Origin of the sequence: Chryseobacterium sp. MMS23-Vi53 (genome assembly GCF_047651245.1) — a bacterium.
GTDB lineage: Bacteria > Bacteroidota > Bacteroidia > Flavobacteriales > Weeksellaceae > Chryseobacterium.
In genome coordinates this window covers 2,304,947-2,362,617 of sequence record NZ_CP180265.1, presented here as the reverse complement: position 1 = coordinate 2,362,617, position 57,671 = coordinate 2,304,947, and the positions used below count along the sequence as shown (strand labels likewise).

Annotated in this window: 50 protein-coding genes and 2 riboswitches (2 of these 52 running past the window's edge); of the genes, 33 read left to right on the top strand and 17 right to left on the bottom strand. The window is 34.8% G+C overall.

Features of this window, described 5'->3' with window-relative positions; all coding sequences use genetic code 11:
* Positions 1 to 652 carry the 3' end of an acyl-CoA dehydrogenase family protein gene (locus tag ACKX2A_RS10405; protein ID WP_415324398.1) on the top strand. Its footprint begins 707 nt before the window's first position, so only the last 652 of its 1,359 coding nucleotides appear in the window; the start codon falls outside the window, past its left edge; the stop codon is at positions 650 to 652.
* A gap of 89 nt (positions 653 to 741) precedes the next feature.
* On the opposite strand, the gene ACKX2A_RS10400 is transcribed toward ACKX2A_RS10405, so the two are convergent.
* The 3 genes from ACKX2A_RS10400 to lon form a co-directional block, all read right to left on the bottom strand.
* Entirely contained in the window at positions 742 to 1,119 is a 378-nt protein-coding gene (locus ACKX2A_RS10400) for a DoxX family protein (RefSeq protein ID WP_415324396.1), read from the bottom strand.
* Between the two features lie 117 nt (positions 1,120 to 1,236).
* The gene (locus ACKX2A_RS10395) at positions 1,237 to 2,409 is read right to left on the bottom strand and encodes an AI-2E family transporter (RefSeq protein ID WP_415324395.1); all 1,173 of its coding nucleotides are present in this window, start codon (positions 2,407 to 2,409) and stop codon (positions 1,237 to 1,239) included.
* An 87-nt stretch (positions 2,410 to 2,496) separates the two neighbouring features.
* Positions 2,497 to 4,902: an endopeptidase La gene (gene lon / locus ACKX2A_RS10390; protein ID WP_415324393.1), complete on the bottom strand. Its 2,406-nt coding sequence runs from the start codon at positions 4,900 to 4,902 to the stop codon at positions 2,497 to 2,499.
* Between the two features lie 259 nt (positions 4,903 to 5,161).
* Between lon and ACKX2A_RS10385 the strand changes: the two genes are divergently transcribed.
* The 11 genes from ACKX2A_RS10385 (at position 5,162) to serS (ending at position 17,297) form a co-directional block, all read left to right on the top strand.
* Positions 5,162 to 7,309 carry a peptidylprolyl isomerase gene (locus ACKX2A_RS10385; RefSeq protein WP_415324392.1) on the top strand — a complete coding sequence of 716 codons (2,148 nt, stop codon included), beginning with the start codon at positions 5,162 to 5,164 and terminating at the stop codon, positions 7,307 to 7,309.
* A 127-nt stretch (positions 7,310 to 7,436) separates the two neighbouring features.
* A complete protein-coding gene (locus ACKX2A_RS10380) occupies positions 7,437 to 8,387 on the top strand; it encodes an MlaD family protein (RefSeq protein ID WP_415324390.1) in 951 nt (316 codons plus the stop codon).
* Positions 8,388 to 8,398: 11 nt separating this feature from the next.
* Positions 8,399 to 9,739 carry a 4Fe-4S dicluster domain-containing protein gene (locus tag ACKX2A_RS10375; protein WP_415324388.1) on the top strand — a complete coding sequence of 447 codons (1,341 nt, stop codon included), beginning with the start codon at positions 8,399 to 8,401 and terminating at the stop codon, positions 9,737 to 9,739.
* 99 nt (positions 9,740 to 9,838) lie between these two features.
* On the top strand, positions 9,839 to 10,459 hold the full coding sequence (locus tag ACKX2A_RS10370) for a hypothetical protein (protein ID WP_415324386.1): 621 nt from the start codon (positions 9,839 to 9,841) through the stop codon (positions 10,457 to 10,459).
* A complete protein-coding gene (locus tag ACKX2A_RS10365) occupies positions 10,449 to 11,228 on the top strand; it encodes a (Fe-S)-binding protein (RefSeq protein WP_415324385.1) in 780 nt (259 codons plus the stop codon). Before ACKX2A_RS10370 ends, ACKX2A_RS10365 begins: the two co-directional genes overlap by 11 nt.
* 46 nt (positions 11,229 to 11,274) lie before the next feature.
* Entirely contained in the window at positions 11,275 to 12,399 is a 1,125-nt protein-coding gene (locus ACKX2A_RS10360; RefSeq protein ID WP_415324383.1) for a hypothetical protein, read from the top strand.
* A gap of 24 nt (positions 12,400 to 12,423) precedes the next feature.
* Positions 12,424 to 12,912 carry a hypothetical protein gene (locus ACKX2A_RS10355; protein WP_415324381.1) on the top strand — a complete coding sequence of 163 codons (489 nt, stop codon included), beginning with the start codon at positions 12,424 to 12,426 and terminating at the stop codon, positions 12,910 to 12,912.
* Between the two features lie 117 nt (positions 12,913 to 13,029).
* Positions 13,030 to 14,160: a glycosyltransferase gene (locus tag ACKX2A_RS10350; protein ID WP_415324379.1), complete on the top strand. Its 1,131-nt coding sequence runs from the start codon at positions 13,030 to 13,032 to the stop codon at positions 14,158 to 14,160.
* A 1-nt stretch (position 14,161) separates the two neighbouring features.
* The gene (locus ACKX2A_RS10345) at positions 14,162 to 15,418 is read left to right on the top strand and encodes a polysaccharide biosynthesis C-terminal domain-containing protein (RefSeq protein WP_415324378.1); all 1,257 of its coding nucleotides are present in this window, start codon (positions 14,162 to 14,164) and stop codon (positions 15,416 to 15,418) included.
* 38 nt (positions 15,419 to 15,456) lie between these two features.
* A complete protein-coding gene (locus tag ACKX2A_RS10340; protein WP_415324376.1) occupies positions 15,457 to 15,960 on the top strand; it encodes a hypothetical protein in 504 nt (167 codons plus the stop codon).
* Positions 15,961 to 16,028: 68 nt separating this feature from the next.
* Positions 16,029 to 17,297: a serine--tRNA ligase gene (gene serS, locus ACKX2A_RS10335; protein ID WP_415324375.1), complete on the top strand. Its 1,269-nt coding sequence runs from the start codon at positions 16,029 to 16,031 to the stop codon at positions 17,295 to 17,297.
* A gap of 250 nt (positions 17,298 to 17,547) precedes the next feature.
* On the opposite strand, the gene ACKX2A_RS10330 is transcribed toward serS, so the two are convergent.
* The 9 genes from ACKX2A_RS10330 to ACKX2A_RS10290 all read right to left on the bottom strand — a co-directional run bounded on the left by ACKX2A_RS10330 (position 17,548) and on the right by ACKX2A_RS10290 (position 27,181).
* A complete protein-coding gene (locus tag ACKX2A_RS10330; protein WP_415324373.1) occupies positions 17,548 to 18,300 on the bottom strand; it encodes a hypothetical protein in 753 nt (250 codons plus the stop codon).
* Positions 18,301 to 18,315: 15 nt separating this feature from the next.
* Positions 18,316 to 19,083, bottom strand: coding sequence for a sulfite exporter TauE/SafE family protein (locus tag ACKX2A_RS10325; protein ID WP_415324371.1), 768 nt, complete (start codon positions 19,081 to 19,083; stop codon positions 18,316 to 18,318).
* Positions 19,074 to 19,529, bottom strand: coding sequence for a FixH family protein (locus ACKX2A_RS10320; protein ID WP_415324369.1), 456 nt, complete (start codon positions 19,527 to 19,529; stop codon positions 19,074 to 19,076). The genes ACKX2A_RS10325 and ACKX2A_RS10320 overlap by 10 nt, the downstream gene beginning before the upstream one ends.
* Before the next feature lie 9 nt (positions 19,530 to 19,538).
* Complete coding sequence (gene ccoG / locus ACKX2A_RS10315; protein ID WP_415324367.1) at positions 19,539 to 20,993, bottom strand: cytochrome c oxidase accessory protein CcoG; 1,455 nt, start codon at positions 20,991 to 20,993, stop codon at positions 19,539 to 19,541.
* Positions 20,994 to 21,091: 98 nt separating this feature from the next.
* Complete coding sequence (locus tag ACKX2A_RS10310; RefSeq protein WP_415324366.1) at positions 21,092 to 21,973, bottom strand: cbb3-type cytochrome c oxidase N-terminal domain-containing protein; 882 nt, start codon at positions 21,971 to 21,973, stop codon at positions 21,092 to 21,094.
* Positions 21,974 to 21,983: 10 nt separating this feature from the next.
* On the bottom strand, positions 21,984 to 22,184 hold the full coding sequence (locus ACKX2A_RS10305) for a cbb3-type cytochrome oxidase subunit 3 (RefSeq protein ID WP_076393748.1): 201 nt from the start codon (positions 22,182 to 22,184) through the stop codon (positions 21,984 to 21,986).
* A 20-nt stretch (positions 22,185 to 22,204) separates the two neighbouring features.
* Positions 22,205 to 24,466 carry a cytochrome-c oxidase, cbb3-type subunit I gene (gene ccoN, locus ACKX2A_RS10300; RefSeq protein WP_415324365.1) on the bottom strand — a complete coding sequence of 754 codons (2,262 nt, stop codon included), beginning with the start codon at positions 24,464 to 24,466 and terminating at the stop codon, positions 22,205 to 22,207.
* 5 nt (positions 24,467 to 24,471) lie between these two features.
* Positions 24,472 to 24,696: a cbb3-type cytochrome oxidase assembly protein CcoS gene (ccoS, locus tag ACKX2A_RS10295; protein ID WP_415324364.1), complete on the bottom strand. Its 225-nt coding sequence runs from the start codon at positions 24,694 to 24,696 to the stop codon at positions 24,472 to 24,474.
* Positions 24,697 to 24,805: 109 nt separating this feature from the next.
* Complete coding sequence (locus ACKX2A_RS10290; protein ID WP_415329395.1) at positions 24,806 to 27,181, bottom strand: heavy metal translocating P-type ATPase; 2,376 nt, start codon at positions 27,179 to 27,181, stop codon at positions 24,806 to 24,808.
* An 89-nt stretch (positions 27,182 to 27,270) separates the two neighbouring features.
* Here ACKX2A_RS10290 and ACKX2A_RS10285 point away from each other — a divergent pair, with 89 nt between their 5' ends.
* The 12 genes from ACKX2A_RS10285 (at position 27,271) to ACKX2A_RS10230 (ending at position 37,355) form a co-directional block, all read left to right on the top strand.
* Complete coding sequence (locus ACKX2A_RS10285) at positions 27,271 to 27,984, top strand: Crp/Fnr family transcriptional regulator (RefSeq protein ID WP_415329393.1); 714 nt, start codon at positions 27,271 to 27,273, stop codon at positions 27,982 to 27,984.
* A 63-nt stretch (positions 27,985 to 28,047) separates the two neighbouring features.
* A complete protein-coding gene (gene panB, locus ACKX2A_RS10280; protein ID WP_415329392.1) occupies positions 28,048 to 28,863 on the top strand; it encodes a 3-methyl-2-oxobutanoate hydroxymethyltransferase in 816 nt (271 codons plus the stop codon).
* On the top strand, positions 28,863 to 29,189 hold the full coding sequence (locus ACKX2A_RS10275; protein ID WP_415329390.1) for a hypothetical protein: 327 nt from the start codon (positions 28,863 to 28,865) through the stop codon (positions 29,187 to 29,189). The genes panB and ACKX2A_RS10275 overlap by 1 nt, the downstream gene beginning before the upstream one ends.
* Positions 29,190 to 29,192: 3 nt before the next feature.
* Positions 29,193 to 29,864 (top strand): RluA family pseudouridine synthase, encoded by a 672-nt coding sequence (locus tag ACKX2A_RS10270; RefSeq protein WP_415329388.1) that lies wholly within the window; start codon positions 29,193 to 29,195, stop codon positions 29,862 to 29,864.
* A gap of 541 nt (positions 29,865 to 30,405) precedes the next feature.
* A riboswitch (TPP riboswitch) is annotated at positions 30,406 to 30,506 on the top strand.
* Between the two features lie 59 nt (positions 30,507 to 30,565).
* Positions 30,566 to 30,772 (top strand): sulfur carrier protein ThiS, encoded by a 207-nt coding sequence (thiS, locus tag ACKX2A_RS10265; RefSeq protein WP_415329386.1) that lies wholly within the window; start codon positions 30,566 to 30,568, stop codon positions 30,770 to 30,772.
* A gap of 25 nt (positions 30,773 to 30,797) precedes the next feature.
* Positions 30,798 to 32,609 carry a phosphomethylpyrimidine synthase ThiC gene (thiC, locus tag ACKX2A_RS10260; protein WP_415329385.1) on the top strand — a complete coding sequence of 604 codons (1,812 nt, stop codon included), beginning with the start codon at positions 30,798 to 30,800 and terminating at the stop codon, positions 32,607 to 32,609.
* On the top strand, positions 32,606 to 33,175 hold the full coding sequence (locus tag ACKX2A_RS10255; protein WP_415329383.1) for a thiamine phosphate synthase: 570 nt from the start codon (positions 32,606 to 32,608) through the stop codon (positions 33,173 to 33,175). The genes thiC and ACKX2A_RS10255 overlap by 4 nt, the downstream gene beginning before the upstream one ends.
* Positions 33,166 to 33,909, top strand: coding sequence for a hydroxymethylpyrimidine/phosphomethylpyrimidine kinase (locus ACKX2A_RS10250; RefSeq protein WP_415329381.1), 744 nt, complete (start codon positions 33,166 to 33,168; stop codon positions 33,907 to 33,909). The genes ACKX2A_RS10255 and ACKX2A_RS10250 overlap by 10 nt, the downstream gene beginning before the upstream one ends.
* Before the next feature lie 95 nt (positions 33,910 to 34,004).
* Positions 34,005 to 34,619 carry a thiamine phosphate synthase gene (locus tag ACKX2A_RS10245; protein WP_415329379.1) on the top strand — a complete coding sequence of 205 codons (615 nt, stop codon included), beginning with the start codon at positions 34,005 to 34,007 and terminating at the stop codon, positions 34,617 to 34,619.
* Positions 34,616 to 35,392 carry a thiazole synthase gene (locus ACKX2A_RS10240; protein ID WP_415329377.1) on the top strand — a complete coding sequence of 259 codons (777 nt, stop codon included), beginning with the start codon at positions 34,616 to 34,618 and terminating at the stop codon, positions 35,390 to 35,392. The genes ACKX2A_RS10245 and ACKX2A_RS10240 overlap by 4 nt, the downstream gene beginning before the upstream one ends.
* Before the next feature lie 11 nt (positions 35,393 to 35,403).
* On the top strand, positions 35,404 to 36,522 hold the full coding sequence (gene thiH / locus ACKX2A_RS10235) for a 2-iminoacetate synthase ThiH (protein WP_415329375.1): 1,119 nt from the start codon (positions 35,404 to 35,406) through the stop codon (positions 36,520 to 36,522).
* Between the two features lie 122 nt (positions 36,523 to 36,644).
* A complete protein-coding gene (locus ACKX2A_RS10230) occupies positions 36,645 to 37,355 on the top strand; it encodes a HesA/MoeB/ThiF family protein (protein WP_415329373.1) in 711 nt (236 codons plus the stop codon).
* 183 nt (positions 37,356 to 37,538) lie between these two features.
* On the opposite strand, the gene ACKX2A_RS10225 is transcribed toward ACKX2A_RS10230, so the two are convergent.
* Positions 37,539 to 39,758, bottom strand: a complete 2,220-nt coding sequence (locus ACKX2A_RS10225) for a TonB-dependent receptor domain-containing protein (RefSeq protein WP_415329371.1) — start codon at positions 39,756 to 39,758, stop codon at positions 37,539 to 37,541.
* Positions 39,759 to 39,829: 71 nt separating this feature from the next.
* Entirely contained in the window at positions 39,830 to 40,669 is an 840-nt protein-coding gene (locus ACKX2A_RS10220) for a DUF5694 domain-containing protein (protein WP_415329369.1), read from the bottom strand.
* A 159-nt stretch (positions 40,670 to 40,828) separates the two neighbouring features.
* On the opposite strand from ACKX2A_RS10220, the gene ACKX2A_RS10215 reads away from it, so the two are divergent.
* Positions 40,829 to 41,839 carry a sensor histidine kinase gene (locus ACKX2A_RS10215; RefSeq protein ID WP_415329367.1) on the top strand — a complete coding sequence of 337 codons (1,011 nt, stop codon included), beginning with the start codon at positions 40,829 to 40,831 and terminating at the stop codon, positions 41,837 to 41,839.
* The gene (locus ACKX2A_RS10210) at positions 41,832 to 42,518 is read left to right on the top strand and encodes a LytR/AlgR family response regulator transcription factor (RefSeq protein ID WP_415329365.1); all 687 of its coding nucleotides are present in this window, start codon (positions 41,832 to 41,834) and stop codon (positions 42,516 to 42,518) included. Before ACKX2A_RS10215 ends, ACKX2A_RS10210 begins: the two co-directional genes overlap by 8 nt.
* A gap of 54 nt (positions 42,519 to 42,572) precedes the next feature.
* Here the strand turns inward: ACKX2A_RS10210 and ACKX2A_RS10205 are convergent, their stop codons facing one another.
* Together ACKX2A_RS10205 and ACKX2A_RS10200 are read right to left on the bottom strand one after the other, a co-directional pair.
* Complete coding sequence (locus ACKX2A_RS10205) at positions 42,573 to 44,843, bottom strand: aconitate hydratase (RefSeq protein ID WP_415329363.1); 2,271 nt, start codon at positions 44,841 to 44,843, stop codon at positions 42,573 to 42,575.
* A gap of 319 nt (positions 44,844 to 45,162) precedes the next feature.
* Entirely contained in the window at positions 45,163 to 47,943 is a 2,781-nt protein-coding gene (locus tag ACKX2A_RS10200) for a bifunctional aconitate hydratase 2/2-methylisocitrate dehydratase (protein WP_415329361.1), read from the bottom strand.
* A gap of 330 nt (positions 47,944 to 48,273) precedes the next feature.
* On the opposite strand from ACKX2A_RS10200, the gene ACKX2A_RS10195 reads away from it, so the two are divergent.
* The 4 genes from ACKX2A_RS10195 to ACKX2A_RS10180 all read left to right on the top strand — a co-directional run bounded on the left by ACKX2A_RS10195 (position 48,274) and on the right by ACKX2A_RS10180 (position 53,247).
* Positions 48,274 to 49,044 (top strand): WG repeat-containing protein, encoded by a 771-nt coding sequence (locus ACKX2A_RS10195; protein ID WP_415329359.1) that lies wholly within the window; start codon positions 48,274 to 48,276, stop codon positions 49,042 to 49,044.
* A 142-nt stretch (positions 49,045 to 49,186) separates the two neighbouring features.
* Positions 49,187 to 49,275: riboswitch (TPP riboswitch) on the top strand.
* Between the two features lie 103 nt (positions 49,276 to 49,378).
* Positions 49,379 to 51,484, top strand: a complete 2,106-nt coding sequence (locus tag ACKX2A_RS10190; protein WP_415329357.1) for a TonB-dependent receptor — start codon at positions 49,379 to 49,381, stop codon at positions 51,482 to 51,484.
* A 472-nt stretch (positions 51,485 to 51,956) separates the two neighbouring features.
* Entirely contained in the window at positions 51,957 to 52,721 is a 765-nt protein-coding gene (locus tag ACKX2A_RS10185) for a hypothetical protein (protein WP_415329355.1), read from the top strand.
* A gap of 1 nt (position 52,722) precedes the next feature.
* A complete protein-coding gene (locus tag ACKX2A_RS10180) occupies positions 52,723 to 53,247 on the top strand; it encodes an acyl-CoA thioesterase (RefSeq protein WP_415329353.1) in 525 nt (174 codons plus the stop codon).
* On the opposite strand, the gene ACKX2A_RS10175 is transcribed toward ACKX2A_RS10180, so the two are convergent.
* The gene (locus tag ACKX2A_RS10175; protein ID WP_415329351.1) at positions 53,229 to 53,597 is read right to left on the bottom strand and encodes a DUF1648 domain-containing protein; all 369 of its coding nucleotides are present in this window, start codon (positions 53,595 to 53,597) and stop codon (positions 53,229 to 53,231) included. The two genes, ACKX2A_RS10180 and ACKX2A_RS10175, sit on opposite strands and share 19 nt — an antisense overlap.
* A gap of 95 nt (positions 53,598 to 53,692) precedes the next feature.
* Here ACKX2A_RS10175 and ACKX2A_RS10170 point away from each other — a divergent pair, with 95 nt between their 5' ends.
* The 3 genes from ACKX2A_RS10170 to ACKX2A_RS10160 form a co-directional block, all read left to right on the top strand.
* Positions 53,693 to 54,622: a 2-hydroxyacid dehydrogenase gene (locus tag ACKX2A_RS10170; protein ID WP_415329450.1), complete on the top strand. Its 930-nt coding sequence runs from the start codon at positions 53,693 to 53,695 to the stop codon at positions 54,620 to 54,622.
* 185 nt (positions 54,623 to 54,807) lie between these two features.
* Positions 54,808 to 56,070 (top strand): serine hydrolase domain-containing protein, encoded by a 1,263-nt coding sequence (locus ACKX2A_RS10165; protein ID WP_415329349.1) that lies wholly within the window; start codon positions 54,808 to 54,810, stop codon positions 56,068 to 56,070.
* Between the two features lie 25 nt (positions 56,071 to 56,095).
* A protein-coding gene (locus ACKX2A_RS10160; RefSeq protein WP_415329348.1) for an Ig-like domain-containing protein crosses the window boundary here: on the top strand, positions 56,096 to 57,671 show its 5' portion. It continues 170 nt past the right edge of the window; the window shows 1,576 of its 1,746 coding nt (coding positions 1–1,576); its start codon is at positions 56,096 to 56,098; the stop codon falls past the right edge of the window.

Here is a 57,671-nt window from a genome sequence, read left to right as displayed (position 1 = left end):
TTTAGTTATTATTTGGGCAAGAGATTTAGATGATGGAGAAGTAAAAGGTTTTATTGTTGAAAAAGATAATCCGGGTTATTCTGTTGAGAAAATTAAAGGAAAAATGGCGTTGAGAATTGTTCAAAACGGTTTAATTACTTTAAAAGACTGTTTGGTAACCGAAGAAAACAGACTACAAAACGCCAATTCTTTCAAAGATACAGCAAAAGTTTTGCAAATGACCAGAGCCGGAGTGGCTTGGATGGCAACGGGTTGCGCGAGAGGAGCGTATGAAAGCGCATTAGACTATACGAGAAAGAGAGAACAGTTTGGAAAACCAATCGCTTCATTTCAGATGATTCAAGGACATTTGGTGGAAATGTTGTCGAATTTAACGGCGATGCAAACGATGGTTTTCAGACTTTCCGAGATGCAGGATGAAGGAATTTTAAAAGACGAACATGCTTCTTTAGCTAAAGTTTTCTGTACGCTAAGAACAAGGGATATTGTTTCCAGAGCACGAGAAGTGATGGGAGGAAACGGAATTTTGCTTGAATATGACGTTGCCAGATTTGTCGCTGACGCAGAAGCCATTTATTCTTATGAAGGTACAAAAGAAATCAATTCCCTGATTGTCGGAAGATCGATTACGGGATTCAGCGCATTTGTATAAGATGTGAATGGTCAATTGGGAATTTTGCTCCGCAAGTGAATTTTTAAAATTGACAAGCAAAGCGAATTCACAATTGACCATTGACTTTTCTAGCTTACTAAGGCTTTATATTTTTCTTTGTTATCAATAATCATCCAAAGATTAATCAGGAAAAGGACTCCGGCGATTGACATTCCCATTGTGGATTTGTCCATTGTAAAGACATGAACGACAATTCCCACCATTACGGGTAAAATGACGATTGCTCCTAAAGCTCGTGTTTTTGGGAAAATAAATAATAATCCGCCAACAATTTCAACAATCCCGACTAAAGGCATCAGCCAATGAATTTCTCCAAACGCAGCAAAAAGTTTCATTTGCTCGGGGGTTGGCTTTTCCATCGGCATATAGTTAAAGAATTTGTTTAATCCGGCATTGATAAACATGAGTCCGAAAAGTAAGGATAGGATAAATTTTACAATTTTCATGATTGATATTTTAATCAAATTTAAATAAAAATCTAATTCATTGTTTAAAAATCAAATAAAATTTAAAATTATTGAAATGTTTCTATTGTTTATTGCTGATTTGTCATTACTCATGAATTAGTCCATCTCTTCCAGCGTAATATTTTTCGAAATTTTATATTTCTTTTTCTTTTTATGCGGTTTTTCTTCTTCACCGAGCAGTTTTCCCCAAGGTTGTAAACCTTCGACTCTTTCAAAAATAATTTTTAAAATTGCAATTGCCGGAATACACAAAAACATTCCTGCAATTCCCCAAAGGTGCTCTCCGATAATGATTCCGAGGAAAGAAAACAGGGCATTGATTTTTACTTTTGAACCTACGACAAATGGTAAAACGATATTTCCGTCCACAATATGAACGCCGATGTAGCCGATGAGTACATAAATACAAGTCGATGGAGTAGTCGTCGCAAAGGCAATGAAACATGAAATTAAAAGGGCGATACAAATTCCCAGATATGGAATTACATTTAATAAACCCGTTAAAACTCCTAGAAGAATTGCATATTTCACGCCTAAAATTGTTAGTAAAGTTGAAGTAAAAATAGAGACAATAACCACTTGTAAACACAATCCGAAAATATATTTTTTGGTCATGATTCTCACTTCATTAACTACTTCCTGAACACTAGCTTTATGTTTTTCATTAAAAACCGTTACAATGAAATTATTTAAAATCCTTCTGTAATTTAAGATGAAAATGAAAAACAAAATAAAGAAAACAAAAAAGCCAAGTCCTGTTGAAAAAATTCCAAAAGTGAATCCTAAAATAACTCCTGATGAGGAAAGGAGTTTGTTCAAGCCTTGATCCAGATAATCCAATTGTTCATCGATTTTTACATGAAAAGTTTTAGAAACCCATTCCTGAAGATCATTGAAAACCTTTGTGAATTGTTCTCTCAAATGCGGAATATCTTTACTGAAATCGGAAAGTTGTGATCCAAAGAAATAAATTAGTCCCGTTAAAATTGTCAGCATTATCAAAACGGAAGTAATCGTAGATAAAGATCTTGTGAATCTTAATCTTTTTTCCAGAAAAGTAGCAACCGGCAAAAAAAGCATCGCCATGAGAAATGCTAAAAAGAAAGGTGCTAAAATACTTTCACCCAGTGCCAGAAGATATCCAAGACCGATGATTGAGATGACAACAAGGGTGAGTTTTACTAAAAAAGGAAGTCGAATAAAGTTCATAATTTCAAAATCTGCTGGATAAAAGTAAGAAAAAACCGCCAGTTTAACGAATTTATTCACCTTTTGGATCAATTTAAATGAATCAAAAACACGTCCCAAAAATCTGGGACGTGTCTTCTTTTATTGAGAATGTTGATATGTTATGAATTATTTTTCAATCGCAATTTCTATAACTTCTTCCATTTTATTGACGTAGTGTACTTTTAGATTTTTTAAATAATCTTTTTTAATTTCTTCCACATCTTTTCTGTTGGCTTCACAAAGAATTACTTCTTTTACACCTGCTCTTGTTGCAGCAAGTAATTTTTCCTTAATTCCACCTACTGGAAGCACTTTTCCTCTTAATGTAATCTCGCCTGTCATAGCAAGGTGAGGTCTTACTTTTTTATTTTTAAACGAGGAAACCATCGATGTCAGCATCGCAATTCCCGCAGAAGGACCATCCTTTGGTGTTGCTCCTTCCGGAACGTGAACGTGAATGTTTTTCTTCTCGATATCTTCCTGAGAAATGCCTAGTTCATCGTGTTTGGCTTTAATATATTCCAAAGCAATCGTTGCAGATTCTTTCATGACTGTTCCTAAATTTCCGGTCATAGTTAAAGCTCCTTTTCCACTGCTTAAAATGCTTTCAATGAATAAGATATCTCCGCCAACGCTTGTCCATGCAAGTCCTGTTACAACTCCCGGAACATCAGTTAATTCAGATAGACTTTTCGGTCTAGGAACACCTAAGATTTCATCCACTTTTTCAAGAGAAATTTTAGTGTCGTATTCTTTTACCAAAGCAGTTTGTAAAGCTACCCAACGTGCAATCGAAGCGATTCTTTTTTCTAAAGTTCTTACCCCGCTTTCGGATGTGTGAGCTTCTATAATATGTTTTAATTCAGCATTTCCAAGTTTAAATGATTTTGAATCCAAACCATTTTCTTCTTGCTGTTTTTTTATTAAATGTCTTTTCGCAATCTCGATTTTTTCCTCCAGAGTATAACCTGCAATTTGGATGATTTCCATTCTATCCAACAACGGCGTCTGAATGGTTGATAATGAGTTGGCTGTCGCGATAAACATCACTTTAGACAGATCATAACCCATTTCTAAGAAATTATCGTAAAAAGATTTATTTTGTTCAGGATCAAGAACTTCTAAAAGTGCGGAGCTTGGATCCCCGTGCATTCCTTTCCCAACTTTATCGATTTCGTCCAACACTATCACCGGGTTCGAAGTTCCGGATTTTTTGATAGATTGAAGAATTCTTCCTGCCATTGCACCAATGTATGTTTTTCGGTGACCACGAATTTCACTTTCATCATGAAGCCCTCCCAAGGAAACACGAACATATTTTCTATTCAAAGCATCGGCAACCGATTTTCCAAGCGAAGTTTTACCAACTCCCGGAGGTCCCACCAACAATAAAATAGGAGATTTCATGTTGTTTTTTAATTTTAAAACAGCCATGTGCTCCAAAATTCTTTTCTTGATATCTTCTAAACCGAAATGCGCTTTATCTAAGATTTTTTGTGCTTTTTCAATATCAAAAGTATCTTTGGTAAACGTATCCCATGGAAGATCTGTGAAAAAATCTAAATAATTTCTCTGAACATTATAATCCGGTGAGTTTGGGTTTTGGCGCTGTAATCTTCCGATTTCCTTTTGGAAATGCTCTTCAACTTCATTGCTCCAAGTTTTCTTTCTTGCTTTTGCAATTAAATCTTCCACATCACTTTCAGGACCGCCTCCCAATTCTTCCTGAATGGTTCTAATTTGTTGATTTAGAAAGTATTCCCTCTGTTGCTTATCAAGATCCTTCGATGTTTTTTGATGAATCTGATTCCTCAATTCCAGTTTTCTGAAATCTTCGTGCATCATTTCATAACATTTGTTGGCTCTTTCCATTAAATTTTTCTCTTCAAGCAGTTTTTGCTTTTCAATAGAGGAAAAATTAGCGTTTGTACAGATGAAATTTAATAAATCATCATTATTATTGATGTTTTTGATCGCAAAATTAGCCGCATTCGGAATGTTTGGATCCAGCTCGATGATTTTTAAAGCTAAATCTTTTACATTTTCCAATAATGCTTCATATTCTTCCTTATTCTTTGGTTTTCCGTCTTTTAGCTTTGTAATTTCAGCTTTGAAGTAAGGTTGCGTTTCAACGATTTTTTTTACTTTAAATCTGTGAAAACCTTTGGTTATCGCTGTAATATTGCCTTCAGGAAGTTTTATAATCTTAATGATTTTTGCCAAAGTACCAATTTGATATAAATCTTTTTCGGCAGGTTGCTCCAAATCTGAATTTTTCTGGCTTACAATACCGATAAAATCTCCGTTTTTCTGAGCTTCTTCAAGGAGTTGTATCGATGTTTTTCTGCCTGCTGTAATAGGAATTACCACATTAGGGAACATTACCATATTTCTTACAGGAAGTATAGGGAATATCTTTTGCTCGGAATTTTGTTCAGTTTCCGCAAGGTCTGCAAGGTTGATTTCTTCAGCCACAATGTCAAATCCGTCACTTATCATTTCCTCCAGGCTCATATCTTCAAATTCTGTCATAATTAATCGAATGACAAATTGTCATTTTCGTTTTAAATCGTTAACGTGAAATTTCATAATATGCCTTGAAAATCTACAACATATTATGTAAATCTAAATGTCACAAGACTTATGCCATTTGTTTTTTAGTAAAAAATACGGTCAAAATTTCCTTTTTTCAATAAATTAAATTTTAAAAATTAAAATAAAGAACTAGGATTTCCGTAATTTCTTAAAAATGTGTATTTTCGCAAACTGATAAAAAACTATAATTTATATAATGGCAATTTTAGGATCAATTAGGAGTAGACCTTGGCTTTTGATGGGAGTAATTGCATTGGCGCTTTTGGCGTTCCTTGTAAACCCGGATAGTATCGAAAAGGTTTTTGGTAAAAATCCTGATGTTTTAGGAAAAGTGAATGGTGATAAAATTACCCGTGAAGAGTTTAACGATCAACTTTTCGTGTTACAGCAACAGGCTGATCAGCAAGGTCAACCGAAGACTGGTCTTGAAGAGCAGGCTTGGCAATTGCTTGTACAATCGAAACTGATTAAGCAACAATTCGAGAAAATGGGCTTCGAAATGACAGATGATTATTTCTGGAATCAAATCCAGTACGATCAGATGTTTGCTCAACAAAAGCAATTTTTCGATGAAAAAGGTAATTTTAAGACTCAGGAGCTAAAAAAACAAATCGAAGACATGAAGGCAACAAGCCCTGAAGGTTATAATCAATGGATGAAAACCAGAAAATCAATCGAGTACAGATTGATGGCAAGACAGGTGTTTGCAAATGTTTCTCAAGGTATTACTACAGGTAAAAAAGAAGCAGAAGAATTAATGAAACAAAGAGATCAGTTAGCTGATATCGATTTCGTTAAAATAGATTATGCTGCTTACCTTCAAAAAAATAACATCAAAGTTACGACTGAAGATTTAGCTAATTATATTAAGCAACACCCAATTATGTTCAAAGCTGAAGAGAGCAGAAATTTAGGTATTGTTTATTTCCCTTCTCAGCCAAGTCCTGCGGATGATGCAGCGGCTCAGAAAGAAATTAATAAATTGTTCTCAGCAGGAACGGATGCTAGTGGAGGAACTGAAAACTTCCAGAATACAAAGAACGACTCTATGTTCGTAATGGCTAATTCTGATATGCCTTTCAATCCTCAATATTTGAAGCCTGAACAATTGCCACAAACAATCAAAGGTCAGATTGCTACTGCTGCAATTGGACAGACTTTTGGACCATACAAAGAGCAAAACTTCTATGTGGTTTCTAAACTTTTGAACAAAAAGACTTCAGATTCTACATTGTCTAGACATATTCTTATTGCTTTCAAAGGAAGTCCTGCAGGAGAGGGTGTTACAAGATCTAAAGAACAGGCTAAGAAATTGGCAGATTCTATCGGAGCTATTGTAAAAGCTAATCCTGGTAAATTCACAGAATTCCTTAAATTATCTAACGATCCAAACTCTGCTGCACAAGGAGGTAGCCTTGGATGGACAACTCCTGAAACGCCTTTTGTTCCTGAATTCTTAACGTATTTGGCGAACAATCCTAAAGGTGCAACGGGTGTTGTAGAAACTCAGTTCGGTTATCATATCATCAATATTGAAGATAAGAAACCTGGAGCAATGGCTTACAAAGTAGCAAACTTGGTAAAAGCTGTTAAGCCTTCTGATGCTACAGAAGCTGAAACTGATAAGAAAGCAAGAAGATTCATCCAACAAGTTCAAGGAAAATCTTTCAACGATTTTGTAAATATTGCTAAAAAAGGAAACTTCCAATTCTCTAATCCAAAACAAGCTAAAAGATTCGACGGACAGCTTCAAGGTTTAGGAACTGAAAAAGATGGTGATATCTTGACTTGGGCTTTCGATAAGAAGAGAGAAAAGGGAGATACAGAATTCTTTACTGTTGACGGAACTGGAGATAAAATTGTTGTTTACTTAAATGGTAAACAAGAAAAAGGAACTGCAGATCCAGAATCTGTAAGAGATCAAATCGAAGTTGTTGTTAAAAACAAATTGGCTGCAAAACAAATTTCTGAGAAAATTGGTAAAGCAGGAAGCTTAGATCAAATTGCTAAGCAGTTTGCTACAACAAAACAATCTGCGCAGGTTAACTTGCTAAGCCCATCAGTAAACGGTTCTATGGAGCCTAAAGTTGCAGGTGCTGCATTCGGAGTTGCAAAAGGAAAACTTTCTAACCCGATTGAAGGTGGAACAGGGGTTTATGTTTTAATTAAAAAGAACGAAACAATCAACAAGCAACCTGGAGATGCTAAGCAATTCACAGAGTCTATCACTCAGAGAAATGCAGGTATGTTCGGACAGGCTTGGTTAAAGAGCTTGCAGGACAATGCTAAGATCGACGATTACAGAATCGAGATCTGGAATAAGCTAGTTTCTCAGCAACAATAATAAATAAATTATCATACAGATAAAAAGCGGCAAAGTTTTTGCCGCTTTTTTTGTGTGTAACGCAGAGCATTAAAGAAAAACATTAATTTAAATGTAGTATATTTGCTCATTAGAAAAAATTTAGCAAGTGAAGTTCAGTAAAGAATTAAAAGCTGGTGTGATCGCACTTCTAGCCATTGTTGGCTTCGTAGTGTTGTTTCAATTTATGAAGGGCAGAAGCCTTTTTACTACCGATAATATATTTTACGCAAAATATGACAATGTTGAGGGATTAGCACAGTCGTCACCCGTTTCTATTAATGGTCTGAAGGTTGGGCAAGTTGATAAGATCATTCCGCGTACAGCAAAAGATGGCAAAATCGATTTCCTGGTAAAAATTACGGTTGATAACAATTTTGAATTTTCGAAAAATTCAACATTGGAGATTTTTGAACCGAGCTTAATGGGCGGGAAAGAAATGAGAATCAACCTAATGTATGGCGGACAGACTGCAAAAGACGGAGATACTCTAAGAGGTGCTTTCAAATTGGGAACTCTGGGAAGTCTTTCTTCTCAGGTAGGTCCTGTAAAAGATCAGTTGCAGGTTGTTTTACACAGAGTAGATTCTTTAATGACCAATGCGAATCAGCTTGTAGATGCTCAGAATAGACAGGAAATTAAAGCATTATTATCTAATCTAAACAAAACGGTTGCTGCTTTACAAACAACGGCAGGAAGTGTAAATTCTTTGGTAGGTCACAACGATCCTAAGCTTCAAAAAGTTCTGGATGATGCAAGTGTAACAATGCAGAGCGGTAAAGTTACTTTAGACAAATACGGAAATTTAGCGGAAAGCATTGATACTAAAAAATTGAATGCGACTATTGCAAATTTAGATGCAACAGTGGGCCAGTTAAATAACGTTGTATCCGGAATAGACAGAGGCGAAGGAAGCTTAGGTAAGATTATGAAAGATGACCAGCTGTATAATAACCTTAATGCTGCATCAACCAACTTAAATGCTCTGATTGAAGATTTAAAAGCACATCCGAAAAAGTATGTTAACTTCTCGGTATTTGGAAAGAATAACAAAGACTAAACTAATAAACCATGCAATATATCGATAATATTATTTTTCTGATTTTATTGGTTGCGGGGTTTTGGCTGTTTGCAAAAAGCCTGCAGAAGATATATAGAAACATCAGATTAGGAAGAGAAATCAACCGAAGCGACAGAAAAAAAGAGCGTTGGGAAACCATGGCAACTGTTGCGATGGGGCAAAGTAAAATGGGTAAACGTCCTGTTGCGGCAATTTTACACCTTTTTGTCTACGTTGGTTTTGTCATTATTAATATTGAATTAATTGAGATTATCGTTGACGGAATTTTTGGGACTCACAGATTTTTAGCAACAATTTTCGGAGAAACTTTTTATGGGTTTTTCACGGCAACTTTAGAAGTTTTAGCACTTTTGGTAGTGATCGGAGTTGTAACTTTCTTCATTCGTAGAAATTTTTACGGAGTGAAAAGGTTGAATATGAAAGAACTTTTCGGCTGGCCAAAAGAAGATGCTAACTGGATTTTAATAATCGAATTTGCCTTAATGATGGCTTTCTTCACAATGAATTCCTCAGATTTCATTTTACAGTCAAGAAATGTTGAGGGATTTCATCATTTGGGATCTTTCCCGATCAGTGAAATGATTTTCGTTCCTTTTTTGGAAATTTTCAGTTTTGAAAACGGATTTTTAGTTTTTACTGAAAGAGCAGCTTGGTGGTTTCACTTTGTTGGAATTCTGTTCTTCATGAATTATTTGTATTATTCTAAACATTTACATATCATTTTAGCTTTCCCAAGTACTTGGTATGCGAATTTGGATAAAAAAGGAAAATTCAACAATCTTGAATCTGTAACGAAAGAAATAAAATTGATGATGGATCCGAATGCCGATCCTTACGCTGCTCCAGCAGAAGGAAGTGAAGCAGACGTTCCTTCGAAATTCGGAGCAGAAGATGTGTTTGATTTAAATCAGGTTCAATTATTAAATGCCTATTCTTGTACAGAATGTGGTCGTTGTACTTCGGTTTGCCCTGCGAATATTACAGGGAAAAAATTATCTCCAAGAGCAATTTTAATGAAAACCAGAGACCGTTTGGAAGAAGTTGGAAGAAATATCGATAAAAACGGTAAGTTTGAAGACGACGGGAAAAAACTTTTGAACGATTATATTACAAAAGAAGAGCTTTGGGCTTGTACGACTTGTAACGCTTGTACAGAAGCTTGTCCGGTATTGTTGGATCCGCTATCTATCATTTTCGAAATGAGAAGATTCTTGGTGATGGAGCAATCTGCGGCACCCCAGGAATTGAATCTGATGATGACGAATGTAGAAAATAACGCTGCTCCATGGCAGTATAACCAAGCAGATCGTTTGAACTGGGCGAATGATTAAACATCTGTAAAAATTTCTTTAAAATTTAATTCTTAAGCTTTTTACTGTTCCCTAAAAGGTATTGAGCAAAAAATTCATAATTAAAAAATTGAATTTAAGATGAAAAAAATATTATTCATAATAGTAATCTTAATTTCAGGTTTCGCAGTCGCACAATCTGCAGATCAGAAGAAGATTTTAAATGATACCGGATCTTTTCTGGAGATGTTTCGGAAGAAAGACTACGAAGGTATTATCAACATGATTCACCCTGTTGTTGTACAAAAATTCAATAAACAGAGTTTAATTGGAGGTTATAAAGCTGCAATGGAAGGAAATGAGGCTTACAAAGTTGAGCTTAAAAATTCAGACGAAAACGCAATAAAAGTTTCGGATATTTTTAAATCAAATGAAACTCAATATGCATTTGCAACTTATCCAATTACGACGATCGTTACTTTTATGAATGAAAAATTGGATGAGCCTAAACAAAATGCAGTGAAAGCAACGTTGGAAGGCAAAGGAATGAAAGTAAAATTTATCAATGACAATACGATGGAAATGAGTAAGCCAAGTATGGTCGTTGCTTTAAAAGATAAATCTACCGGCAATGAATGGAAGTATCTGAATTATGATGAATCTAACATGATGCTTCTTTTTGTAGTACCAGACGATGCCATGAAAAATGCAAAGCAGTACTACGCCGATTTTTTAACTAAACAACAAGAAAATGCAAATTAAAACAATGGCAGAATATGCTGCCGAAGGAAAATCACCGGAAGTTTTGTTTTGGGTTGGTTGTGCGGGAAGTTTCGACGACCGTGCCAAAAAAATTACAAAAGCATTTTGCAAAATATTAAATAAAATAGGAGTAGAATTTGCTGTTCTAGGACAAGAAGAGAGCTGCACCGGAGATCCTGCAAAACGTGCCGGAAACGAATTTATTTTCCAGATGATGGCAATGACGAACATTGAAGTTCTGAATGCTTATGAAGTAAAAAAAATCGTAACGGCTTGTCCACACTGCTTCAACACCCTTAAAAATGAATATCCTAATCTTGGTGGAAACTATGAGGTTATTCATCATACACAATTCCTTAAAAAATTAATGGAAGAGGGACGTTTAAAGATCGAAGGAGGTGCTTTCAGTGGTAAGAAGATTACTTTCCACGATCCTTGTTATTTAGGACGTGCAAACGACGAATATGAAGCTCCAAGAGTTTTGCTTGAAAAACTCGATGCGGAGTTGGTTGAAATGAAACGTTGTAAGACCAACGGACTTTGTTGTGGAGCAGGAGGTGCACAAATGTTTAAAGAGCCTGAAAAAGGTAAAAAAGACATCAACATCGAAAGAACTGAAGAAGCTCTTTCTTTTGAGCCAAAAATTATTGCAACGGGATGTCCTTTCTGTAATACGATGATGACAGATGGTGTGAAACATTTTAATAAAAATGAAGAAGTTGCCGTAAAAGATATTGTAGAACTTCTTGCTGAAGCGGAAGATTTATAATTAATCTTAAATTTAACGAACAGATTGATATTTCCATGAAAACAAAATGGAGGATTTCCTTTTTTTCATTTTAATTGTAATCTCTGGTCTAAGTTTTTGGAATTACAATAATAGAGTTTATGATTGGGATATGCCGGGTTACATCGGATGTTTATATACATTGAAATTTCCCGATTCTCCGGATAAAGTTCGGACATTTACTTACAGATCGATCAAGGAGGATGCTCCGGAATCACATTATAAAGATATACTTGGTGTAAAACCTGTCGACAAAGCACGACAGGTTTTTGCTAGTAATACTAAGGCTTTTAGTGAACAAATTCCTTATTTCCAGATTAAACTTGGTTATAATTTAGCCATTTTAATCATGTATGAATTAGGATTTTCAGCTGCAATGTCAGTTTCTTTTCTTAGTATCTTTTCCTACTTTATCTCAGGATTTCTTATTTTTTTAATTCTAAAAATTATTTTTCCTGAAAATTATTTGCTTACAAGTGGAATAACTATTGGAGTAATGCTTTTGCCTCCAATGACTGATATGTCCAGAGTGGCAACTCCGGATATGTTTATTTTTCAGTTTTTGCTGGTTTTTATGATCGGTTTGCTTAAAAAATGGAATAAATGGATCATGTTTTTAATTCTCTTTGGAATCACATTTACGAGACCTGATTATGCACCTTTCACATTAAGCTACCTATGTGCAGTTTTAGTTTTTGAATATTTTAAATATAAAAGGATTGATTTCAATATTATTATTCAGGGAATTGTACTTTTCATTTTATATTTTTCTATTATGAAACTTTGCCATTATCCAGGCTGGAAAAATCTGTTTTATGACTCTTTTATTTTTAGAAGACCGATTATTTCTGCTCAGCCTGCCGATTTTGGGTTAAGAGAATATTTAGATATTCTTTATATAAAAATTATTTATTTTAAAAGGGTAACTGTAATATCTGTAGGGCTTTTACTGGGAATATTTTATCTATCAAAAAATTGGTGGATAAGAATTTGTGCGATTTTCATTTTTGCAAATGTTTATGTAAAATTTTTATTTTTCCCGCATTCATCAGGATTAAGATTCTTTTTTGGATTTATCATGTGCCTTTTGTTACTATTTTTATATGTATTAAGCCAAAAGTATAATGGTTTTAAACTCAGGAAAATTGCGTAATTTTGATCTTTAAATTTATCTGAAATGAAAATTGAAGAATCAAATATAGTAGAAGCAAACGATTATAGAGTCATTATATATCCTGCATCGAGACCTTTAGAAACTAAAGAAGCAAAGGCAATTACAGAGAAATTGTTTGATTTCCTTGCGACTTGGGCTGCGCATGGAAAACCGCTTTCCTCATCTTTCAAAATTGAGAAAAATCAATTTATCGTCATTTGTGTGGATGAAGAGAAGGAAATGGCTTCAGGGTGCAGTATTGATGCACTTGGAAAGATCATGAGAGAGATTGACGAGCAATATCAATTGGGATTATTTGACAGGATGAAAGCGAGTTATGTAGAAAACGGAGAAGTAAAGACATTAAAACTTATCGATTTCAAGACAAAAGTTAGAAATGGTGAAATTTCTAAAGATATTCAGGTTTTTGACTTTTCAAAAAATACCTATATGGAATTTATAGGAAATTTCCTTTTGCCTTTTGAAAGAAGTTGGGCGGCTGGAATTAAATAAAATTTAGATTAAAAATCAATAAATAAAAAGTGGAATTGCTCCACTTTTTTGCTTTACAGTATATTTGTGAAAAATCCTTGAATAAAGGATTTTTACTTAAAATTTTTCTTTTAAATAATGTCTAAAATTCTTTTTTTAACAACAGCTCACCGATACAATGATGATAGGATCTTTTATCATCAAGCGAAAGCACTCAGAGATATGGGAAACCAAGTGAAGATTTGTAGTTTATCTTCAGATTTTCAAGGTGTTGTTGATGGAATTGAAATTGAATCTTATGATATTTTAATTAAAAGCTCTGAAGAGAAAACGAAAACTTTTCAAAAGATTTGCGATTCTTTTCAGCCGGATTGTATCATTTGTTCTGAGCCTTTGGCTGTAATTTCAACTAAAAAAATTAAGAAGAAAAAAAAAGTTAGTATTATTTACGATGTCACGGAATGGTATCCATCGATGAGAATGATTGAAAATTTTTCTTTTCCGTTAAATATTTTTCATGCTTTTAAATTTTTCCTGATTCAATTGTATGCGGGATTGATTAGCACTCATTATATTTTTGGAGAAAAAACGAAAAAATTTCCTTTAGCGTATTTGTTTCCTTTTAAAGAATCTATCACTTCTCCATATTATCCGGATGATATCTATATTCATCAAAATATCAAAATATTAGAAACGAATAAAATTACGCTTTGTTATACGGGTCAGTTTTCCGAAGAAAAAGGAATCGGAAATTTTTTCGCTGCGATTGATTTTTTAAAGAAAAAGAAACCTGAACTTGAGATTTCTATTTTATTAATAGGTGGTTCTAGACGAGAAAAGGATGAGAAATATTTTTCTGAATTAGTTGAAAAATATCAGTTTGAAAATATTAAAATTGGCAAAGCAACATCATTCGAAACCTTTACAGAGGCTTATTCCGAAGCAGATATCTGTTTTGATCTTCGTGAATTGAACTATGAAAATCATCATTGTCTACCGATAAAAATATTTTACTACGCCGCATCCGGAAAACCTGTAATTTATACAGATTTGAAGGCTACAAGACAACAAGTTGATGTTTCAAAATTCGGAAACTTAGTTGATCCTCAAAATGCAGATGCAATTGCGAATATTATTTTAAAATATATCGAAAATCCTGAATTATATTCAAATCACGCTCAGAATGCCAGAACTGAATATGAAAAGAAATACAACTGGAATGTAATTCGAGATTCTTTCACAAACTTCATCAAAAAATCGATTACATAAGATGAAGCAAAAAACTATTTTGAAAACCTTTGTTTCCCGATTTTTGATTTTAATATTGAATTTCGGATTGGTCATTTACTCCACAAATATGTGGGGAAGTGAAGGAAAAGGTACGATTTCGATAGTGATTGCCGATCTTACGATCATCAGTTTTTTTGCGAATATTTTCGTGGGAAGCAGTATGAGTTATTTCGCTTCAAAGTTTAAAACGGAGGAAATTTTACCGTTTGCATATTTGTGGTCGATTTTGATTGGAATTTTGATTCCCATTATCTTCAGTTTTAATCATGCTTTAGAATATTCTACTTATTTAAGTGCACTTTCTGTTTTATCCTCACTTTTGGCTGCAAATGTAAATTTATTTGTTGGTCAACAGAATATCAAAATGTTCAATTTATACACTGTTTTACAACAAATTGTTCATATTGTTTTCATTGCAATTATTGTCTATCTTATTAAAATTACTTCGGTAAATGCCTATTTTATGGCTCAAATCAGTTGTTTTAGTCTTTTGTTTTTAGTGAGTACTTTTCAGGTTTTGAAGCATTGTAATTTTAAAAATATTTCGTTTTCTAAGGAAATTTGGAGTAAATTATTTGACTATGGTTGGAAGACCCAATTGAGTGCCTTTCTCCAGTTTTTAAATAACAGATTATCATTTTATTTTCTTGAATATTTTAAGGGAATTGTAAGCGTTGGTGTTTTTTCTGTCGGAATAGCTTTTTCTGAAGCAATCTGGACCGTGAGCCGAAGCCTTTCTGTAGTGCTTTACGCCGATGTTTTGAATAATAAAAATGCAAACGAAGCCATTGAGAAAGTTAAGATTTCTTTACGCATAAGTTTTTTAATTACTTTATTGTTTATTACTCTCATGCTTCTGATTCCGGCTCAGATTTATTCGATGATCTTTGGGAAAGATTTTAGCCAAACTAAAGAAATTGTTTTATTTCTTTCCCCCGGAATTTTAGCCATTGCAGTGAGTAATATTATCGGATATTATTTTGCAGGAATCAATAAGCTCAGAATTTTGAATATGAAATCACTTATCGGACTTGTATTCACGGTTATTTCATCATTTTTTATCATTCCAAGATGGGGAATTCGGGGTGCTTGTGTGATTACTTCAATTTCTTACTGCCTTTCATCAGGACTTTTATTCTGGAGATTTTATCAGATTACTGAATTTAGAATTCAGGATTATATCCTTTCTAAAAGTGAAATTAATTTACTTTTAAATAAAGTTTTAAAGAAAAAATAAGGTTATAAAATTAAAATAAGTTTTTATCTTTGTTGACAATGAGGAATATTGTTTTCGGATTATTGGTAATTTTTTGTGCGTTTCTAAGTTGTGGAAGCGATAATGACGATTTGCAGAAAATAGATCAGATCTTAAATATTTACATGAAAAATGGAGCTGGGCGCGATCTTTTTCATAAAAAGAAAGATAATAGCTATTTTACATACAGTTTGAATGACGTAAATGGCGTTGCAGATAATGCTCCGGTAAGCGCTTCTTTAAAGGCCACTGCTGATTCCACTCTTTATATGGAATATATTGCAGGGGCAAGAAGAATAGGAGTAGATACACTTGATCCGAGTAATAAAATTTATCGTTCTGATATTGAAGTATCTTTAGTCAAGAGATTGAATGATCAGATTTTAGATACAATAAATGATAAATTAAGAATAGAATATCGAATGACTCCGTCGGTTTTTGAAGTCTCAAAAGTGTATTATAATGATACGTTGAGATTTACAAAACAGCCTGGTTCCTCGAACGTTGTTACGATCGTAAAATAATTTTTCTAAATTTGCAAAACTGTTGACATTCTGGTGCTCAACATTCTAATAACTAACATCTAAATAAAATGTTACAAGTCAATTTTTTGCGCGACAATAAAGAGCGCGTTTTAGAAGGTCTTCAAAAAAGACAATTTAAGAATCTTGGGTTGGTAGACGAGGCTATTGCTACTGACGACGAAAGAAAAAAAATTCAGTTTGAACTAGATTCCCAACTTTCCGAAAGCAACAAAATTTCCAAGGAAATCGGACTTTTAATGAAAGAAGGAAAAAAAGAAGAAGCTGAATCTGCAAAATCTAAAACAGCACAATTTAAAGAGTCGATATCAGAATTGAAGTCTCAATTAGATGTAAAAGAAAAAGATTTGCTGGAAATTCTTTATCAACTGCCAAACATCCCGAATGAATTGGTGAAAAATGGTGCTTCTGCAGATGATAACGAAATTATTTTTCAGTCTCATGAAGTGGAAGGTCTTGGGGAAGGGGCGATTCCTCACTGGGAATTGGCGAAGAAATATAATCTTATCGATTTCGAATTAGGTGTGAAAATTGCCGGAGCAGGTTTTCCTGTTTATTTGAATAAAGGAGCAAGATTGCAGAGAGCTTTGGTTCAGTATTTCTTGGATAAAAACGTTGAAAAAGGATATATGGAAGTAAATCCACCTCACGTTATCAATGAAGCTTCTGGTTATGGAACGGGTCAATTGCCTGATAAAGAGGGACAAATGTATTATGTGACGGAAGACAAATTATATTTAATTCCAACGGCGGAAGTTCCTGTGACGAATCTTTATCGTGATGTTTTATTCGATGAGAAAGATTTACCAATCAAAAATACGGCGTTTTCTCAGTGTTATAGAAGAGAAGCGGGAAGTTATGGCGCTCATGTAAGGGGTTTGAACCGTCTTCATCAATTCGAGAAGGTAGAAATTGTAAGAATTGAGAAACCTGAAAATTCTTACGCTGTTTTGGAAGAAATGGTTGAACACATTAAGGAAATTCTGACCGATCTTGAGCTACCTTACAGAGTTTTAAGACTTTGTGGTGGAGATACTGGTTTTGCTTCCGCAATGACTTATGATTTTGAAGTTTGGAGCGCAGCTCAGGAAATGTGGCTTGAAGTAAGCTCTGTTTCGAATTTTGAGACTTTCCAGGCGAATAGATTGAAGTGTCGTTACAAAGCTGATGGCAAATCTCAATTGGTGCACACTTTGAATGGTTCTGCAATGGCTTTACCGAGAATTATGGCTGCCTTGCTTGAGAATAACCAAACTGCGGAAGGAATCAAGCTTCCAAAGAAAATCGCGGAATATGCGAGATTTGATATAATTAATTAAGATTAAACTTAATATAAATGAAAAACCACTGCTTTTTTGCGGTGGTTTTTGTTTTTAATATTTTTTCTTCCACAGATTTTTGCAAAGTGGTGGATCAATAGGAGCGGGCTTTAGCCCGCTTTCAAAATAAATGCTCTAAGTTTGGTTTTAACCAAAACTTAAAAATATTATCTCGCAGATTTGAGCAGATTACGCAGATTTATACGCAATCATCTGTGAAAATTTGAGAAATCTGCGGTAAAATTTAAAATCATTCCGTAACAATCAGAATCTGCTTATCTGCATTAATAAAAGGCTTTTTAATCGGGCTTTCATTCAGCAAATCATCTAAATCATATTCTATTTTTACCGTATAGTCATCAATTTGCGAAACCCAGTCATGTTTTCCTGTGATTGATTTTATTTTTTTTTCGAATTTTAAAGTTGTCTCAACTTTTTTAAACAAAAGCTTTACCGTGCCTAAAGAAATTTTAGCATCAGGATTAGAATATCCTTTACCCAAAAGGTTTTTTACACCATCAATATTTAGGTTTTCGGTGGCTATGGTTAATGTTTTTCCGTCCCAGGAATTCATTGCCATCTGATCAACGGGAAGTTTTTCCTCTTTGGAAAAGCGTGTTAAAAATTTATAATCGGCTTTTGTGAAATGATCCAGTTTCATGGAAAAATTAGTGATCTGCTTATCCTGAAAAGTAGATTTTACAAACACTTTTTTCATGACCCTAATAGAATCGGGATTTTTAGTTTTTAAATTTCCTTTTTTCTTTTCTATTTTATAAAAACTTGTCCATTTTTGAGGAACTTTTTCAAGATCGCCCATTTCCGGTTGGTTGCTCTTTAATGAATCAGGAGTCATGGATTTAATAGTTGCCATTGCCTCTTTCAAATCAACATCAGCCAAAGTGGTAGAAGCACCGTCTGTATGATAGGTAACCTCAGTATTTACGGTGCAAGACTGTATAATGAAAAGATTTAAAATCAATAAAAATAAAATCTTTTTCATGGTATTCGTTTTGGTTTAGTGACAATTTACTTTGCTGTGATCGTGCGTACTGTGATCTCCCGGCAAATGACAATCTCCCTGATTGTCTTTGGAAATAGTCATTGCTTCGGCTCTTGGCGAAATGTAAGGAATTCCCAGTTCCAATCCTCTTACAATAAATAATCCTCCTAAAATAATCATGACAACAGGAATCACTTTCAGAACTTTCACTCTAAAAGCTTGATTCATGAGATTTCCAACCAAAACTACCGCAAACATAAACGGAAGTGTTCCCAAACCAAATAAAGCCATGTATGAAGCTCCCTGCCATATTCCTCCGCTTGCTAAACTTGCCGTTAATGCCATGTAAACCATTCCGCAAGGTAAAAATCCGTTCAATATTCCGGTTGTGAACCTTGAACGGTAATCTGCCTTTTGGAGAATTCTTCCTAAGTTTGATTTTACTTTAAATAAAAATTTAGAAAAGAAAGGAATTTTTGAAGCAAAATCTTTTCCTCCAAATGAGAAGAGTGCCATTATAATTAATAAAATTCCAACAGCAATCGTCAGATATTTCTGAATTCCAGCCATTTCAAAACCTTCGCCAATAATTCCTAAAATTGCTCCCAAAAGTGAATAGGTGAAAATTCTCCCAAATTGATAGGTAAGATTTTGAAGGTAAAAATTGGTAGCCTGCTTTTTAGTTAATCCCATCGACAAAGCAATAGGTCCGCACATTCCGATACAGTGAAAACCGGAAGCGAAACCCAAGCCAATTGCCGATAAAATAAGTGCTATTTCCATATCACATCATAATCCATTCTGTAGTCTGTTTTGTCTTTAGTCCAAGTCAGTCTCAATGTATAATTTCCCAGTTTTAAAACCTGGGCAGGAATTGTGAAAGATTTATTGGCATCAAGCTGTACAGATTTGTGTATATCTAAATTCTGGTCGTCGGTTCTGTTTAAAACAAATTTTACCGTAGTATTGGAATTGTCGTAGCCTTCTTTCGGGAAAGTAATTTTAATTCCGTTTTTGTCCTGACTGTAAGCGGGTTTTTCCTGCAATTCGTCGGCTCTTTTTTTAGCATCAATTACATCCTGGTATTTTAATTCTTCTTCATAATAATTATCAGTTACCATTTCAGAGTTTTTCTGCCCGTTCGGGAAAAGAAACATCATCGATAAAATAAAAATGATGAACGAAGCTAAAGCGATAAAAATACCGTGCCCCCAAGTAAAGTTTTTCATTTCTAAAAATTAAAATTGTAATTTAAAAGGTCCTTCAAAATAAGTTTGGTAAGAATCTACCAGCTTTCCTTTCATATCATAAACACCGATTGTAATGTTCTGTTTTGAAAGTTTCATTTCCGCTTCCGGGAAACTTATATTGATGGTTCCTTTCGTTATTTTATCTCTTTCTACAGATATTTTGCTGGATGCACTGTAGATCACCTCACCATGTTTTGGTTCAATTACCTTGATGGTTACAATTTTCTTATCGTTAGTTTTATTTAAGAAAGTATAATTGTAGGTATTGGTAATTTTTCCGTCTCTTACAAAGAATGTGCTTCCGGCAGGTTTAATAAACTTAGCTTCCATTTCTCCACGATTATAAAGCAGGAATCCAAGGAAACCAACTAAAAATACCAGAACAACGGCAAAACCTTTCATTCTTCCGGTAAATTTGAAATCTGTTTCTTTTTCGATTTCGTTTTCAGAAGCGTAACGAATCAATCCTTTTGGCAGACCAACTTTTTCCATGACTTCATCACAAGCATCTATACAAGCGGTACAGTTAATACATTCCAATTGCTGTCCGTCCCTGATATCGATTCCTGTCGGACAAACCACAACACATTGGTGACAATCGATGCAATCTCCTTTTCCGGCTGCTTTTCTGTCTTCACCTTTTCTCCATTTCGCTCTGTTTTCACCTCTTTTAAAATCGTAGAAAACATTGATGGTGTCTTTATCAATTAAAACGCCCTGCAATCTTCCGTATGGACAAACCAATGTACAAACCTGCTCTCTAAACCACGCAAATACAAAGTAAAATGCAGCAGTAAAAAGAACCATGATGATAAAATTCGAAGGGTGAGCAAATGGACCTTCCGAAATAATTCTGAAAATTTCTTTGTACCCAACGATATACATCAGCATAAAGTGAGTGATAACTAAAGAAATTATAATATAAATTGTCCATTTCAGACTTCGTTTCCAGATTTTTTCGCTGTTCCATTCCTGTCTGTCCAGCTTCATTTGCTTGTTTCTGTTACCTTCAATAAGATATTCAATTTTACGGAAGATAGATTCCATAAAAATTGTCTGAGGACATATCCACCCGCAGAAAATTCTTCCGAATGCAATCGTAAAAATGATGATAAATATTAATGATGCAATAGCTCCTAAAGTAAGGATAAAAAAGTCTTGTGGATAGAAAGGCTGTCCGAAGATAAAGAACTCTCTATCGATAACGTTGAATAAAAAGAATGGGTTGCCATTGATCTTGATGAATGGCACTACAAAATAAACGATGAGTAAAATATAGGCTACAATAGTTCTATAGTTGGTATATTTTCCTTTTGGCTTTCTCGGAAATACCCATTTTCTTTTTCCGGATTGCTCCATTGTCCCTATAGAATCTCTGTAAGTCTCAGGATCCAGAACCTGTCCCTGTCCGCCGCGTACTTCTATTTCTTCTATGTCTGACATTTTAGTAATGTTTTAAAAAAAGAAAAACATAATTCGTTACTATTTTTTAATGTAATAACAAATTATGTTTTTTCATATGTTTTAATTTTTATTTAAAATTATTCTTTTTCCCAATGAGCTTCAGTTCCCTGAGGAGCTGCTCCACCCTGAGCCGGTGTCACTGGAGGTTGTTCTTGGTTGATGTGGTAAACATACGCTGCAATTTTTTCAATTTCAGCACCAGAAACTTCTCCGTTTTTACCGAATGGTCTCATCGCCGGGTTAGTTGGTGAACCGTTCCAGTCCATGTGGAATACGTTCTTGAATAACGTTTTCTCTGGCTGGTTGATCCAGTAGTTATCCGTCAAGTTAGGACCGATACCACCACTACCATCTTCTTTGTGGCAAGAAGCACAGTTTGTTTTGAATAATTCTTTACCTTCTGCGATATTATCAGCTGAATATTTAGCTGTTTCAATCGTTACAGGAGGCTGAGATTTCTGATATTCTTCAATACTTGCCAACTGCTCCTTATATTCTTGTTCGTATTCGCTTAACGGGTGAGCGAAATTTGTGAAAGAGAATGCACAGATATATACAATACAAAAAGCAGTCCCAAAATAGAATAAACCTACCCACCATTTTGGTAATTGGTTATCCAACTCCATGATTCCGTCGAAACCATGGTCGATAAGGATATCTTTTTCTTCTGCTGCAGATTGTTTTTTAAACGCTGCGTCGTATAATCTTTTAAAATAAGGAACTTTTTTCTCTGCTAAATAAGCTGCTTTTTCTTCAGGAGATAATTTTTTGAATTTGTTATTCTCAATTAAATCTCCAATTGCACTGTGGATGTATGCTAAAATACCTCCGATTACTACAGTTCCCCAGAAATATGGTGATCCCAAGAAAGCGTAGCTTTGTACAAACAGATAATAAAAAACTATTAAAAGTCCAACTATTATCAAGATGTTTATAACAACCGGTGTTCTTTGTTTCATAATAAGTAGTTTAATTTTTTAAATTAAAATCGTCATCATTGTCATCCTGCAGAGGTGCTTCTTCTTCTTCTTTGTAATATTTTTTAGGTTTACTAAAAACGTAGATTACCAAAGCGATGAAGAACAGCATAAAGAATATCAGAGCCAAGGTCTGGTAAAAGCCAGCGTTTTCTGTGTTGGATAAGATGTCTTTAAAGTTCTGAGGTATCATGATGTGAACCTTTTAATGTTTTAGTTATTACTTGCTGTTTTGATTTCCGTTGTCTTGATATCTGTTCCTAATCTCTGTAAGTAAGAAATAAGAGCTACAACTTCTTTTTTCTCAAGTTTTACATCAGGTCTCTTAGCATATTCCTGCTTCAGGTCGTTTGCTTCAGAGAAGATATCTTTTACAATTTTTTTAGACTGGTTATCTGCCCAAGAGTTTGCAGAATCGATTTCAGCTTTTGTATAAGGTACATCAAATGCACTCTTCATTAGCTTCATTTTATCTACCATCTTAGATCTGTCTAGATCTGTAGCGATCAACCAAGGGTAACGAGGCATGATAGAACCTGCAGATGTAGATCTTGGGTTGTACATATGTTTGTAGTGCCAAGAACTTGGGTTTTTACCACCTTCTCTATGCAAATCCGGTCCTGTTCTCTTAGATCCCCAAAGGAATGGTCTGTCGTAAACGAATTCCCCTGCTTTAGAGTACTGTCCGTTTTTACCGTTGAATCTTGTAATCTCATCTCTGAATGGTCTTACCATCTGCGAGTGACAAGCGTTACATCCTTCTCTGATATAAATATCTCTACCTTCTAATTCCAGTGGAGAATATGGTTTAACTGCTGAAATGGTAGGTACACTTTTCTTAAGAGATAGTGTAGGGATAATTTCTACCATACTACCAATTGAGATCGTTAATAAAGATAAAATACCTAACAATACAGGAGTTCTTTCCAACCAAAGGTGAGTTCCTTCTCCTTCTTTTCTTTTTCCGCTGATGTTTGCCAAAGCAGGTGCTTCTGCAGGTACATCTTTCTGGAATGATCCTTTTCTTACTGTAGCAACTAAGTTAACAACCATCAACAAAGCTCCTGTAAGATAGAATAAACCTCCTAAGAATCTCATTTTAAAGTAAGGAATAATAGCTGTAACTGTATCCAACCAGTTTTTCCAAACTAAAGTTCCGTCCGGATTAAATTGTTTCCACATTAACCCCTGAGTGAAACCTGAAATATACATTGGTACCGCATAGAAAATGATACCTAACGTTCCTAACCAGAAATGCCAGTTAGCTAATTTTGTAGAATATAATTTAGTTCTCCACAAGATTGGAATCAAATAATAGATAACACCAAATGCCATGAAACCATTCCATCCAAGTGCACCTAAGTGTACGTGACCAATAACCCAGTCTGTAAAGTGACCAATTTTATTAATGTTTTTTGTTGCCAAAAGTGGTCCTTCGAAAGTTGCCATACCATAACACGTAACAGCTACCACGAAGAATTTCAAAATAGGATTTTCTCTTACTTTATCCCAAGCTCCTCTCAATGTAAGAAGTCCGTTTAGCATACCTCCCCAAGATGGTGCAATAAGCATGATAGAGAAACCTGTTCCTACCGCCTGAGCCCAAGCCGGTAAAGCTGTATACTGAAGGTGGTGAGGACCAGCCCAGATATATACGAAGATTAATGACCAGAAGTGAATAATAGACAATTTATATGAGAATACAGGTCTGTCTGCCGCTTTTGGTAAGAAATAATACATCAAACCAAGAACTGGCGTCGTCAATACGAATGCAACCGCATTGTGACCATACCACCATTGTACGATAGCATCTTTTACCCCTGCATACGCCGAATAAGATTTCCAACCTGTGAAAGATAATGGAACCTCTAAGTTGTTAAAAATGTGTAGCATTGCTACTGCGATCCAGGTACCGATATAGAACCAAATTGCTACATATAAGTGTCTTACTCTTCTTTTTGCAATAGTTAAGAACATATTTGCCCCGAAAATGATCCATGAGAATGCGATCAAAATATCGATTGGCCATTCGTGTTCTGCGTATTCCTTAGAAGTGTTTATTCCCATAAAGAATGTAATGTAAGTCACCACAATCATGATCTGCCAAGTCCAGAAGTGGATCCAAGACAATGTATCGCTGTACATTCTTGTTTTTAATAATCTCTGTAAAGAGTAGTAAACCCCTACATATACGATATTACAAACGAATGCAAAGATTACAGTGGTTGTGTGCAACATTCTTATTCTTCCGAATCCGAACGCACCGTGTGTGTTTATTAAGCCTTGTATATTACCCGAAGCCAAACTATTGATGGTTGTATCATCAGTTCCAAAAAAGAATTCTGGAAGTTCCGGGTAGAAAAGCATTAATGCCGCCGTAAGCCCGAACAAAAACCCTATGATCCCAAAAACTATGGTCGCATAAAGAAATGCCCGAACAATACTGTTGTCATAACTAAACTTTTGTGTTTCCATATCAACTATTCACTTTTTTCTTCAATTTTATTATTTTCTCCTTTTTCATTATCGCTTTCCTTGTTGCCAGTGTCTTCTTTTTCCTTGATTTCATCGGAGTCAAAAAGAATTCTTACAGCCGGAGATTCATCATCTTCAAACTGTCCTTTTCTGGCATACACTATAAATACGACCAAAAAAACCGCAGCCAAAGAAACGCTGCAAAGGATCATTAAATATAGAATATCCATCAGACAACAAAATTAACCTATTTTCGGGGTTCAAATTTAGTGAAAAATAATGACATTCATCACGAAATACGGGTTTTGTCTAATTTAAAATCAGTCTAAATAAGCGCTTTTAAGAGCCTTTTTTGAAATATTTTCTTCCCAGAATCCATGTTGAAAAAGTTGTGAACGAAACCACCGTGATAGAACTTGCAGGCATGATAAGAGCGGCAAAAAGAGGATGCATATGTCCTGTAATTGCGTAACTTAAACCAACAATATTGTAAAGGAAACTGATTATAAATGTCATTTTCACAATGGTGATCGAGCCTTTGCAAACATTTAGGTATCTGTCTAGAGTCACAACCTTTTCACCATTCATGATCACATCAGAAGATGGGGTGAAACTGTTGGAATCATCAGAAATAGCAATCCCAACATTGCTTTGTTTTAATGCTCCGGCGTCATTAAGACCGTCTCCAAGCATTGCTACTTTCATTTTTTGATTCTGAAGATTTTGAATATAATTCAGCTTATCTTCCGGACTTTGGTTGAAAGCCATTCCCTGATAATTGGGAATCAGTTCCTTAAGTTGATCTTCCTCAGAAGAATTGTCCCCGCTTAAAATGAAAACTTTATAATTCGTCAGTTTTTTAAATAAATTAATTAAATTCGGGCGGTACTCGTTTTTAAAAATAAATTTACCTAAAAACTCTTCATTTTTACTGATATAAACCGCTGTTTCAAGATTTTTAGATTCCTGATTATTGTATTTAGCAGAGCCGATTTTATAAATATTACCTCTTACATTCGCTTCATAACCTTTTCCGGATGTCTCAATGAAATTTTCAACCGGGAAGTAATCGTCTTTTACTTCGATAAATTCATACAGTGATTTTGAAAGCGGGTGGTTGGAGTTCTTTAATAATGTTTTAATATTCAGTAAATCAAATTCTTTGATCTCTGAACCTTCGTATTTGATGTTCGATTTCTTTCTATGCGTAATCGTCCCTGTTTTATCAAAAACGATTGTGTTCAATCTTGCTATTTTTTCGATCGTAATGGTGTCTTTTACATAAAACTTATTTCGACCTAAAATCCTCATAATGTGACCGAAAGTAAACGGTGCGGACAACGCAAGCGCACAAGGACAGGCGATAATTAAAATCGCAGAAACGACCTGGAACATTTTCTCCAAATCTACCGTTGCCCAGTAAATTCCCGACAATAATGCAATGCCTAAAATAATGAATGTGAAATATTTACTGATATTATTCGTCAGTGTGTCAAGTCCGGTTTCATGTTTTTTAAAGGCTTCTTTATTCCAAAGCTGTGTTAAATAACTTTGATCGACATCTTTGATTACTTCCAGCTCCAATGAAGAACCAATCTGTTTTCCTCCCGCAAAAATCTTATCTCCGGGCTGTTTGCTGATGCTTTCACTTTCACCCGTAATGAAACTGTTGTCGATATTTCCTTCACCATTAATCAAAATTGCATCAACAGGAATAATTTCCTGATTTCTAACCAAAATTCTATCTCCAACCTTGATTTCTGAAAGTAAAATATTATCCTGTTTTCCGTCAAAATCAACCTTTGTTACGGCTATTGGATAGAAAGATTTGTAATCTCTGTCATAGGAAAGCGCGTTGTACGTTCTTTTCTGGAAAATTTTACCCAAAAGCATAAAGAATAAAAGTCCACACAAAGTGTCAAAATATCCTGGTCCATAATCTGTTACAACCTCGTAAATACTTCTTCCGTAAAGAACCAGAATTCCCAAAACAATTGGGACATCAATGTTAACGATTTTATTTTTTAAGCCATACCAAGCTGATTTGTAATAGTCTGATGCTGAATAAAATACGACCGGGGTCGCCAGCAAGAACATCAATCCTCTGAAAAGTCCTTTGTAATGCTCCATCCAGTAATCTTCTCCGCCAATATATTCCGGGAATGTAAGGAACATCCCGTTACCGAAAGCAAAGGCTGCAATTGCAAATTTTACCAGCAGAGATTTGTCTAAATGTTCAACGTTTTTATCCGCCGTTTCCAGGCTAATTACCGGTTTATAGCCAAGATTTGTTAAAAATATAGCTAATTCGCTTAATTTTAATTCGTTATGACTGAATGAGACCTGTAAGGTTTTTCTTGTAAAATTAACCTGAGAATATTTGATGTTTTTGTTTAAAGTATGAAGGCTTTCCAATAGCCAAATGCAAGAAGAACAATGGATTACAGGAATCTTAAATGTTACAAGACTTGTATTTCCTTCAGAGAAATCGGTGACTTTGTCAAAAATTTCCTGAGTATCAAGGTATTCAAATTGTGAAGAGCTTTCGTCCGGACGGATTCCCGCTCTTTTATTTAATTCGTAAAAATTACTTAAATTATTGGTATTCAGTATTTCGTAGACCGATTTGCAGCCGTTGCAACAGAAAATCCTTTCATCAAATAAAATTCTTTCCTTTTCGATCTCTTGACCACAATGAAAACAGTTCTCGCTCACCTCCATAAATTATTGAACTACAAAATTATAACAATTTTTTTTGTTTATCGAGTTAAAAAGTTCTATTTTTGTGATAAATGTCATATAAAATGTCGCAGGAACAACAGATTGCAATTGAAGAGAGGTTCGCAAGAGTTTTTAATGATAAATCATTTAAGGAAAGACTTACTAGCGCTGATTTTGAGAAATACATTAACGCAAAAAAGAAACTAAGTTTTCAAAAACACGATACGATTTTCGAGGACGGAGAAACTCCAAAAGGAGTATTCGTTTTAGAAAAAGGGGCGGCTAAGTTATCAAAATCAGGAGCTTTTGGAAAAGATCAAATCCTAAGATTTATCAAAGAAGGTGATATCATCGGCTATCGTTCTTTGCTTTGCGGGGAAAATTTCCAGGCAAAAGCGGAAGCAATGACGGACATCGAGGCAACTTTTTTACCTGCAGAAGTTTTCATGTATCTTTTGGAGGTAGATCCTCAGCTTTCTTTCGTGATGCTTCAGAAAATTTCTTACGAATTGGGAGAGTCTTCCAATACGATTACTTTCTTGGCTCAGAAAACCGTTAGAGAAAGATTAGCGGAAATCTTAATTCTTTTAGAACAAAAATTAGGAGTAGATCCGGAAGGTTTTATCAAAATTTCTTTAACGAGAGAAGAAATTGCCAACATCATCGGAACAGCTACAGAAAGTGCAATCCGTTTGATTTCTGAATTTAAAGGAGACAATCTCATCGAAGTAGATGGACGAAACATCAAAATTCTCAACCACGACAAATTAATGAAACTAGGTCACGTAGTTTTATAAAAATCATACAAAACTTTGAGTCGGCCCAGTGCCGACTTTTAACTTTTAAAAAATAGATACATTATGTCTGTTCATTCTGAAATAAAAAAAGTTACGACTGAAACCTTGCGTAAAATGAAATTCGACAAGGAGAAAATAACGATGCTTACTGCATACGATTATACCACTGCGAAAATGGTAGATGCCGGAGGAATTGATGCTGTTTTGATTGGAGATTCTGCTGCAAATGTAATGGCTGGTTTTGAAACCACATTGCCGATTACATTAGATCAGATGATTTACCATTCTCAAAGTGTGGTCAGAGGAACTGACAGAGCTTTGGTTGTTGCAGATTTACCTTTCGGAACGTACCAGAGTAATCCTGAAAAAGCATTGGAATCTGCGGTAAGAATGATGAAAGAAGGAGGTGCTCACGCTGTGAAAATTGAAGGAGGGAAGGAGATTTCAAAATCTATTAAAAAAATTATCAATGCCGGAATTCCTGTAATGGGACATTTGGGATTAACCCCTCAGTCGATATACAAATTCGGAACCTATAAAGTAAGAGCAAAAGAAGAAGCTGAAGCAGAAAAATTAATTGCTGATGCTCAATTATTAGAAGAATTAGGCTGTTTTGCAGTTGTTTTGGAGAAAATTCCTGCAGATTTGGCTAAAAAAGTGACCGAAGCAATTTCAATTCCAACCATCGGAATTGGAGCTGGTGCACATTGTGACGGTCAGGTTTTAGTGTATCACGATATGGTAGGAATGAACCAAGGCTTTAGTCCGAAATTTTTAAGAAGATATCTTGATTTATACACAGAAATCACAGGAGCTGTCGCACAATATGTGAAAGATGTGAAGAATGTAGACTTCCCGAACGAAAAAGAAAGTTATTAATGAATCAAAATCTTCAGACTACTCAGGGAATAATTTCAATTTTGGCCGTTGTTTGCTTAGCGGTCGGTTGGTTCAATTTATTTTCTCCTGAAGTAAATGCAATATTGTCCAAAAGAGTATTTTATATTGTTGTAGGAATAAGTTTTATTCTGCAAGCTCCGTTATTGGCGAACAAAAAATTTGTTTATCCGATTTATGCCGCCGCTGCACTTTGTATTATCGGTGCTTTTTTGCCTTATGGTTCAAAATTAACTGGAATGAAAACGATCGGTCTTTTGGTGGGAGTTATCATTTCGTTTTCCAACAGACCCAATTTCCGCAGATAAAAGATGGAGGAGCAAATTGTATATGAGGACAACCATCTTTTGGTGATCAATAAAAAAGTCGGACAGCTTGTACAAGGCGACAAAACCGGTGATGATTCTTTATTGGAATTAATCAAAGATTTTATAAAAAAAAGAGATAATAAACCTGGAAATGTTTTTCTGGGTTTGGTTCATCGTATCGACAGACCTACTTCGGGTTTGGTGATTTATGCTAAAACTTCCAAAGCATTGTCTCGTTTAACCCAAATGGTTAAAAACCGTGAGGTTAAAAAAACGTATTGGGCCGTTGTGGCGAAGGAAATGATTCCGAAAACACAGCGATTGGTTCATTATTTAAAGAAAAACGAAAAAAATAATAAAGCGATTGTTTTCCCGAAGGCAACAGAAGGAGCAAAAGAAGCAATTCTTACTTATAATATTATTAAAACTTTAGACAATTACCTTTTACTTGAAATCGATCTCGAAACGGGAAGGCATCATCAAATCAGAGCTCAGTTATCTAAAATGGGAGTTCCGATTAAAGGTGATCTGAAATATGGTTCACCACGTTCAAATCCTGATGGCGGAATCAATCTTCATGCAAGAAAATTGGAATTCGTTCATCCTGTTACGAAGGAAAATGTTGAAATCATTGCTCCTGTTCCTCAAAACGATGCGATTTGGAGAGCTTGCTAAGAGTAAATGATAACAATAAAAGTTAGAACAGGGAAACTGACTAGATTCGGTTTCCCTTTTTATTTTTTCAGGAGCTATTTCCCGCTTTCCATTACAATTCCTCATTACGCGGCTTCACTTCGTTCCGCCGCTCCATTGCGGGATTTTCATTGCAATCGGGGCTAGGGTGGTGGTCATAGATTTAAATATTGACAAGATATTCACAACGATTGCCATTCTGTATGAATTTCATCATAAATAAAACTCAATCATCTGTGCTATCTGTAAAATCAGCGAGAGATTTTAAACGCAAAAATTTATTTCATTGATTGCCAAGTTTAAGGAGCAAAGAAGAATCAACAAGTTGATTTGACGAAGCAGTATTTTCAAGCTTCACGGAGCAAATTCAATGCCTTTGCTTATCTAAAAATCAAAAATTTAAATCAAAAAACTTTGCGTTTAAAAACAAAAAAGCAATATTTTCAAAACTTCCAGCCTCCATCATCCCGCTTCCATCTTTTCTCAAAAATTTTGCCCATTTCAAAAAAATGTCTAACTTCGCCTCACACTTTAGGGGTGTCTGTTGAACAAACAGGCTGAGATTTTACCCTTTGAACCTGATTTCTAGATCATACTAGCGTAGGGAAAAGTAGATGACTTTTGCTGTACATTCTATTGTACAATGACAGCCATTCCTAAGGTGCATTTTAAAAATGTAAGGAATGGAGCTCACAATCAACCACACGACAAGAAATTTTGAAGTACTTCCCGAAAGCCTGGAGGCACTCATTGCTATGGAATTACCTGAAAAGAAAAAAGGAATTGCCGTAGCGCTCAACAACCGCATTATTCCGCAGTCATTCTGGGCGGAAACATTTCTCAACAACAAAGATTCAATTTTAATCATCACTGCTACTCAAGGCGGCTAATTTTCTATAAAAAAACAAAAATTATATGGCTCATAACATCACCCGTTCGCCGTTCCCGAACTCAAAAAAAATCTATGTTGAAGGAAAAATTCATCCAATCAATGTAGCGATGCGCGAAATACAACTAAGTCCGACAAAATTATCCAACGGAACTTTAGAACATAATCCTTCTGTTACTGTTTACGATACATCAGGAGCTTACACCGATGAAAATTCTGAAATTAATATCGAAAAAGGTCTTCCAAGAATCAGGGAACAATGGATTTTAGACAGAAATGATGTAGAAATTCTAGACGGAATTACTTCTGAATATGGAAAAGGCCGATTGGCCGATTCAAAACTTGATGAATTGCGTTTTTCTTACAACCACAAACCAAAAGTGGCTAAAGAAGGACAACAAGTTACCCAATTATATTACGCAAAACAGGGAATCATCACTCCTGAAATGGAATATATTGCCATCCGAGAAAATCAAAGAATCGAGCAATTGGATTCTGTTTCAAAAGATATGGCTTTTCAGCATGAAGGAAATAGTTTTGGAGCGAAAACGCCGAAAAATAAAATCACACCTGAATTTGTAAGAGATGAAATTGCAGCCGGAAGAGCGATTATTCCCAACAATATCAATCACCCGGAAAGTGAGCCGATGATTATCGGACGAAACTTTTTGGTTAAAATTAATGCTAACATCGGAAACAGTGCGGTTTCATCAAGCATTGAAGAGGAAGTTGAAAAAGCAGTTTGGGCTTGCAGATGGGGAGCCGATACGATTATGGATCTGTCAACCGGAAAAAATATCCATGAAACCAGAGAATGGATTATCAGAAATAGCCCGGTTCCGATTGGTACAGTTCCAATTTATCAGGCATTAGAAAAAGTAAAAGGTGTTGCAGAAGATTTAACATGGGAAATTTTTAAAGATACGTTGATCGAACAGGCTGAACAGGGCGTTTCTTATTTCACAATTCACGCAGGAGTTTTGTTGAGATATATTCATTTGACGGCAAAACGTGTGACGGGAATTGTTTCCAGAGGTGGATCGATTATGGCAAAATGGTGTCTGTTTCATCATAAAGAAAACTTTTTGTACACGCATTTCGAGGAGATTTGTGAAATCATGAAAAAATATGATGTCGCATTTTCGTTAGGGGACGGTCTTCGTCCGGGTTCAATTGCTGATGCTAATGACGAAGCGCAATTTGCAGAATTGGAAACTTTAGGTGAATTAACGAAAATCGCATGGAAACACAACGTTCAGGTCATGATCGAAGGTCCCGGTCACGTTCCGATGCACATGATTAAAGAAAACATGGAGAAGCAATTGGAAGTATGTGATGAAGCTCCGTTTTACACTTTAGGACCTTTGACGACAGATATTGCTCCGGGTTACGATCATATTACTTCGGGAATCGGAGCGGCAATGATCGGGTGGTTTGGTTGTGCAATGTTGTGTTATGTGACACCAAAAGAACATTTAGGACTTCCGAATAGAGATGATGTAAAAGTTGGAGTGATTACCTATAAACTGGCTGCTCATGCTGCAGATTTGGCGAAAGGTCATCCCGGAGCGCAGTACAGAGATAATGCTTTAAGTAAGGCAAGATTTGAATTCCGTTGGGAAGATCAGTTTAACCTTTCATTAGATCCTGAAACAGCGAGATCTTACCATGATGAAACACTTCCGGCAGACGGAGCAAAAATTGCGCATTTCTGTTCGATGTGCGGTCCAAAATTCTGCTCAATGAAAATCACGCAGGAAATCCGTGAATCTGCAGAAAAAGGAATGCTCGACAAATCGCAGGAGTTCATCGAAAAAGGGAAAGAAATTTATATATGATCATCGTAATCACTCCCGAGGAAATGATTCAAAATGAAACTGAATTGATCAATGAATTATTTCAGGAAGGATTGGATTTGCTTCATATCAGAAAACCTTTCATTAATTCAGAAAAAATGATGGATTTTATTCAGAATATAGATTCTAAATTTCATCATCAATTGGTTTTGCACAGTCATTATGATTTGGCGAAAGATTTTAATATTTTAAGATTTCATTTCAGAGAAATTGATAGACAAAATAATTTGTTTAAAAGCTTTACAGATAGTATAATTTCGACATCGGTTCATGGTATTGAAAGTTTTAATGAATTGAATGAAAGTTGGGAATATGCTTTTATCAGTCCGGTTTTCCCAAGTATTTCTAAAAAAGGATACGGTGAAAATTCGAATATTTTAAATGATATCAAAAGACGAAATAATTCAAAAGTAAAACTGATCGCTTTGGGAGGAATTAATGAAAATAATATTCAGGAAGTTTTTGACAGTAAAGTAGATGGAGTGGCTTTATTAGGAGCGATTTGGAAAAGTGATGAACCTTTAAATGTTTTCAAAAAATGCAGATAGAATGTCCTTTTGTAATGAGTGTTGCAGGTTACGATCCAAGTGGTGGAGCGGGTTTGTTGGCAGATATTAAAACGTTTGAACAATTGAGAGTTCAAGGCTTGGGAATTTGTACTGCAATGACTTTACAAACCGAATCTGAATTTTATAATCTTCAATGGCAGCCGATTGATGAAATTTTATCGGCAATAAATGTTTTAATGAAAAAATATCAGGTTGAAGTTGTGAAAATAGGGGTTGTAAAGGATGCTAAATTTTTAAGTGAAATTATTAAGATAATTAAAACCAATAACTCCGAAGCCAAAATCATTTGGGATCCGGTTTTGAAAAGCACATCTGAATTCTCTTTTTTTGATTTAAATACCATTTCAGATTTAAAAAATATTTTAAACCAAATTGATTTAATCACTCCAAACTATAATGAATATAAGCTTTTAAAAGAAAATCGTCTTTTTAAAGATCATGAAAACTCATGTTCAATTTTAATAAAAGGAGGTCATAGAGAAGATAGGATAGGAACAGATATTTTAATTCAAAATGGAAAAGAAATATGCATTGAACCCAATGATACGGGTTCCAATTTTTATCCAAAACACGGTTCCGGCTGTGTCCTTTCTTCAGCTATTGCAAGTCATTTAACAAAAGAAGAGAATTTAGAAAAAGCCTGTAGAAAAGGAAAATCATACATCGAAAAATTTTTAACAAGTAATCCAAATTTATTAGGATTTCACCATTAAAACTTTGTAGTCTTCGTTAAGTGAAACGGCTTTGTGAAACTTAAAAACAGCATAAAATAAAAACATTGTGTCCTTTGTGTTCAAATTAAAAAAAAATGGAAAAATTACAATACATATCTCAGGGTTTCACCATAGAAGATCAGGAGCTAAATATCAGAAAAGCTCTTGATAACGGAATAAAATGGATACAGGTTCGTTGGAAAAATGCTCCTGAAAATGAATTTATAAAACTTTGTGAAATTTCAAAAAAATTATGCTCAGATCATCAAACGGTTTGCATCATCAACGATCATGTTCATATTGCAAAAGATCTTGATGCAGACGGCGTTCATTTGGGTTTAAAAGATACATCCATTGAAATTGCAAGACATATTTTAGGCAAAAATAAAATCATTGGAGGAACTGCGAATACGATTTCAGATGTTCTTCAAAGAATGGACGAACCATGTGATTATATCGGATTAGGGCCTTTAAAATTTACTTCGACTAAAGAGCAATTGAGTCCGATTTTGGGTTTTGAAGGATATGAAAAAATCATTAACGATTTAAAAGAAAAATCATTAAAAATTCCCAAAATATTTGCGATTGGCGGTGTCATTCTGGAAGATATCGAACGATTACAGGAAATCGGAATTTACGGGGCGGCCGTTTCAGGACAAATTACTAGTCAGCCTTCTGTTATTAACCAATTTAAAACCATCTTACAATGAAAAATCAACCTTTAATTATAGCAGACAAAACTTTCGAATCACGATTGTTTTTAGGAACAGGAAAATTCGGAGACCTTTCAGAAATGACCGATTCCATCATCGCCTCAGAAAGTGAACTGGTGACAATGGCATTAAAAAGAATTGATGCCAATTCTTCGGAAGATGATATCTTAAACGCTTTAAAGCCAACAAAATCTAATCTTTTACCCAATACATCGGGGGCAAGAACAGCAAAAGAGGCCGTTTTAGCAGCACAATTGGCAAGAGAAGCCCTGGAAACGAATTGGATAAAGCTAGAAATTCATCCCGATCCGAAATATTTATTACCCGATCCGATTGAAACGCTCTACGCAACAGAAGAATTGGCAAAACTAGGATTTATCGTAATGCCTTATATTCACGCAGATCCTGTTTTATGCAAACGCTTGGAAGAAGCGGGAACAGCTGTTGTGATGCCCTTAGGAGCACCGATTGGAACAAATAAAGGGCTAAGAACATTGGACTTTTTAGAGATAATCATTGCTCAAAGTAATGTTCCGGTTGTCGTTGATGCAGGAATTGGAGCTCCTTCTGATGCTTCGAAAGCTATGGAAATGGGAGCAGATGCGGTTTTGGTAAATACAGCAATTGCAGTTGCACAAAATCCGGTTAATATGGCATTGGCTTTTAAAGAAGGAGTAATTGCCGGAAGAAGAGCTTTTGAAGCGGGCTTGGGAGCGATTTCTAATCATGCGGAAGCATCAAGTCCGCTAACTTCCTTTTTGTTTGATTAAAACTAAATTGTATGCAGAGTTTTAAAGATTTTTTTGAAAAATATCAATGGGATGAGGTGAAAGCGAGACTTGAAAAAGTGACATTGTCTGATGTGGAAAACAGTCTTCAAAAAAAGAATAAAACAATAGAAGATTTCCTTAATTTTCTTTCACCTGTTGCTACGGAAAAGTTGGAAGTGATGGCGAAAATGACACAACAGCTTACTCAAAAACGTTTTGGAAAAACGATTCAGCTGTATGCGCCTTTGTATCTGAGTAATGAATGCCAGAATATCTGCACGTATTGCGGTTTTAGCTTAGACAATTCAATTAAAAGAAAAACACTTTCCGACACAGAAATGATGATTGAAGCTACGGTTTTGAAATCAATGGGAGTAAACCATGTTTTATTGGTAAGCGGTGAAGCCAATAAAACCGTAGGAATTGATTATTTTCTGAATGCAATCAGACTTTTAAACCCCCATTTCGCTAATATTTCAATTGAAGTTCAGCCTTTGTCGGAGGAAGAATATCAACAGCTTCATGATGCGGGAGTGAATGCGGTTTTGGTGTATCAGGAAACCTATCATCAGGAAGTTTACAAAGAATATCATCCGAAAGGAAAGAAATCTAATTTCAATTTTCGTCTGGAAACGCCTGACAGAATTGGAAAGGCGGGAATCCATAAAATAGGATTGGGTGTTTTGCTTGGTCTGGAAGATTGGCGCGTGGATAGTTTTTTTAATGCGCTTCACATCGATTATCTTCAAAAACAATATTGGAAAAGCAAATACTCGGTTTCATTTCCTAGGCTTCGGCCTGCGGAAGGAATTATTGAACCAAATTTTATTATGTCCGACAGAGATTTATTACAACTAATCTGTGCTTATCGAATCTGGAATGAAGATTTAGAAATTTCTATTTCGACGCGAGAAAACGAAAAGTTTAGGAATAATATTATCTCATTGGGTGCCACAGCAATGAGTGCGGCTTCAAAAACCAATCCCGGAGGTTATGCCGTGGACAAAGAATCGTTGGAACAGTTTGAAACCAGCGATGAAAGAAGCATGGAAGAGATTAAAAGTATCATTAAAAAGGCAGGTTACGATCCAGTCATGAAAGATTGGGATGCTGTTTACAGCGGAATTTAAATGTAAAAGGTTTGAATTAAACTAAATAATGCGATCATTTGCTAAATGAAATGTCCTTACGAACGAAAATATGCAAAATAATTTTAAAAATTAACCTTGCGCCTTTGCGTTAAAAATCAATAATGAAAAACGAAGACATTTTCTCAAGATACAGCCGACAGATTTTCATCGAAGAAATCGGTTTGGAAGGTCAAAGAAAAATAATGAATTCCAAAGTTTTGGTGATTGGAGCAGGAGGTTTGGGAAGTCCTGTTATTCAATATTTAGCTGCGGCTGGAGTTGGAGTTTTAGGAGTTACAGATTTTGATGAGGTTGAGTTACATAATTTAAACAGACAAGTTATCCACAATGAGAATTCTGTTGGAATTTCAAAGGTAAAAAGTGCGGAAGCATTTGTAAAAAGCCTTAATCATCAGGTTAAATTCATTGGAATTGAAGAAAAAATTGAAGATGAAAATATCGAGGAAATTATTTCGCAATTTGATTTAATTATCGACGGTTCTGATAATTTCAAAACGAGATATTTAGTTAATGACATTTGTGTTCAATTAATAAAGCCTTTGGTTTACGGAAGTATTCTTGGGTTTTCAGGGCAAGTCGCGATTTTCAATTATAATGGAAGCAAAAATTTAAGAGATATTTTCCCTGAACCGCCTTTTGATGAAAATCTTCCGGATTGCGACAGTCTTGGTGTTTTAGGTGCTTTGCCGGGAATTGTCGGAAGTATGATGGCAAATTTAGCTTTAAAAATCATCACAGATTTGCCTTTGCAGCTGAATCAATTGACGTTGATTGATACTTTGGAATGGCGATTTCAGACGATTAATTTCTAATTTTAAACACAAATTGCATGAACTTTTTTTCACGAATGACACAGCGATTTTTAAATTTTGGCTAAAGCTAATTCGAAATGAATCATAAAAAAAACGGGCTAAAGCCCGTTCCTATTGATAAAATATTGTCTTTTTAATACTAATAATTACATGAAATCATCAGTGAATTCGTGGCTAAAAAAACTATTGTCCCTGCTGCATCACTCCACCATTTTCCTCTTTCTTAGTTTGATTTAAAATATTTGCATCTTCTTTTGCTAATTTATTTTTCGTCGGAATTTTATAATTAATAGATAATCCGAAATTTCTGGAATCATACTTTGTTTTCAGCACCACTGCTTCTCCGGAAGGTGGATTCGAGCGAACCTGCATCACCTGTCCGTTGAAAATATCATTGGCAAAAACAGAAACAGTCAGACGGTTGTCCATGAACTTTTTCGTTAAAGTAATATCTACATTATTATTGAATGGTTTTTCTGCGGTAAAGTAGAAGTATCCCGCTTTTGGTGTTAAATAACTCCAGTTTGCTGTCAGTTTAATATCCTTTGGCAAAATTACCTGCGCCATTGCATTGAAAATCCAGAATCCTTTGTTGTTTAAATTATCAATATCATGTTTTTGATATCCTGCGTAGAGATACATAAAATTAATTTTATCAGGATTAAAGTTAAATTTCATAATCTCACTCAATGGTTTTGTGAAAATCATAAATGGAATAGGCAATCCTACATTGAAATTATGAATCTTCATATCAGCAATATTAATTTGCTCATTATAAAGATTTTTTCCGTTTTTTCTAATGATTTGCGCGACCTGATTTTTTGCTGAACTTACGCTGTATCCAATGAAAGCATAATCAAAAGCGGATAATTTTATTTCATAATTATCAAAAATTGTCGGTTGAAGATTGGGATTACCTGTAACTTGAGTATTTGGGCCTTGGAACGTCGTATTGTTAGGGTTTAAGGCAGAAATACTAGGCAAATTGATCTTCTTGTTATAATTCGCCACAATATTAACCTGATTCATCAAGTTATACTGAATACTTGCATTTGGAAATAATTTAAATTTATTAAAAGGAATTAAATCTTTCTGAACGACAGAATTCGTACTATCCAAAACTCTTGTAACTCCCGAAATATCGTAGTTTTCTGCACGGGTTCCCAAAATAAAATCAAACTTTTTCAGTTTAGCCTGAAATTCCAAATACGTTGCAGTTGTCTGTCTTTTATATTCCAGATTCGTTAAGCCTTTGCTTTCCGTATCAAAATTCTGATTTTCATATAAACCTCCCAAACTTACTTTTCCACCATCCAAAATCTTTAAAGGCTGAGAATAATCTATTTTAAAATTGGCGATTTTCATGTCAGACTTATTATTCAATTGGTTTCCGTCTGAAAATGCCGGAATTGATTCTTCGGGATTTAGGTAAGTAATCTTTCTGAAAATATTGTCCTGATCAAATTTGCTGTCCGATTTTGTATAACCAAACTGAAAATCTAATTTCTGAGCTTTATCTGTAAAACGTTTTTGATAGGTTATAACAGCTTCCTGTCTCGTATTTAAAGTATGTGCTGCATCAAAAGCAGAAAAATTACCTTCTCTTATGCTGTCTTTAATATTTTTATAGGGAAGATCTGCGAAACCTTCACTCAAAGTGTAGTTGTCGTTATTGTTGTGATAAATATCGTAATTAAGCAATAATCGGTCTTGCCCAAGGTCAAAAGTTAATCCGGATTTTGCAAAATATCCCCGTCCGTATCGGTCTGTATTGCTCAATAGCAAACCATTCTGATTAGAATTAAGCATACTTTCACGGTAATTTTCCCCGATATTCAACTGCCATCCGAACAGTTTATTTCTTGCATTCAAATTTAATGAATGGCTCGTTCTGCTTCTGAATTTATCGTAATTCGTAAAAGAATAATTTCCGGAATAGGTTGCTGTTAAATATTTATTCGCATTTTTATTCGTAATAATATTCATGATCGCGCCGCCGGAAGTTGCAGGAAATTCTGCGCCGGGCTGAGTAATCACCTCGATTCTGTCCACAGAATTGGCGGGCATTCCTTCAAGAAAAGAATTCAATTCGTTGGAAGTAATGTTTAAAGGTCTTCCATTTAAATAAACATCCAAAACTTTACCTTGATACATCATTCCTGCGATGTCTGTAGAGACCAATCCCGGAAGTTTTTTAATACCTTCTAAAACGTTTCCGTTATTAAGCTGAGGTTGTTCCGAAAAGTCGAAAATGGTACGATCTGCTTTTTGTTCAACTGCTTTTTTAGTTTTGGTGATGGTGACACCTTCAATTTGTTTTTCTTTGACTTGGTTATTAGTTTTTTCCTGGGCAAAAGTATATACCGTACCCAAAAAAGATAACGCAATAATTGTTTTTTTCATAATGCTTTTCAAACTTCTATTAGGTTAGACGTTGAAAAAGAATTTTTGTTACAAATGCGAACTTTGCTGTTTTATTTTAATGAATTGAATTCCACATAATCAAATTCAGGTGATGAGGTGAATAATTGTCTTAAAACAGAAGCATGACCATTCCCTACAACAACCAAGATCCTGTCTTCCGAAGTATGCGGAATATTTTGGATATTTCTAAACATTCTCAGGTTTCTGTTGTACCAGTATAAAGCCAGCATGTCTGCACCATCGTGTTCTCTTAATTTAAAGTCTCCGCTCAAATATGCTCCATATTCATACTGATGATATTCTTTACTGTTCATAAATTTAAAAAGATCCAACAGCGATTTGAAGTTTTTCGATTCCGAACTTTTGAAGAAAGCATTGTATTCTTTTGATATAGGATCTTCGCTTACAAAATCATAATCTTTGCTTAAATTATTAAAATACAACGAATCTTTCTTCCCGAATCTTTCCTGCAAATCGTTCAAAACAGATTCTGCATCGATGCTGTACAATTCATTTAAATTAAATTCTTTCGCTGTACGCATTGCAATCTGGTAACGTTCATCTCTTTTATCTGCGTGCTTACCTTCTTTGTATTCCTTTAATTTTTGATTGGCATTCCAAGTTGGAAAAGCTTCTATCGCAATTTTTGTTGGCTTAAATTTTTTGATATAACTAATAAGCTCCGTTACTTCTTGTGAGGTTTTGGGTGATAAAACATCGACCTGATCACCTTTTTCAGTTTTGTGAGCATCAAGATTGGGATAATCAAAATGAAATGATCCGACAACTAAAACTTTCGTTTTTGGATTGGTGAAATATTCAGATGGGTTTTTCTGGGCGAATGCAAATATTGATAAGCAAAGCAAAAATGTATATAATATTGTTTTCATAGGATTGATTTTTTGTCAAAATTAGAATTCCAATTAATAATATAAAATAGTATTTCGATCAAAGGAATTTGAAACGGTATGAAACCATTTTCATCGGAAAAAATGAACCGTTTGTCGAAAAATGAAGGCTGAATTTCAGAGAAAATCTATTTTTGTTGTATGAAAATCAATAAACTACTTTATCTGCACATTTTCTTTTGGGCAATTTATGTGACCGGAGCGGTTCTTGTTCCTTATTTTGCTTTTCATTCGAAGAATACGATTTTTAATATTACTTTTTTTATCACGAGCATTATTTGTTTTTATGTGAATTATTTTATCGTCGTTCCAAGATTTTTTGATGCAGATAAATTGTATAAATCCTTCTTCGCTTTTTTTCTCAGTGTTGCTTCATTTGTTGTGGTAAGATATTTTGCGGAAGAAATGTTCTTGCCCCAATTTTTCGGAGTCAGAAATTACGCGAAAGGGGTGAGCTTTGGATTTTACTTTTTTGATAATATTTTCTACAGCAGCACAACGATTTTTATCAGTACGACTTTTTGGTTTTTTAAATATTCCATCATTGCAGAAGAAGAAAAAACGAAACTGATTGAAGCCAAAAAAAATGCAGAATTACAGGCTTTAAAAACACAGATCAATCCACATTTTATTTTTAATTCTTTAAATAATATTTACTCTTTAGTTTATCAAAAATCAGATCAGGCTTTGCCTGCACTTGAAGAATTAAGCCAACTATTGAGATACAGTACGAAAGATTTAGAAAAAGATTTCATCAGTTTAGATAAGGAAATCGGATATATTGATAGCTTGACGGCTCTTGAAAAATTAAGGCTAAAAAATCCTGAATTATTAATTGTTGAGAAAAATATCAACCACCCCAAATTGAATATTTCTCCAATGATTTTAGTTCCGTTTGTTGAAAATGCCTTTAAACACGGAGATTTCCGAAACAAAGGTTTTCGAATGAAAATTTCAGATGAAAATCAGGTTCTTAATTTTCATCTTTTAAATTATAAAAAAGAGAGAATGAAAGATTCGGTTTCGGGAATCGGAATTGAAAATGTGAGAAAAAGGCTGGAAATTCTCTACCCTAAAAAATATGAATTGAACATCAAAGATTCGGAAATAGAATTTATCGTAGATTTAAAAATTGATTTGCGAAATGAGTAAAATTAAATGCATCATTGTAGACGACGAACCGTTGGCGATTTCGCTTTTGGAAAGTTATGTGCAAGAAATTCCTTTCCTCGAATTGGTTTTCTCCACGGAAAATCCGATCGAGGCATTAGAATTTATTCAAAATAACGAATCAGATTTGGTTTTTTTGGATATCCAAATGCCGGAACTGACGGGCATTAATTTTATGAAAATTCTTGGTGACAAGCAAAAATATATTTTAACAACGGCTTATTCCGAATATGCTTTGGAAGGTTATGAACACAATATTGTGGATTATCTTTTGAAACCGATTTCTTTTGAACGTTTTTATAAAAGTGCTTTGAGAGCTCAGGAACGTTTTACTTTTAACGAAAATAGGGAAGAGTCTCATTTTTTTGTAAAATCTTCCGGACAACAACATAGAATCAATTTTGAAGATATTTTCTATGTGGAAAGCATCAAAGATTATGTGAATATTAAAACTTCTGAACAGGAATATATTGTTTTAGATACCTTAAAGTCTATGGAACAACAGCTTTCGGAAATTTCTTTTGTGAGAATTCATAAATCTTTTATCATTAATTTAAATCAGATTAAAAGTTTTGATTCTAAAAAAGTCATCTTGTTTTCGGATCAGGAAATTCCGATCGGGGAAAGTTATAGAAACAATTTTTTGACCAAACTTAAATGAAAAAGCAACCTCAATCTGAAGTTGCTTTTTCTATGATTAATTAAAATCTAACAATTAATTTTTCTCTTGTTGTTTAATTAAATTCAAAGCAGAACCTGCTTTAAACCAATCAATTTGCTGATCGTTATACGTGTGGTTGGCCATGATAATATCTTTAGTTCCATCATTGTGAATGAACTCTAAAGTCAATTGTTTTCCAGGAGCGAACTGATCTAAATCTAAGAAATTAATTACGTCGTCTTCCAAGATTTTATCATAATCAGCTTCATTAGCAAAAGTGATTCCTAACATTCCTTGTTTTTTAAGGTTTGTTTCATGGATTCTTGCGAATGATTTTACTAAAACAGCTTTTACGCCTAAATGTCTAGGTTCCATTGCAGCGTGCTCTCTTGAAGAACCTTCACCGTAGTTTTGATCTCCTACAACGATTGAAGGAACTCCAGCCGCTTTGTAAGCTCTTTGTACAGCAGGAACTTCCCCGTATTCTGCAGTCAATACATTCTTCACCTTGTTGGTTTCCATATTGAACGCATTTACGGCTCCGATCAACATGTTGTTTGAAATATTATCCAGGTGACCTCTGTATTTTAACCATGGCCCAGCCATAGAAATGTGGTCGGTTGTACATTTACCGAATGCTTTGATTAAAAGTCTTGCTCCGGTAATGTTTTTTCCGTCCCAAGCTGGGAATTCTTCCAGCAACTGAAGTCTGTCTGAAGTTGGGTTTACGTTAACTACAACGCTAGATCCGTCTTCAGATGGAGCTTGGTAACCGTTATCATCTACAGCAAAACCTTTTGCAGGTAATTCAAAACCTTGAGGTTCGTTTAATTTTATTTGCTCTCCTGCTTCGTTCGTTAAAGTATCTGTAATCGGATTAAAATCTAATCTTCCAGAAATTGCAATAGCAGCAACCATTTCCGGAGAAGCTACGAAAGCGTGAGTATTTGGGTTACCATCCGCTCTTTTCGCAAAGTTTCTGTTGAAAGAGTGAATAATTGAGTTTTTCTCTCCTTTTTCAGCACCTTCTCTGTCCCATTGTCCGATACAAGGTCCACAAGCGTTGGTAAAGATTCTTGCATTTTCAAATTTTCTGAATGAATTTAAAAATCCGTCTCTTTCTGCTGTAAATTTTACCTGCTCCGAACCTGGATTGATTCCTAAAATTGCTTTAGGTTTTACCCCTTTCGCAACAGCGTCTTCCACAATAGAAGCAGCTCTCGATAAATCTTCGTAAGACGAATTGGTACAAGAACCAATCAATGCCCATTCTACTTCAAGTGGCCATCCGTTGGCTTCCGCTTTAGCTCTGAATTCAGAAACTGGAGTAGCCAAATCAGGAGTAAAAGGTCCGTTTAAATGCGGAGCCAGTTCAGAAAGGTTGATTTCGATTAATTGATCAAAATATTGTTCAGGGTTGGCGTAAACTTCAGCGTCACCTGTTAAGTGCTCAGCAATTTTATCAGCTGCATCTACAACATCTTGTCTTCCTGTAGAAGCTAAATATCTTCTCATTGCATCATCGTATCCGAAAGTGGAAGTTGTAGCTCCAATTTCAGCACCCATATTACAAATCGTCCCTTTTCCTGTTGCTGAAAGAGATTCTGCACCTTCACCGAAATATTCTACGATGCATCCTGTTCCTCCTTTTACGGTAAGAATTCCTGCAACTTTTAAGATTACGTCTTTTGCAGAAGTCCAGCCGGACATTTTACCTGTTAATTTTACACCAATTAATTTTGGCATTTTCAATTCCCAAGCCATTCCAGCCATTACATCTACTGCATCTGCCCCACCAACACCAATGGCAACCATTCCTAAACCTCCTGCATTTACCGTGTGAGAATCAGTTCCAATCATCATTCCTCCCGGGAAAGCATAATTTTCTAATACGACCTGGTGAATAATTCCGGCTCCCGGTTTCCAGAAACCGATTCCATATTTATCACAAACTGAACCCAAGAAATTGAAAACTTCCGAGTTTTTATTAAGACCTTCCTGTAAATCTGCCTGTGCACCTACTCTTGCCTGAATAAGGTGATCGGCGTGAGCTGTTGACGGAACAGCCACTTTAGCTTTTCCAGCCTGCATGAATTGTAAAAGTGCCATCTGCGCAGTTGCATCCTGCATTGCTACTCTGTCTGGTGCGAAGTCTACATAAGAGTTTCCTCTTTCATGTGCTTGTGTAGCATTTCCTTCCCAAAGGTGGGTGTAAAGGATTTTTTCTGAAAGGGTAAGAGGTTTTCCCACAATTTGTCTTGCTGCAGCAATTCTCTCTGGGTAACGCTCGTACACTTTTTTGATCATGTCGATGTCGAAAGTCATATCTATTTTAATTTTTCTTTTTCTAATAAGTTTTTTTCGTTCTTTAATTTAAATTTGAACCGAAAAATTATCCAAACAAATTCATCAAATTCTATTCCTATACTCTGTAAAACAGTATAAATAAGATGAATGATGAATATTTTTAATACCTATCAAGTTAAGCAAAAAATAAATTTTGAATCATTGATATAGGATAAAATAATTCTTATGGTACTTAAATAGAAACATTCTAAATAAAAAAGAGAAAGATTTTAAATCCAATGGACTAAAATCTTTCTCATATCATTTAAATAGTCTTTCGACTAATCGTTTTATTTAATTAGTGACAAACTGTAACCAATTCTTTAATTGATGGAACAAACGTTGTAAGGTCTATACCTTCTACAGCAGCTTTGTACTCGTCGATATTAGGAATTCTTCCCATGATCGCAGACAATACAACAACCGGAGTAGAAGCTAATAGAGATTCTCCTTTTTTACGTTCAGAATCTTCTACAACTCTACCTTGGAAAAGTCGGGTAGAAGTTGCTAAAACTGTATCTCCTTTTTCAGCTTTTTCCTGGTTACCCATACAAAGGTTACAACCCGGACGCTCAAGGTACATCATATTTTCATATTGCGTACGAGCTTCGCCTTTCGGAGCTGCATCGTTGAATTCGAAACCTGAATATTTTTCTAATAATTCCCAGTCGCCTTCTGCTTTTAATTCATCGATGATGTTATAAGTAGGAGCCGCAACAACTAATGGAGCCTGGAATTCTACTTTTCCGTTTTGTTTTTCAATGTTTTTAAGCATTTGAGAAACGATTTTCAAATCTCCTTTGTGAACCATGCAAGATCCTACGAAACCAAGGTCAACTTTCTTTTCACCTCCGTAATATGTAAGGTCTCTGATGGTATCGTGTGTGTATCTTTTAGAAACGTCATCATTATTTACATCTGGATCGGCAATCATTGGTTCAACGATTACGTCAAGATCTACAACAACTTCTGCGTAATATTTAGCATTAGCATCAGGAGTTAAAGCTGGTTTATCACCGCACTTAATTTCCTCGATTCTCTTATTTGCTTTGTTAATTAAACCTTGAAGAACGTGATTGTGATTATCCATTCCTTTGTCAATCATAATCTGGATTCTGCTTTTTGCAATTTCCAATGATTCGATCAAAGTATCGTCTTCTGAGATACAGATAGAAGCTTTAGCCTTCATTTCTGCAGTCCAGTCTGTGAATGTAAACGCTTGGTCAGCCGGAAGAGTTCCGATATGAACCTCGATAATTCTACCTTGGAAAACGTTTTCTCCGTCAAATTGCTTCAACATCTGAGCCTGAGTTGCGTGAACTACATCACGGAAATCCATATGCTCTTTCATTTCTCCTTTGAAAGTTACTTTCACCGATTCAGGAATTGGCATTGATGCTTCACCAGTTGCCAAAGCTAAAGCTACCGTTCCAGAGTCAGCTCCGAAAGCAACACCTTTTGACATTCTCGTGTGAGAGTCTCCTCCGATGATGATTGCCCATTCGTCAACTGTAATATCATTAAGAACTTTGTGAATAACGTCCGTCATTGCGTGGTATTCACCTTTCGGGTCACGGGCTGTGATCACTCCGAAATCGTTCATGAATTTCATTAATTTAGGAATATTAGCCTGCGCTTTTTTATCCCAAACTGAAGCGGTATGACATCCTGACTGATAAGCTCCGTCAACAATTGGAGAAATTACGGTTGCAGCCATAGATTCCAATTCCTGAGAAGTCATCAAACCTGTTGTATCCTGAGAACCAACAATGTTTACTTTTACACGAACGTCTGAGCCTGCGTGTAATAGTTTACCTTCCGTTACGCCCACTGCATTTCTGTTGAAGATTTTTTCAACGGCAGTCAAACCTTGTCCTTCGATAGAAATTTCTTTAGAAGGAGCGAAAACTGCAGGAGCAGTAATTCCTAAAGTTTTTGCCGCAAACATCTGGATTTTTTTACCGAAAACGATAGCGTAAGAACCTCCCGCTCTGATGAATTCTAATTTTTGCGGAGTAAATGATTTTGAAATATCTTTCAATTCAACATCTCCGTTGTATAATTTTTTCTCTTTGGTATTGATCGTTAAAACAGTTCCTGTAGCAACAGAATATTTTTCTTCTAAAATAATATCGCCGTTTTCATTACGAACAGGATGTCCGTTTTCATCTGTTTTCTTTACCCAGTTCTGAAGATCGATTCCGATACCTCCGGTTACGTCAACGGTTGTTAAGAAAATTGGAGAAATTCCATTAGTTCCAGCAACAATCGGAGCAATGTTTACGAAAGGTACGTAAGGACTTGCCTGTTTCCCTGTCCAAAGTGCAACGTTATTTACACCAGACATACGAGAAGAACCAACTCCCATTGTTCCTTTTTCTGCGATAAGCATTACACTAGCATCAGGATGTTGAGCCTGTAAAGCTTTTATTTCTTCCTGTTGAGCAGGAGACATCATGCATTTTCCGTGCAATTCACGGTCTGAACGAGAGTGTGCCTGATTTCCCGGAGATAATAAATCGGTTGAAATATCACCTTCAGCAGCAATGTAAGTAACAATTTTTATTTCTTCTGCAACTTCAGGAAGTTTAGTGAAAAACTCTGCTTTTGCATAGCTTTCCAAAATATCTTTAGCAATTTTGCTGCCTAATTCGTAAGCCTCTTTTAAACGAGCTGTATCAGCATCATATAAGAAAACCTGAGTTTTAAGAACTTCACCAGCTTGTTTTGCGATAGCTTCATTATTTCCTAAAGCTAAATCAAGTAATACCTCGATTGACGGTCCACCTTTCATGTGAGACAAAAGTTCAAATGCAAACGTTGGCGTAATTTCTTCAACAACAGATTCACCTAAAATGATCTCCTTTAAAAACTTAGCTTTTGCACCGGCCGCACTTGTCGTACCCGGTAAAGTATTATAAATGAAAAATTTTAGAGAATCAGCCCTGTTTTCGTTTGCTGTATCTTTAATCTGCTCAATAATTGCGCTTAGCAATTCTGCTCCGTCGATTGGTTTTGGGTGAAGCCCCTGTGTTTTTCTTTCCTCGATTTCCTGGATGTAATCCTGATAAATATTCATAATAATAGAAGTCTTTTCAATCTTAAAGTAGATTATAATAAATTGAAATTATTTCTGTATTTGTTTGAAATACAATTATTTATAATCTGTATTTTTTTGTTAAAAGTGTGAAATTAATAATTAACGCTAAAATATATGATGCAGACATTTTTGTGTTATTTCATGTCAACTATTACAGCTTAAAGACGTTTCGTATCGTAAACACCTAAAAAATGTTCCCAAATTTACGGATTTTTAATATTTTTTCGGACTCAAATTATTTAGATTCTTTATAAATATGAATTTTATATTTTCTATTTTTGGTGGTATTTTTGCAAACAAATGATGATTATGAAAAATGTTGTTCAGTTTTTATGCGTTTTTATTTCGATTTTTGTTTTTTCTCAGACCAGATCTGTGAAGAAATCAACCGTTAAAATCACTCCGAAAACTACGGTTAAAAAGTCTTCATTCCGTGCCAATAAAAATCCTGATCTACCACTTATTAATGTAGAGCTACCACTTTTAATTCCAAAAAAGAAAGATGGAAATTTTGGATATGTTAACCAGAAAGGGAAATTTATTATTCAGCCGGAATATCACATTGCAGTGTTTTTTTATGAAGACTGTAATCTGCTGAATTCTCCAAATTTAAAATTAAGAAAATTAGGAACGGCAGATTATGCAACGGTAGAAAAGGACGAAATTTCTTACAGAATCGATAAAAAAGGAAAAAGGGTTTATAAGTTTAAGCAATCGGATCTTGGGCAATGTGTTCATAAGGAATATGTTCAGCAGCTTTTTCAGGCGTATACGATGAATGGTTTTTTCGGAATTATAGAAAAAGCAACATTCCAGAATCCGCAGGATTACAAACAGTTTAAAATTTATCCTCAATATGATTATCTTTTCATTATGGAGGGGGATGATGTCGCCAATCCAATGATTATTGCTTCTAAAAACAATGTTTTCGGAGTGGTTGATGTTAATAATAATGTGATCATTCCTTTCGAATATGCCGATATTAAAAGAAACTTCAGCTGGAAACTCGGAAGGATGTTTGATGTTTCAAAAGATGGTAAAAATTACTATTATGTAGATTCAAAAAATAAGACATATTAGAATTTAAATTAAAAACACAAACATCTGTGTAAATTATCCGTGATAGAAAAATTTAAAAACAAAATTATTTTAAATTAAATCTACATTAAACCTCAAAAAACGTAATTTCTCAAATTCCATAAATTTTTCGTAATTTCGCGGCTGAAATAAAGGGGTGCTGTAACAAGCTGAGATTATACCCAATGAACCTGGAACAGATAATGCTGTTTAGGGAAATTAAAAATGAGCAATAGGTAATGAGTAATGAGCAATTCTCAAATATTACTTATTACAGATTACTAATTACTCATCATAATCCGCCCCTTTTATTCATTAAATTTTAAAGATTTATAGAATGAAAGGATTATTTTTTTTAGGGCTTACCGTTGGCTCATTTGCTTTCGTGCAAGCACAAAATACCGATTCCTTAAAGATAAAGGAAATTGAAGCTGTTAATTTTACGAAAAGACTTCCTGTTGCTAAAGAAATCATTAATGTTCAGAAAGATTTAGACAGCAAAAACTTAGGACAGGATTTACCTATTTTACTGAAAAACCAAACTTCCATAATTTCAACTTCTGATGCCGGAAATGGTATTGGATACACTGGTTTTAGAATCCGTGGAGTTGCCGGAAGCGCAATCAATGTAATGATGAATGGTGTTCCGTACAACGATTCCGAAAGTCAGGGAACATTTTTCGTGAATGTGCCGGACTTGACGAGTTCTGCGTCACAAATCTTGATTCAAAGAGGTGTTGGAACTTCAAATAATGGTGCTGCTGCGTTTGGAGCAAGTATCAACGTTCTTTCGAAAGATCCGGAAGAGAAGTTTTATTTCAAAACGGATGACAGTTATGGCTCATTTAATACGTATAAATATTCTGCGGAGATAGGTTCCGGAAAATTCTGGGGAAACCGTCTTTCTGTGATGGGGAGATATACGCACATTAATTCTGATGGATATATCGACAGAGCTTCATCAAAACTGGATTCTTACAATTTTACGGCCTTATATGAAGAAGGAAAAACGAGAATTCGTCTGATGGCTTTCGGAGGTAAGGAAAAAACATATCAGGCATGGAACGGAATCGACAGAAAAACTTGGGAAACAGATCCGAAGTTCAATTATTCCGGAGCTATTTACGATTCGAACTGGGAAAATATCGTCGGATTTTATGATAATGAAACGGATAATTACAGACAAAATCATTATCAGTTGCTTTGGGAGCAGAAATTCAATGATAAATGGAATTTAGAAACGACATTACATTATACTAAAGGAAAGGGATATTACGAAAACTATAAGCAGGGAGATCCTTTTTCGAGATATAATTTGGCTGATATCAATGGTGAAGAATATTCAGATTTTATCAGAAAAAAATGGTTGAATAATGATTTTTATGGAGTTGTTTCCACATTGTACGGAAAATTGGGAATTGTTGATGTGAATTTTGGAGCAGTTGCCAACCAATATTACGGAAGACATTATGGAAATGTAACCGGAGTTTTTTTTCCTGAAATCGATGAGCACGAATATTACAGAAGCCGTTCCGTGAAAAATGAAGTTTCGGGATTTGCAAAGGCTTTGGTGAGGGTTCAAAACTTTGAATTCTTCGGAGATTTGCAGTTGAGAAATGTTGATTATGACACAAAAATTATCACAGCAGGAGACGATGAAGGGGCTAATTTAGATAAAAACTGGTTGTTCTTCAATCCAAAAGTGGGTGCAAATTATAAAATCGAAAGCGGAAAAATTTTCCTTTCTTATGCACATGCACACCGCGAACCAAACAGAGATGATTTGTTAGCCAATAACGATGTAAAGGCGGAAAAACTTCACGATTTTGAAGCCGGAATCGAAAAACAATTCGGAATTGTATCGTTTACAGCGAATTTGTATTACATGTATTATGTTAATCAATTGGTTTTAAATGGCGAATTGAACAACGTTGGAGCTTTCATCAGAACAAACTCAGGGAAAAGCTATAGAAGCGGGATTGAGTTGGGAGCTTTAGCAAAATTGTCGAAACAATGGGAACTGACAGGGAATGTAAGTCTCAGCAACAACAGAAATCTAGATTTCAAAGTGGAAAATGAAACGACAACAAAAGATTTAGGAAATACTCAAATTTCTTTTTCTCCAAATGTGATTGCAAATTTAGGTTTGAGATTTAATCCAACCAAAAACTTCCAGTTTGTCCTACAAAATCAATACGTTGGAAAACAATATCTGGATAATTCAGAAGATGAAAATTTACAGTTGAAAGATTATCTTTTGACGGATTTTAATGCACAATATCAGTTTAAAATTAAAAATAATGATATCGCATTAAAACTTTTGGTGAATAATATTTTCAACAAAAAATATGTAAACAACGGAGCTGTTTACGACGGAACTCCTTACTATTTTTCTCAGGCGGGAACCAACTTTATGTTTGGAATCAGCTGGAAAATTCAGTAAAAATCAATCAGGCTATATTTAAAATAATTATAGTAAAAAGTAAAAGTTAGATTTTTTAAGGCTGCTTCGGCGGCCTTTTTTGTTTTTTATTTGGAGCTTAAACATCAATAGGAATGGGCTTTAGTCCATTTTCAAAATGATATCCAAACCAATCGGCTTTAACCAAAACTTACATTAGGATTATTAAAAAGTAGGAGTTTGAGATTCTCGAAGTCCCAGTTTTTTAAAACTTTGTCAATTCTTAAAAAATCCCAAATTTAATTTTTATTGAAACAATTTCTAAATTCACTCTTATTGGTGGCTGAGGCTCTCGATGTCACCAATTTTACAATTGTAAAATAAAGAATATGAACCAATAACGAACTTGCACTGCTAAATTGAAAATCAACAAAATATAAAACTATTTTAAACTCCTGTTCATAATCAACAAATCTCTCAAAAAGTCACGAAAAAGTCATAAATTTGCCACCAAATGAATATTTCAGCTTACATTTTAGACTATTTGAAACAGTTTGGGACAGTTACTGTTCCCGGTTTTGGGGTGTTTTCTCTGGAAAATTCCAAGGCAATTATCAATTCCGAAAATGGGAGTATTCTTCCTCCTGCAAGCAAAATTGTTTATACGCCGGATTATCAAATAAAATCGGATGATCTGGCAGCTTTTATCGGTGGTCAGAAGCAGATGTCTCTTGAAGCATCCAAAACAGATCTGCAGATTCAGACGGATTTTTGGAAGAAAAAATTGCAGGCGGACCAGACTTTGGAAATTCAGGGTTTGGGAGTGCTTTTCATAGAAGATGGCGAAACGCATTTCAAAGGAAACAGATTGGAGTCGGATCATCCGGATTTTTATGGTTTGGAAGAAATTAAAATTTCAGACATTAATAATAAAGATGTTAAAATCGGAAATGTTGTAAATTCTGAAAAGGATTATAAATTTAATAAATCTATTCTTTGGGCTTTCCTTGTTGTTATTCCGGTTTTAGGAATTATTTATGTAGGATATTCTCAACAGGAACTTCTTTTCGGAAAAAAATCCTTTGACAAAACGAATATTTCCATACAAACCAAAACGCACAGAATTGAAAAAGATACTGTGAAAATTCAAACACATACAATGCCGGTTGCAGATTCTTTGAAAAAAGATTCAACGGTAAAATCTCAGATTCAACCTGCTATTCAGGCTACACAAAAGGCTGCCAAAATTCCGGCAACTTCAAACAACACTAAGAAATAAAATGGGAAAAGTAAAAAAAGCGTCAGAATCTCTGACGGTAATGACAAATATTGTACTTCCGAATGATACCAATCAGCTCCGAAACCTCTTTGGTGGTGAATTATTGGCAAGAATGGACAGATGTGCTTCAATTTCTGCAACTAGACATTGCGAAAGAAGAGTAGTTACAGCATCTGTAAATCATGTTTCGTTCGATCATCCGATTCCGGAAGGAGGAATTGTTGTAATGGAATCTAAAGTTTCCAGAGCTTTTTCTACCTCAATGGAAATTTATGTAGACGTTTGGTTAGACGATCCTATCAATCATAAAAAAATTCAGACCAATAAAGGAATTTATACTTTTGTAGCTGTAGATGAATTCAATAGACCTATTCCCATTCCCGATATGGAACCGGAAACAGATATCGAAAAAGAAAGGTTTGCTGCCGCTTTAAGAAGAAAAGAATTGTCTTTGATCTTATCGGGAAGAATGAAGCCTTCGGAATCGACAGAGCTTAAGAAGCTTTTTCAGGAAGAACCTAAATAATCTCTTTTAAAGAAAAACAGCAAAAAATTAACGTTACAATTATAGATATAACCGACAAAAATATTTGTCGGTTTTTTTATTGATATTTCATATGATGCTTCTAGATAATCGCCGGATTTTCTAAACATCTTTTGAGGAATAAATAATACTAAACCTGTGAATATGAGAATGATAGTGCTGATTGTTGCTTCCAGCCATAAAAATGTTTTACTTCCAAAATTATCAGCACCTTCAGAGGAATAATGAATTGGAATTCTTTCCTGAATAGACGGAAATTTTACTGCTAATAAAACAATGTATATTAAAAATAACAGCACAGAAAAGCTGAAAATAATTTTTGATAATTTCATTTGAATGAAAAATTGAAAAATTCTATTTTACAAAAGGTGTTTCTAAATCTTTGTAACTTACCTTTGCATCAACAAATATAAGAATTATGTCTTCGATGAGAATATTGCTTTTAGATAAAAACCACCCACTAATTACCGAACAGCTTTTGGCTAAAAATTTTATTTTAGAGGAGGATTTTACGTCCTCTTACGATGAGGTTTGTAATAAAATTGAAAATTATGATGGTGTTATTATCAGAAGCCGAATTCCTTTAGACAAAAATTTTTTAGAAAAAGCAAAAAATCTGAAATTCATCGCAAGGGTAGGAGCGGGAATGGAAAATATCGATATTCCGGTTGCTGAAAAAATGGGAATTCAATTGATAAATTCTCCCGAAGGAAATAGAGACTCTGTTGCAGAACATGTTGTGGGTATGTTATTGATTTTAATGCATCGACTTTTTATCGCGTCTCAGGAGGTTAAAAACGGAATCTGGCTGCGTGAAGAAAACCGTGGTGACGAATTACTAGGAAAAACTGTGGGTTTAATCGGTTATGGAAACATGGGAAAGGCAACTGCAAAAAGACTTTCAGGTTTTGGCTGTAAAGTGATTTTCTATGATATTTTACCAAACCTTTCGGATGAATATGCAACTCAGGTAACTTTGAAAGAATTAAAAGAACAGGCAGAGATTTTAAGTTTACATATTCCTTTGACGGATGAATCTTATTATTTAATTGACGGACCTTTCATTTCCGATATGAAAAACGACTTCTATTTCGTGAATACGGCAAGAGGTAAAAATATCGAAACTAAAAGTTTAGTTGAAGCTTTAAAAGCGGGAAAAGTAAAAGGCGCCTGTCTTGATGTTTTAGAATATGAAAAATCTTCTTTCGAGAATATTGAAGGAGAAAATGAAGATCTTCAATATCTTTTGAATTCAGAAAAAGTGATCGTTACACCGCATATCGCAGGTTGGACGGTACAAAGCAAAGAGAAGCTTGCGCAGGTGATTGTTGATAAGATTATTGCACAATTTGCTTAATTAAAATATAGTGATGCTGAGCTGTCGAAGTATTTATTAAAAACTAAAATCATCTTGATTATAAAATCTTGACAATTTTACCTTTTTCGTCATTATTTCGTTTTATGTTAAATAATTCATAATTCATGCTCAATATTTAATATTTATTTTGAGTTTTATTAAATTGCCGCTCATTTTTGAAACTCATGAGGATGCGCAATTTTGTACTTATTTTAACTGTCTTTTTATCCATTTTTTCCTGTAAAAAAAAATCTGAAAACAAAGAAGCTGTCGCTGAAAATACGACCAGTCTTCCTAATTATGGGAATGTAGATCTGAGCAATGTTTTTACGAAAGAAGACAGTCAGCTTTCTGATAAAGCATCGCTGACTCGCTATATAGATCAATATTACAAAAAAGTTTGGGAAGGAAGTGATCTTAGCGGTGGGATTTTAGTGGCAAAAGGCGACGATATCATTTATGAAAATTACAGAGGTTTTGCAAGGCAAGACAATCAAAAAGCAATCAATAAAGATACTCCGCTTCATGTAGCTTCCGTTTCAAAAACTTTGACTGCGATGGCAATGTTGAAGTTGGTTGAAGCCGGGAAGATCAAATTATCAGATCATTTAACACAATTTTTTCCAGGATTTCCTTATCCGAATGTTACTGTTAAAACATTATTAGACCAAAGAAGCGGTCTTCCGAAATACGAATATTTCATTACAAAAATTCAACCTGCTCCGGCAGAACTTTCAAAGCAGTTTATCACTAATGAAGACGTTTTGAATATGCTGATTAAATACAAACCCGATTTAGCAAGAGAAACCGACACAGGTTTTATGTACTGCAACACCAATTTCGCTTTATTGGCCTTATTGGTTGAAAAAGTGACAAAAATGCCTTTCCCACAAGCAATGAAAGAAATGGTTTTTGATCCTTTGAAAATGAAAAATACCTACATTTTTCAGGAAAAAGATATTCCGACGGCTTCTCAGTCTTTTTATTATGGTGGAAACAGATTGTATCCTTTAGATCGATTAGATCTTATTTATGGTGATAAAAATGTGTACACAACGCCGAGAGATTTATATAATTTCTCAAAAGCGATGTTTTCGAAGCATTTTTTACAGCCTGATTTAATGGAAAAAGTGTTCACTCCTTACAGTCAAGAAAAAGCTGGAATGAATAATTATGGTTTTGGTTTCAGAATGAAAATTTTTGATAACGGAGAAAAATTAACCTATCACAACGGTTGGTGGCACGGCACAAACTCTGTTTTCGCTCACTTGTTAAAATCAAAAGTGACGATTGTAGCGATCGGGAATAAATATTCAAATAAAGTGTATACAGCATTGGCTTTATCAGGTTTATTCGAAGATTTTCCGGTTCAGAAGGATAAGCTTCACAGCATCATGAGCGAAGATAAAGATACATTGAGCAGTCATGGTGAGGTTTATGGAGAATAATGTTTATTTTTGCGTAAACATGTTCATGAAAAGATTTCTTCTATTATTCGTCATCGGTTTTCTGTTGCAGTCTTGTGCAAGGGTTGGATCGCCTGTTGGTGGACCGAAAGATACATTGGCTCCAAAATTTCTAAACTCAAATATTGATACGACAAGGATAAATGTTCCGAGAGACATCAAAGAGCTCCGTCTTGATTTTGACGAGTATGTAACGTTGAAGGACATCAATAAAAATTTAAATATTTCGCCTCCGATTAAAAATATCAAGCGTATTATTCCTTCGAATATTGCAAATAAGTTTGTCTTAATTCAATGGACAGACACGTTGCAGGCGAATACAACTTACAATTTTAATTTCGGAAACGCGATTGCAGATAATAATGAAAATAATGTTTTAAGATATTACAACTTTGCCTTTTCTACAGGTGATAAACTGGACGATCTTTACATAAGCGGAGAAATTAAAGATGCTTTATCTACCAAAAAAGCAAGTGAAAATAAATTTGTTGTAGGACTTTATCAGGTAAAAGATACAATGAATTACAAACAGAAACCTTACTATATAACTAAGGTAGACGACGACGGATATTATGAGCTCAATTATCTTGCTCCCGGAAAATATAAAATCATTGCTTTTGAAGATGAAAACGGAAATTCTATGTATGACCCAGGTAAGGAGAAGATAGGTTTCCAGAAAGATCCTGTTGTGGTTGAAAAATCTGTTTCAGGATTAAATTTAAAATTATTCCCATCCAAAAAACCGGTGAAGTATCTTGAAATGAAAGAAACACCGGGGGGTGTACTGATGGCTTTTGAAGGAAAACCTGAGAATGTAAAAGTTCAGCCGTTAAGCGAGAAAATTACCGATTATAAAGTCACTCATGCTCCAAAATCCGATACGGTAAAAATTTGGTTCGACGCAGTAAAAAGTGATGTCGGACAAAAAGCTACCGAGAACCTGAAATTTGGTTATAATGCAGGTGTTGGGAAAAAAGATTCGTTGTATAATGCTTCCCTTTTCTATAAATACAATGCTAAAAGCACAATGGATCTTACCAATGAAAGCTCAGGAATGCTAGCTCCGAAGGAAGATTTAAAGCTTAGTTCAAATTATTATTTAGATAAAATAAATACCGAAAAATGGATTTTCAGAGAAGCCGGAGATTCATTAAATACATTGCCTTTTACAGCAAAAATTTCGGAAACAAATCCTTATCAGATTTTTGTAAATGCCAATTTTGTTTCAGGAAAAAAATATCAATTGACGGTTCCAAAAGAAACAGTTTCTTCTTTTTATGCTAAAAATTCTCAATCCAAAAGATTTGATTTTGAGGTTGATAAAGTTGAAAATTACGGAAAATTACATTTCACATTACAAAATGCACCGACTTCAAGTTATTGGCTTCAATTGTTAGACACATCAGATAAAGTTTTATTCCAGAAATATACGAAAGGAAGTGAAGTGACATTCGATATTTTAAAGCCGGGTGAATATATTGTAAGAATTTTGGTTGATAACAATGAAAATAAATTCTGGGACGAAGCCGATTTCCAAAATGATGTCTTTGCAGAAGATTCTTACATTTTCTATAAAACAGCGA

Bases quoted from the DNA above. Each gene is read 5' to 3' on its own strand.
- ACKX2A_RS10195 (WP_415329359.1), top strand. From the start codon at position 48,274: ATGAAAAATGTTGTTCAGTTTTTATGCGTTTTTATTTCGATTTTTGTT.
- ACKX2A_RS10305 (WP_076393748.1), bottom strand. From the start codon at position 22,184: ATGATACCTCAGAACTTTAAAGACATCTTATCCAACACAGAAAACGCT.
- ccoN (WP_415324365.1), bottom strand. From the start codon at position 24,466: ATGGAAACACAAAAGTTTAGTTATGACAACAGTATTGTTCGGGCATTT.
- ACKX2A_RS10240 (WP_415329377.1), top strand. From the start codon at position 34,616: ATGAAAAATCAACCTTTAATTATAGCAGACAAAACTTTCGAATCACGA.
- ACKX2A_RS10175 (WP_415329351.1), bottom strand. From the start codon at position 53,597: ATGAAATTATCAAAAATTATTTTCAGCTTTTCTGTGCTGTTATTTTTA.
- ACKX2A_RS10400 (WP_415324396.1), bottom strand. From the start codon at position 1,119: ATGAAAATTGTAAAATTTATCCTATCCTTACTTTTCGGACTCATGTTT.
- ACKX2A_RS10375 (WP_415324388.1), top strand. From the start codon at position 8,399: ATGCAATATATCGATAATATTATTTTTCTGATTTTATTGGTTGCGGGG.
- ACKX2A_RS10325 (WP_415324371.1), bottom strand. From the start codon at position 19,083: ATGGAAATAGCACTTATTTTATCGGCAATTGGCTTGGGTTTCGCTTCC.
- lon (WP_415324393.1), bottom strand. From the start codon at position 4,902: ATGACAGAATTTGAAGATATGAGCCTGGAGGAAATGATAAGTGACGGA.
- ccoS (WP_415324364.1), bottom strand. From the start codon at position 24,696: ATGGATATTCTATATTTAATGATCCTTTGCAGCGTTTCTTTGGCTGCG.
- ACKX2A_RS10185 (WP_415329355.1), top strand. From the start codon at position 51,957: ATGAATATTTCAGCTTACATTTTAGACTATTTGAAACAGTTTGGGACA.
- ACKX2A_RS10355 (WP_415324381.1), top strand. From the start codon at position 12,424: ATGAAAATTGAAGAATCAAATATAGTAGAAGCAAACGATTATAGAGTC.
- ACKX2A_RS10220 (WP_415329369.1), bottom strand. From the start codon at position 40,669: ATGAAAACAATATTATATACATTTTTGCTTTGCTTATCAATATTTGCA.
- ACKX2A_RS10190 (WP_415329357.1), top strand. From the start codon at position 49,379: ATGAAAGGATTATTTTTTTTAGGGCTTACCGTTGGCTCATTTGCTTTC.
- ACKX2A_RS10385 (WP_415324392.1), top strand. From the start codon at position 5,162: ATGGCAATTTTAGGATCAATTAGGAGTAGACCTTGGCTTTTGATGGGA.
- panB (WP_415329392.1), top strand. From the start codon at position 28,048: ATGTCTGTTCATTCTGAAATAAAAAAAGTTACGACTGAAACCTTGCGT.
- ACKX2A_RS10365 (WP_415324385.1), top strand. From the start codon at position 10,449: ATGCAAATTAAAACAATGGCAGAATATGCTGCCGAAGGAAAATCACCG.
- ACKX2A_RS10345 (WP_415324378.1), top strand. From the start codon at position 14,162: ATGAAGCAAAAAACTATTTTGAAAACCTTTGTTTCCCGATTTTTGATT.
- ACKX2A_RS10250 (WP_415329381.1), top strand. From the start codon at position 33,166: ATGCAGATAGAATGTCCTTTTGTAATGAGTGTTGCAGGTTACGATCCA.
- ACKX2A_RS10270 (WP_415329388.1), top strand. From the start codon at position 29,193: ATGGAGGAGCAAATTGTATATGAGGACAACCATCTTTTGGTGATCAAT.
- thiC (WP_415329385.1), top strand. From the start codon at position 30,798: ATGGCTCATAACATCACCCGTTCGCCGTTCCCGAACTCAAAAAAAATC.
- ACKX2A_RS10225 (WP_415329371.1), bottom strand. From the start codon at position 39,758: ATGAAAAAAACAATTATTGCGTTATCTTTTTTGGGTACGGTATATACT.
- ACKX2A_RS10360 (WP_415324383.1), top strand. From the start codon at position 11,275: ATGGAGGATTTCCTTTTTTTCATTTTAATTGTAATCTCTGGTCTAAGT.
- ACKX2A_RS10210 (WP_415329365.1), top strand. From the start codon at position 41,832: ATGAGTAAAATTAAATGCATCATTGTAGACGACGAACCGTTGGCGATT.
- ACKX2A_RS10255 (WP_415329383.1), top strand. From the start codon at position 32,606: ATGATCATCGTAATCACTCCCGAGGAAATGATTCAAAATGAAACTGAA.
- ACKX2A_RS10180 (WP_415329353.1), top strand. From the start codon at position 52,723: ATGGGAAAAGTAAAAAAAGCGTCAGAATCTCTGACGGTAATGACAAAT.
- serS (WP_415324375.1), top strand. From the start codon at position 16,029: ATGTTACAAGTCAATTTTTTGCGCGACAATAAAGAGCGCGTTTTAGAA.
- ACKX2A_RS10285 (WP_415329393.1), top strand. From the start codon at position 27,271: ATGTCGCAGGAACAACAGATTGCAATTGAAGAGAGGTTCGCAAGAGTT.
- thiS (WP_415329386.1), top strand. From the start codon at position 30,566: ATGGAGCTCACAATCAACCACACGACAAGAAATTTTGAAGTACTTCCC.
- ACKX2A_RS10165 (WP_415329349.1), top strand. From the start codon at position 54,808: ATGAGGATGCGCAATTTTGTACTTATTTTAACTGTCTTTTTATCCATT.
- ACKX2A_RS10275 (WP_415329390.1), top strand. From the start codon at position 28,863: ATGAATCAAAATCTTCAGACTACTCAGGGAATAATTTCAATTTTGGCC.
- ACKX2A_RS10310 (WP_415324366.1), bottom strand. From the start codon at position 21,973: ATGAAACAAAGAACACCGGTTGTTATAAACATCTTGATAATAGTTGGA.
- ACKX2A_RS10245 (WP_415329379.1), top strand. From the start codon at position 34,005: ATGGAAAAATTACAATACATATCTCAGGGTTTCACCATAGAAGATCAG.
- ACKX2A_RS10330 (WP_415324373.1), bottom strand. From the start codon at position 18,300: ATGAAAAAGATTTTATTTTTATTGATTTTAAATCTTTTCATTATACAG.
- ACKX2A_RS10230 (WP_415329373.1), top strand. From the start codon at position 36,645: ATGAAAAACGAAGACATTTTCTCAAGATACAGCCGACAGATTTTCATC.
- ACKX2A_RS10205 (WP_415329363.1), bottom strand. From the start codon at position 44,843: ATGACTTTCGACATCGACATGATCAAAAAAGTGTACGAGCGTTACCCA.
- thiH (WP_415329375.1), top strand. From the start codon at position 35,404: ATGCAGAGTTTTAAAGATTTTTTTGAAAAATATCAATGGGATGAGGTG.
- ACKX2A_RS10350 (WP_415324379.1), top strand. From the start codon at position 13,030: ATGTCTAAAATTCTTTTTTTAACAACAGCTCACCGATACAATGATGAT.
- ACKX2A_RS10170 (WP_415329450.1), top strand. From the start codon at position 53,693: ATGAGAATATTGCTTTTAGATAAAAACCACCCACTAATTACCGAACAG.
- ccoG (WP_415324367.1), bottom strand. From the start codon at position 20,993: ATGTCAGACATAGAAGAAATAGAAGTACGCGGCGGACAGGGACAGGTT.
- ACKX2A_RS10370 (WP_415324386.1), top strand. From the start codon at position 9,839: ATGAAAAAAATATTATTCATAATAGTAATCTTAATTTCAGGTTTCGCA.
- ACKX2A_RS10200 (WP_415329361.1), bottom strand. From the start codon at position 47,943: ATGAATATTTATCAGGATTACATCCAGGAAATCGAGGAAAGAAAAACA.
- ACKX2A_RS10215 (WP_415329367.1), top strand. From the start codon at position 40,829: ATGAAAATCAATAAACTACTTTATCTGCACATTTTCTTTTGGGCAATT.
- ACKX2A_RS10320 (WP_415324369.1), bottom strand. From the start codon at position 19,529: ATGAAAAACTTTACTTGGGGGCACGGTATTTTTATCGCTTTAGCTTCG.
- ACKX2A_RS10340 (WP_415324376.1), top strand. From the start codon at position 15,457: ATGAGGAATATTGTTTTCGGATTATTGGTAATTTTTTGTGCGTTTCTA.